Raw genomic sequence first — 55,967 nt, 5'->3', positions numbered from 1 at the left:
CGATGCGCGACAGATGCAGGAACGCGCTGTTCATCCCTGCCCCATGATCGACGATCAACAGCCGCCCTTCGAGCGTGAACGGGCTCGCCGCCGCCAGCACGACCATCCCGTCCGCCGGCGCCCGCACTACCGTTCCGGTTGGGCGCGCGATGTCCACGCCGGCATGGACCGCCCCCGGTTCGCCGGCATAGATTCGCTGCGATCCGAACACGCCGCTGATCCGCCCCGTCACCGGCCAGTCGAACCGGCCGCGCCAGCCATCCCCCGGCACCCGCCGCGCGCGTGCCGCCGCGATCTGCGCCAGTTCGCCCTCGCGTCGCACCCGGAATACCTCGGTCGGCGGGGTACTGCGGGACAAGGTGGGTAGCGACTGCACCGACCAGCGCCGGCTCGCCACGGTCAGCAGGCGGACCGATTCGCTGCCATCCGCCCGCGTCGCCACCAACCGTGCCTGCGGCCCCGCATCGCGCCCGAACCCCAGGATGAACGATCCGTCCGCGGCAAACGGCACGTCCGTCCCGTCGATCCGCAACGTCGCGGTTCCGTCCGGCACCGTGCCGCGGATCACCCCCCCCTGTTCCGCCGTCCCATCGACGACCAGCGCGGCACCCGCAGGCGGCCCTCCCGCCGGGGCTGCCACCGCGACCGCCGCCATGCTCACCGCCGCTGCGGCCAGCACAACCCTCACGATGGCTGCGTCCCGCCACGCAGCCAGCCCGTCATCCCGTAGCGCCGATAGGCCGCCGCCGGGGCCACCAGCGACACGCTGTGCAGTTGCGGCACCGCGAACAGCGTCAGCACATTATGCGCCGGCGACCATCCGTCGACCGCGTCGCCGTCATGGAACAGCAGTAGCCCGCCCCATTCGGTCCGCCAGACCGGCGTCAGACCGAACACATAGGCCGCGTGCCGATCCTTGCCCGCCACCGCATCGTCATGCCCCGTCAGGAAATCGCCCGGCGCGAACGCCGTCGCCTGCGCATCGGCGAACCGGATCGCCGCCGCGCCGGTCACCATCCGCAACAGCGCGCGGACCGCACCGCCGGACATGAACTGCGCGAACCGGTCGATTGGCTCGCCGCGCGCGGCCCGGGCGGCGTCACCATCGTCGACCCGTACCGATTCGAACCGGTACTGGAACCCCGATCGCGCGCCCGCCGTCACCGCCGCGTCCAGCGCGGCAACCTGCGCCGGCGTCATCGCCGCGCGGGTCGGCCGGTCGAGCTCGAACGTCTTCGCGCCGCTGTTCACCACCTGCCGCCAGTCCTCGCGCTGGCGCAGATGCGCGTGCAACGCGTCCGCGCTCTCCGCCGTCAGGAACGGCGCGATCCGCACGCGTCCCGATGCGGCATAGGTCACCGCCAGCGCGTCGGCGTCGATCCCCGCTGCAAGCTGGAATAGGGTCTCGCCGCCCGGTGCCGTCACCGGTCGCGGAACCAGCCGGTGATCGCGAACCGCTCCAGCGGGGCGAACGGCGGCACATAGGTCACGTTGTGACGCTGCGGCACGCGGAACAGGTTGAGCGCGTTGAACCGCGGGCGGAACCCCGCCTTCACATCACCGTCCGCATCGTAGAAGTTCAGGTAGCCGCCCCAGTCTGGACGCCAGTCCACAGCGCAGAGGTTCAGGACATAGGCGACGCGGCGGCTCTCGCCGGCATGAGCGTCGTCATGTTCCGACAGGAACTGGTTCGGCCGGTACAGCGTCGCCTGCGCATCGGCCTTCACCAGCTCCGGTATCCCCGTCACACCGCGCACGAAATCGAGGAACGGCGCATCGTTCAGATGTTCGAGCAGCAGGTCGTGCGGCCCACCCGGCGCCCACTTCTTCAGATATGCCTCCAGCATCGGATATTGCGAGAACAGGAACGCATAGCCGCGCCCCGTCATCGCCGTGCCGATCGCTTGCCCGACGCGCCCCTGTTCGGCCGCCGGTACCTGCGGCAACGCGCCGGCCCGCACCATATGCGGTCCGTCGCCGTCCGCCTGCCACGCAATGCCCCACGGCGTGTGCCGCAACACGTCGTGCGTCGTGCGTGCCGCCGCTTCGGTCAGCACGGAGCGGATCTGCACCCGCCCGTCGCGTGCGAAACGCGCGGCGATCTCCGCCCGGTCGAGCGCGGGATTCAGCGCCAGCAACGCCCGCGGAGCATCCGGCTGATTCACGCGATCGGCGGCGGCAGCATCGCCGCGCTCGCCGCCTGCGCGGTCGCATAGGGTTCCTGCCGCTCGACGCTCCAATATTTCAGATTGTCCAGTGGGATCGCGACACCCGTCTGCGCGCACACGACATGGTCGCCACGCACCAGCATCCGGAAATTATTGGCCATATAATGCAGCTTGGCGGGCCGCCCCGGGGACATCAACATGGCAGGATACGCATCAACATCGACATCGTGACGGCACTCACTCGAACAGTCCGGGCTGATCCGCCCTGACCTTTGGATAGGGGGCTGCCCCGGCTTTCTCAACCCGCGCATCGACTGCGCCGTCCGCGAAGTGCAGCGTCAACAACCCCGCCGCCCGCGCCGCCGCCGCGGTGGTCAGCACGCTGCCGTCGCCGCGCCGCTCCACCTTCACATAGCCGCGCGCCAGCGGCCGGTTCGGATCGAGCTGCTCCAGCAACCGCCCCGCCTGCGCGACTTGGCGACCACGCTCCGCCAACGGCCGCTGCACCAGCACGGGCGAAAACCGCGCCGCCGCCAGCCGCGCGCCTGCCCGCTCCGCCCGGTGGCGCAACAACGCCGGCCGCAAAGCCCCCGCCGCATGCGCCAGGTCCCCACGCGCCACCGCCAGCCGCCGCCCCAGCGCGCGCGGCAACCGGTCGCCCAGCTCGTCCAGCCTTTGCCGCTGTGGGCTGAGCAACGTCTCCGCGGTCGGCAACCGCCGCGCCGTCCCCACCAGCCGCTCGTCCGCCCGCTCGCGGTACCGCGTCGCACAGCGGAATGTCCGGTTCGACAGGCTCCGCACCGCCTCCAGCAGTTCGGCCCGCACCGGCACCGCCATCTCGGCCGCCGCGGTCGGCGTCGGCGCGCGCCGGTCCGCGGCAAAATCGGCCAGCGTCGTGTCGGTCTCGTGGCCCACGGCGGAGATGATCGGGATCCGGCAGTCCGCGATCGCGCGCACCACCACTTCTTCGTTGAAGGCCCACAGATCCTCGATCGACCCGCCGCCGCGCGCCACGATCACCAGGTCCGGCCGCGGGATCGCGCCATCCGCAGCCATGGCATCGAACCCGGCGATCGCGCGCGCCACCTGACCTGCCGCCGCCTCGCCCTGCACCGCAACCGGCCAAACCAGCACATGCGTCGGGCACCGATCGCGCAACCGGTGGAGGATGTCGCGGATCACCGCGCCGGTCGGCGACGTCACCACGCCGATCGTCCGCGGCAGGAACGGCAGCGCCACCTTCCGCTCCTCACCGAACAGCCCTTCCGCCGCCAGCATCCGCCGCCGCTGGTCGAGCAGCGCCATCAGCGCGCCCGCCCCCGCGATCTCCATCCGCTCGATCACGATCTGGTATTTCGACCGGCCGGGATAGGTCGTCAGCTTGCCGGTGGCGATCACCTCCATTCCGTCCTCGGGCCGGAAGCGGAGCGATGCCGCCTGCCCCTTCCACACCACGCCGTCGATCACCGCGCGGTCGTCCTTCAACGCCAGATAGCAATGCCCCGACGTGTGCCGCTTCCACCCCGAAATCTCACCGCGCACCCGGACGTGGCCGAACGCGTCCTCCACGCTGCGTTTCAGCGCACCGGACAGTTCGGACACGGAAACCGCCGCTGCGTTGTCGCCGGGCACCGGCTCGGCTAGGAGGCCGTCAAAAGGGGAAGCCATGAACATCCTGTTGCTGGGGTCCGGGGGTCGCGAACATGCGCTTGCGTGGAAACTCGCGCAATCGCCGTTGCTGGGTAGCCTGCATGCCGCGCCTGGCAACCCCGGCATTGCGGCGCACGCGGTCTGCCATGCGCTCGATGCGGCGGATCATGCCGCCGTCGTCGCATTCTGCACCGAACATGCGATCGACCTCGTCGTGATCGGGCCGGAGGCGCCGCTGGTCGACGGCCTCGCCGATACGCTCCGCGCCGCGCGCGTGCCGGTGTTCGGCCCGTCGCGCGCCGCCGCCGCACTCGAAGGGTCGAAGGGCTTCACCAAGGATCTCTGCGCGCGCGCCGGCATCCCGACCGCCGCCTATGTCCGCTGCACCACGCTGGCCGAGGCGTCCGCGGCGCTCGCCGGCTTCACGCTCCCCGTCGTGATCAAGGCGGACGGCCTCGCCGCGGGCAAGGGCGTCGTCATCGCCACCACCGCGGCGGAGGCGACCGCCGCGCTCGAGACCATGTTCGACGGCGGCTTTGGCGCGGCCGGCGCAGAGGTCGTGATCGAAGCGTTCCTGACCGGCGAGGAAGCCAGCCTGTTCGCGCTGACCGACGGCACCGCGGTGGTCGCCCTCGGCTCCGCGCAGGATCACAAGCGCGTCGGCGAGGGCGACACCGGCCCCAACACCGGCGGCATGGGCGCCTACAGCCCCGCCCGCGTGCTGACGCCGGAACTGGAGGCCCGCGTGATGGCGGAGATCATCCTGCCCACCGTCCGCGTGATGGCGGATGCCGGCACGCCTTATTCCGGCGTGCTCTATGCCGGGCTGATGCTCACCCCCACCGGGCCGCAGCTGATCGAGTACAACGCCCGCTTCGGCGACCCGGAGACGCAGGTGCTGATGCCGCGGATCGAGGGCGACCTGCTCCCGCTGCTGTTCGCCACCGCCACCGGCACGCTGGCCGATGCCCCCCATCCGCGCCTGTCGCACGACTGCGCGCTGACCGTGGTGCTGGCGGCGGACGGCTATCCCGGCACGCCCGCGCGCGGCGGCACGATCACCGGGCTGGACGGCGCGGCGATGACCGGTGCCACCGTCTTCCACGCCGGCACCGCGCGGTCGGAGGACGATCGGCTGATCGCGGTCGGCGGCCGCGTGCTGGCGGTCACCGCGACCGGCCGCACCGTCACCGCGGCGCGCGACAAGGCCTATGCCGCTGTCGACGCGATCGATTTCCCCACCGGCTTCTGCCGCCGCGACATCGGCTGGCGCGAGGCCGCGCGCGAGGCGGCCGACAGCGCCTGACTTCGTATTCCTAACCTTCCCATGACCGACCGATCCGAACAGGGCCCTCCATGCTGACCACCTCACCCGACATGAACACCATCGGCCTCGTCATCGGGGCGGCCATCGTGCTCGTCCTGATCCTGACTTTGCTGCTCCGCGGCCGCCGCACGCCGACCGACCGCGTGACCGGCCAGGAGGGCGACAGCGTCGCCGACGGCGCCGCCGCCGCGATCGAGGATACGATCGGCCAACTGCTCGGCGTCGATGCGCACCCCGACGTCCCGCCCCCTGTCGCCCTCCCCGAACCGGTCGGCGACCCGGACGTCCTGACCACGCTCAAGGGCCTGGGCCCCAAGGCCGCCACCCGCCTCGGCGAACTCGGCATCACCCGCTTCGACCAGCTCGCCGCACTCGACGCGACGCAACAGGCCGCGATCGACAGCCAGATGGGCCCCTTCAAGGGCCGCCTCCAAAAGGACCGCTGGATCGAACAGGCCAGCTACCTCGCCAAGGGTGACCGCGCCGGCTTCGAAACCCAGTTCGGCAAGCTCGGCTGAGACAGAGACCGCGCCCGCCCGTCCGCCTTCCACCCGACAGGCTCCCAGTCGTTGCTGCTCGGCTCGGCGACTAGGGGCCTGACATCGGGGCAAATCTGGAGCGCCAACGGACTTGGATCCGTCATGAATGCTGGGATAGCCTGCCAGGACAGGCACGCCTTCCCTCCTCGGACATTGCACAGCATCATGACGCTCAATCGAACCTCGATGCTTCTGTGTGCGCTGCTGGTGGGCTGCGCCCCGGCACTGGACCGGTCTGCCGGCGTCGGCCCGATCACGCCCGACTATACCGTCAATGTCGCGAGTCCGTGGATCACGCCGGAACAGGCGGTCATGCTGGCGGCCGCATCGCCGGATGGTATCCGCGGGACGTTCCGCCTCGTGGTCCGCGCGTCTGGTCGGCAGAGCGGCAACCTCTATCTGAATTCCGAACAGGACTATCGGGACCCCCGCAACATCACGCTCGTCATTCCGGCCGCGCTGACAAGCCAACCGGACGATCGCTTCCGCAAACCCGTCGAGACCCGGCTGAGCGGGCACGCGCTGCTCGTCGTCGGGACGGCCCGCAAGACACGTATCAACTTCCTGGCCGGCGGCCGACCAACGGGCAAATACTACTTCCAGACCCACGTCGTTGTGCATGACATGCGACAACTGACCGATCTGGGTCCGGTCTCGGACGACCGCTAAGCCGGTGCCTGACCCGGCACCGACGGTCCGCCGTAGATGCCGCAGCTACCCCCGCTTACCCACCCGCGTTGCCAGCACCTTGTCGATCTTGCGGCCGTCGATGTCGACCACTTCGAACTTCCAGTCGCGGTCGCGGTACACTTCGCCAACCTTCGGCAGGTGGCGCAGCACCGACAGCGCGTGGCCCGCGACGGTTGCATAGTCGCGGTCCTCGGGCAGCGTGAAGTCCAGCCGTTCCGCCATCGCATCCGCCGCGCAGGAACCGGACAGCAGGAAACTGCCGTCCTCGCGCTCGTGGATCGGCGGGTCGCTGTCGTCGTCGCGGTCCGATGCGAACGCGCCGGCGATCGCGGCGAGCAGGTCGGCCGGCGTCACCAGCCCTTCGAAATGGCCATACTCGTCATGGACGAGCGCCACCGGCACCTCCGCCTCGCGCAGCACGCCCAGCACGTCCATCGCGTCCATCCGGTCGGTCACTACCGGCGCGTCGCGGGTCAGCGCGCGCAGATCGATCGCCTCGCCCGCGATCAGAGCCGCGACCAGGTCGCGCGCCTGCACCACGCCGATGATCTCGTCGACCGATCCGTTCGCCACCGGGATCCGGCTGTGCGGCATCTCGGCCAGCCGCATCGCCAGCGTCTCGGGCTCCGCGTCCAGGTCGATCCATTCCACCTCGGTCCGCGGCGTCATCACCTCGCGCACCGGGCGGTCGGCCAGCCGCACGACACCACTGATGATCGCCCGCTCGCTTTCCTCGATCACGCCGGCGTTGGACGCCTCGGCAACGATCATGTGAAGCTCTTCGGCGGTGACGTGATTCTCCGATTCGCGGTCCAGCCGCAGCAGGCGGAAGATCAGCATGCTCGTCCCGTCGAGCAGCCAGACGAACGGTGCGGTCACCCACGCCATCCCGCGCATCACCGGTGCCATCACCACCGCAATGGCCTCGGGCGCGCGCAGTGCGAACTGCTTGGGCACCAGTTCCCCGATGATCAGCGAGGCATAGGTGGTGAGCGCGATGACGACCCCGAAGCCCCAGCTGGCGGGCAGTCCGATCGCGGCCAGCCGTTCGCCGACGGGTCCGCCCAGGCTCGATCCCGAATAGGCGCCCGACACGATCCCGATCAGCGTGATGCCGATCTGCACCGTCGACAGGAACCGCCCCGGATCGTTCGCCAGCTTCAGCGCGGCGCGCGCGCCATGCTTGCCGGCGCGGGCCATCGCCTCCAGCCGCTGCTTGCGTGCGGACACGATCGCCAGTTCGGACATCGCGAACACGCCGTTCAGCGCGACAAGCGCCAGGATGATCGCAAGGTCGATCCACGGAAAGGGGGAAGCGTCGGTCATGGGCGCAGTGCGTCTTTGAACGAAAGCGGCGGGCGCCACAATGGCGGATCATCGGCCGTCGTCCGTGCGGTTCCTACGACCAAACGATCAGGTGCCGTTCAGCACGGATGCGGAACAAGCTCGTCAAAGCCGGGTTTCCCGGTGCAATCTACGACTAGGATCCCCAACGATGCGCAACCTGAAGATCACCGCCGCCGCCATGCTGGCGCTCACCGCCACCACCGCCTGCGTCACCGACCCCAATACGGGCGAACAGCGCGTGTCGCGCGCCGCAATCGGCGCGGGTCTCGGTGGCCTCGGCGGGCTGCTCGCGGGCGACGTGCTCGGCGGGCGCCGTGATCGGACGGAGAAGATCGTCGGCGCGGGCATCGGTGCGATCGCCGGTGGTGCGATCGGCGGCTACATGGACCGGCAGGAACAGGCGCTCCGCCGCCAGACCGCGGGCACCGGCGTGGAGGTCACGCGCGACGGCGACGACCTGCTGCTGAACATCCCGTCGGGCATCACGTTCGACACGAACAGCTACGCGATCCAGCCGCAGTTCCGCACGACGCTCGACCAGGTCGCGCAGACGCTGAGCCAGTATAACCAGACCATGGTCGACGTGTACGGCCATACCGATTCAACCGGCGGCGACCAGATCAACATTCCCCTGTCCGAAAACCGCGCCCGCTCGGTCGCCGACTATCTCACCACCCGCGGCGTCCAGTCCGCCCGCCTCGCCACCCGCGGCTTCGGCAGCAGCCAGCCGGTCGCGTCGAACGACACCGTCGACGGTCGCGCCCAGAACCGCCGCGTCGAAATCAAGATCGTCCCGGTCAGCGACAACAACGCACAGGACGACCGCCCGTACCCCGACGACCGCAACGCCCGCCCTCGCCGCGACCGCGGCTACTGATCGAAAGGGGCCTCGCGTAAGAGTGACGCCGTTTCTTCCAAGCCCCTCCCTTTCAAGGGAGAGGGCTGGGGGTGGGTGCAACAGCACCACAAACACTACTTCGCCGGCAAAGAACTCTAGCGGCAGCTCAAGCCTCCAGCTCGATGTCCCAATACAGCCAGTCCAGCCAGCTTTGGTGCAGATAATGCGGCGGGAAACTCCGCCCATGCTCCTGTAACTGCCACGTCGTCGGCCGGATTGGCTGGACGTACAGCGCCATCTTCGCCTGCTGCGGCGTCCGCCCGCCCTTGCGCAGGTTACAAGGAGCACACGCGGTCGCGACATTCTCCCATGTCGTCCGCCCGCCCTGCGACCGCGGGATGACGTGGTCGAACGTAAGGTCGCTCTGCACCCCGCAATATTGGCATGCGAACCGGTCGCGCAGGAACAGGTTGAACCGCGTGAACGCCGGATGCTGCGACGGCTTCACATATTGCCGGAGCGCGATGACCGACGGCAGCTTCATCACATGCGTCGGGCTGTGCACCTCGCGCGCGTAATGATCGACGATGTCGACGCGCTCCAGGAACACCGCCTTGATCGCGGTCTGCCACGGCCACAGGCTCAGCGGATAATAGCTCAGCGGAGTATAGTCGGCGTTCAGCACCAGCGCCGGACAGCTGTCGGGATGCCGCAACAGGTCGGGGTGCTTCAACAGATCGGGATGGTACATCGTACGACGACTGCCTTCCACCAGTGGGTGGAGACATCGGTCATACCGGTTCACCGGTCCCGTCGCACGCGGGGCGCAAGCGGCCGGTAGGCCCTACGTCTCCGTCATCGCGACCCTGACGAAAGGCCGTGACAAGCGCATGACACCACCACGATGATTCCAGGTCAACCCCCTTGTGCGCCGGTCTTCACGCCCGCTGTCGTTGACACGGCAACTGGGCCTGGCCAGAAAGTCCGAAAGGATTGGATGTAATCGGAATGGGTATTGATCTCTGGAACCTCCAGTTCCTGCTTGAATCCTACAAGCTGTGCGGCCCGATGGGCGACACGGTACAGATTGGTCGGCAGGAATTGCACGTCCCCCCGCAAGCCTATGATCATGCGGACGCACTGTTCCGTCGCGCCGGGCTGAACATCGGCTACGAGGAGGCATGCGGCGGCAAGCGCTATGCCGACGAGGGCTTGCTGCAGAGCATAGGCGCCACCAACGTCCGTACGGCCGATGCGTCTGCCTACGAAGGCGCCGATATCGTCCATGATTTCAACGATCCGATCGACCCGGCGCTGCATCAGGCGTTCGACACGGTGTTCGACGCGGGATCGCTCGAACATATCTTCAACGTGCCCGGCGCGATCGCGAACGAGATGAACATGGTGAAGGTCGGCGGTCGCCTGCTATCGACGCTGCCCGCGAACAACTGGCTCGGTCACGGCTTCTACCAGTTCAGCCAGGAATTCCCGTACCGCGTCTTCACGCCCAGCAATGGCTTCACCGTCCTGCGCGCTTTCTTCTCCGAAATGGCCGACAATCACGAATTTCTGGTGATCGAGGATTTGTTCCGCCGCGCGGGCGGTGAAATCGGCCCGACGAACACCAACACCGGCCTGCTCGTCATCGCGCCCAAGACCGCGCACGTCCCGCTGTTCAAGCGCTGGCCGCAACAGGGCGACTATCACTCCGAATGGGAAAAACACGGTGACGCCGGCAATGCCCCCGCCGCGGGCGCCATCGCCGGAACGCCGTCCGCTGTCGCAACCAACCCCGCCGCGTCGCAATCGCCCGGCCTGCTTGCCTCCGTCGCGCGCAAACTGGGCCTCGCCGGCTGAACCGAACACAGGTCGAACCCCATATTGTCATCCCGGCGAAAGCCGGGATCTTCCTCTGGTAAAATGCCATATCTGAACCAAACGCGATCACGGCCCGCGCCGGGATGACGGGTGGAAGCGCCAGACCCGCACGGCATGTCCCGCACACTCTCCCCCTGATCTCCCGGGCACGCTACACACCCCCATGCCCCCCACCACCCGCTTCGCCCCCAGCCCGACCGGCAAGCTCCACCTCGGCCACGCCGTCTCCGCGATCCGCGCGCACGATTTCGCGCGCAACAACGCCGGCCGCTTCCTCGTCCGGATCGAGGACATCGATCCCGGCCGCAGCCGCCCGGAGCATGTCACGACGATCCTCACCGACCTCGCCTGGCTCGGGCTGAGTTGGGACGGCCCGGTCCTTCACCAGTCCACCCGCCTCCCCGCCTACGCCGCCGCTCTGGACCAACTCCGCGCCGCAAAGCTCCTCTACCCCTGCACCTGCACCCGCGCGGAAATTGCCGCCGAGATCGCCGCCAGCGCCAGTGCCCCGCACGGCCCGGCAGCGATCTACCCCGGCACCTGTCGCCGCCGCGCGCCCGATCCCACCCGCGTCGCCGCGTGGCGGCTCGACATGGCCGCCGCCACCTCACGCGCCGGCCCGTTCGACTGGCACGACGCGACCGCCGGCACGGTCCGCGCCACCCCCGAGCACCACGGCGACGTCGTCCTCGCCCGGCGGGACGCCCCCGCCTCCTACCACCTCGCCGTCACGCTCGACGATGCGCACCAGGGCGTCACCGACATCGTCCGCGGCGTCGATCTGTTCGAGGCCACCCATGTCCACCGCCTGCTCCAGGCGCTGCTCGGCCTCCCCGTACCACGCTACCACCACCACCCGCTGATGCTCGGCCCCGACGGCCGCCGGCTGGCGAAACGCGACGGCGCCCCCGCGATCGCCGACTTGCGCAGCGCGGGACAGGACGGCGCCGCGCTCGCCGCCGAACTGCGCGCCGCGATCGCACTATCCGCGCCCGCTGCGACACTATGTCCATTGGCACCGCGCCCCGCCGGGACTATCTCTCCCTGATGGAAACCTTCCTCATCATCCTGATCGTCCTCGCCGCGATCGGCGCACTGGTTTCGTTGATCCGCGGCATCGTTGCGTTTCTGAAGACCAGCCAGGCCGATCTGACCGGCACCGGTCCCAACGTGTCCGGCCTGCGCCAGAACAAGATGATGTGGCGCCGCATCCAGTTCCAGGCGCTCGCCGTCGTGCTGGTCGTGCTGTTCCTGATGCTCAGCCGCCCGGCCTGACATCATGGTGAACCTGACGAAGATCTACACCCGCACCGGCGACGGCGGCGAAACCGGCCTGGTCGACGGATCGCGCATCCCCAAGTCCGACGCCCGGCTCGAGGCGATGGGCGACGTCGACGAGGCGAACAGCGCGATCGGCGTCGCGCTGTCCCACGACATGCCGGAGGCCGCGCGCGCCATGCTCGGCCGCATCCAGAACGAACTGTTCGATCTCGGCGCCGACCTCGCCACGCCGGGGCAGGATTTCGCGCCCTCCGACATGGCGCTGCGGATCATCCCCGACCAGGTCGCCCGGCTGGAACATGAGATCGACGCGATGAACGAGGCGCTCGCCCCGCTGCGCAGCTTCATCCTGCCCGGCGGCACGCCCGCCGCCGCCGCGATCCACCTCGCCCGCGCCATCGCCCGCCGCGCCGAACGCGCCTGCGTCGTCGCGGACGGCACCGTCGGCCTCAACCCGGTTGCGCTGGCCTATGTGAACCGGCTGTCCGACCACCTCTTCGTCCTCGCCCGCCACGTCCAGTCCGCCGCCGGCGACATCCTCTGGCAACCCGGCGCGACGCGTTAAGGGCTGAGCATTACGCGTTCCCCGGCGCCTGCCGGGGCCTAGACGCGACCGCTTCACCCAGGCCCCGGCCTGCGCCGGGGAACGATACAGCCGTCACCATCCGTATTCCACGAAGGCGGGGATCCAGCCCGAACCGCAAACTAAAACCCACCAGCACCAGTGTAAGCAATACACAGGGCAACCAAACCCACCCTCACCGGTTCTCCCCATCTAGACGGACGACGGGACCGAAACGAATGGCAACACACGCACTCCCCGCCCGCCCCGATCCGCTCCTCGCCGACCTCGCGCGCTGTCGCGACCTGACCGTCGCCCTCGTCGCCCCGCTGTCCGATGCCGACGCCACCGTCCAGTCGATGCCCGACGCGTCCCCCGCCAAATGGCACCTCGCCCACACTACCTGGTTCCTCGAAACCTTCGTGCTGCGCGATCACGTCCCTGGCTACACGGCGTTCGACCCGTCCTTCGCCTACCTCTTCAACAGCTATTACGAAGCCGAGGGCGCGCGCCACAGCCGCACCGCCCGCGGTCTCATCACCCGCCCGTCGCTCGACCGCATCCTCGCCTGGCGCGCGCATGTCGACGCGGCGATCGCGGACGCCGCCCCGCTGCTCGGCTCCGACGCCCGCACGCTGATCGAACTCGGCATCCACCACGAACAGCAGCATCAGGAACTGCTCCAGACCGACATCCTCCACCTTTTCGCGCAAAACCCGACCGCCCCCGCAATCTGGGATCACCCGCGCGACACCCCCGCCGCCATCCCCGGCCCGATCGAATGGATGCCCGGCCGCACCGGCATCGTCCAGCTCGGTCACGGCGGCGGCAGCTTTGCGTTCGATTGCGAAGGGCCGCGCCATGACGTGCTGCTCCACCCGCATGCGCTCGCCGACCGTACCGTCACCAACGCCGAATGGGCGCACTTCATCGCCGACGGCGGCTACGATCGCCCCGACCACTGGCTCTCCGACGGCTGGACTTGGGTAAAGGCGGAGGCGATCGAAGCGCCGCTCTACTGGCAGCGCGCGGGCGACGGCTGGGCCAGCTTCGCGCTCGACGGCCTCCACCCGATCCGCCCCGCGGCCCCCGTCACGCACATCAGCCATTACGAGGCCGACGCCTACGCCCGCTGGGCCGGTGCACGCCTGCCGACCGAACCCGAATGGGAGTCCGCCGCCGCCGGTCACGATCCCGCGGGGGGCAACCAGCTCGACACCGCCGGCCCCGTCCGCCCGCGCGCCGCACCCGCCGGCACGGGACTCCGCGCGCTGTTCGGCGACGTGTGGGAATGGACCGGTTCGGCCTACCTGCCCTATCCCGGCTTCCGCACCGCCCCCGGCGCGGTCGGCGAATACAACGGCAAGTTCATGTCCGGCCAGTCGGTGCTGAAGGGCGGCAGCTGCGCCACCCCGCGCGGCCATGTCCGCGCCTCCTACCGCAACTTCTTCTATCCGCATCAACGCTGGCAGTTCACCGGGCTGCGCCTCGCAAGGGACCTGTGATGACCGATCTGGCCGAACCCATCGCCCCCGCGCTTCACGACCGGCGCGCCGCCGATCCGGCGTTCCGCGCCGACGTGCTGGCTGGCCTCGCCGCCCGCCCGCGCGCCATCCCCGCACGTTGGTTCTACGACCGCGAGGGGTCGGAGCTGTTCGAGAAGATCACCGATCTCCCCGAATATTACCCCACCCGCGTCGAAACCGCCCTGCTCAGCCGCCACGCCGGCGACATCGCGAAGCTGGTCGGTCCCGGCCGCGCGGTCGTCGAATTCGGCTCCGGCTCCTCCACCAAGACGCCCCACCTGCTCGCCGCGGTCGAACCCGCCGCCTATGTCCCGATCGACATCTCCGGCGACTTCCTGCGCGAATCGTCCGCGGCACTGGCGGCCGATTTCCCGAAGCTGCCGATCGTGCCGGTCGAGGCCGACTTCATGCACCCGATCGCCACGCCGGACCGCATCGCCGGTCTGCCGCGGCTCGGTTTCTTCCCCGGCTCGACGATCGGCAACATGGTCGCCCGCACCGCGGTCAACCTGCTCCGCGCGATGGTCGAGACGCTCGGCGAAGGGTCGATGCTGCTGATCGGCATGGACCGCGTCAAATCACCAGACGTCCTCGTCCCCGCCTATGACGATGCGCAGGGCGTCACCGCCGCGTTCAACCTCAACCTCCTGCATCGCATCAACCGCGATCTCGATGCCGACGTCCCCGTCGACGCCTTCCGCCACCGCGCGGTCTGGAACGACGTTCACGCGCGCGTCGAAATGCACCTGGAGGCGACCCGCGACGTCGCGTTCACCATCGTCGGCGAACAGTTTATGATGGCCGCCGGCGAGACGATCCACACCGAGAACAGCCACAAATATGGCCCGCGCGACGCCCGCGTCCTGCTCCGCGCCGGCGCCTGGGAACCGATCGCCGAATGGACCGATCCCGACGACCAGTTCGCGCTCATCCTGGCGGAGGCCCGCCCGGCCGGGGTCGCACCCTGAACGCGTTTCGGCGCCTGACATATGTTACCAGAAAGCCGGGCTTTGTGAGGACAATGTGGCAGACTTAACGGCCGAAATGCCTCGGCACTATTCCGTCAAACGGTTCCCCCGGGAGTTTGAACCACTCCGGCGGTTCATGGCCGCCGGCCATTCCAATTGTCACGGAGGTCCCGTATCCTGACCCTCTTATAGGTAGGAATTGGGGTTCTCATGTCCGACGATGGTTGCTGCACGGTTGAGGATGTCATCAATGCCTATGATGTTTTTCTGGGACGGCGGGCGGAATCCTACGCCGTCTGCCTGGAAAAGGTAGGACAGAGCATTGAGGCTCTCGTTCGCGGCTTCTGGAACTCCTCGGAATTTCTCGAAACGGTTCTCGGCAAACTGATGAACGGCGGTGACGGGGGCAACCGGTTCCCCGGCAACCCGCAACGCAAGCAATTGCAGTGGCTCGACAAAATACTGCCTCTCACGGAGAGCGGCAGTCGTGAGCTCGCCACCGCTCGCTCTTGGCCGCAAACCTACGCCGCCCTGCTGGCCGATCCGGGTGTCGTTGCATTCCTTCTCGGCCTCGACCTGGCATGGAAACCGGATGACCTGCTGTACCGGCTCGGCCACTGGAAGGACTGTTTCCCGAACTCGCGCGACAGCGCGTTCAAAGGGCCGGTCCGCGCACGTGCGAGCGACAAGGCGACCCGCGCCATGCCCGCGGACTTCGATGCCAAAGTCTATTCCCATTACTCGGACGTAAAAACGGGCACCATGGCGCCCGTCAGGCATTATCTTGAAATCGGAGCCTTCCAGAACCGGGTGTTCAATAATGACTCGCTGAATACGCGACGCGTCTTCATTCGCCAGTATCTCGATGATGTCTTCTACCGGCAGCAGCGCCCGGATCTGCGTCTCGAACAGGACGCGGTAGATGATTGGATCTTCTATGGTTCTATCATGGGTCTTCTCCCGGCGCACGACTTTTCACCGACCTACTATCTCGAGGCCTATCCCGATCTTGCCGTCAGCGGAACGGACCCGTTCGAACATTTCCAGAAACATGGCCGGTTCGAAGGCCGCTCCGGTCGGTTTGATTTCGATGAAGTTTGCCGGCCGGGCGGGCGCCCATGGAATAAGGAACTGCCCTCGATCGCCATAGCCTGTCACGAGGCATCCCGGACAGGCGCTCCCCTGCTCGGGCTTGCGCTGCTCCGCGCATATCAGAAAACGCACAATGTCATCCTCATCCTCGTTCGCGGCGGCGAACTTGTTGACGCGTTCGAGCAGGAATGTGTCTGGTCCATCGATGCCCAGGTTTCGAAGCGGGATGCAGTCGAACTGGTCCGGGAACTGCGCGAACGGTTCGAAGTCATCGGTATTGTGTTCAACTCGGTCGAAGCGGCTACGTTGGCCGAAGCAGCCTTGGTGTCCGACGTCCCGTCGGTCGGGCTCATTCACGAATTTGCGAGCTACACGTTGCCGATCCCGCGTATGATCGGCACCGTCGAACTCATCGACCTTGTCGTTACGCCGGCTGATCTGATCGCGGAATCGATCCAGGAGCAGGCGACGACCTACCGCGGCGGCCGCATATCCAACATCACGGTCCGGCCGCAGGGCTATCTACCGCGTGAACCGCTCCGGGAGATTCCGAAGGGCGATCTCACACCCGCCAATCTCGCGGCATCGCTCGGCGCACGGGCGGGCGACTATGCGCTCGTGCTAGGTGCAGGCACGGTTCAGATGCGGAAGGGAACCGATCTGTTCATCCAGATCGCCGATCAGGTCCGGCGCAAATATGGAAAGCCCGTTAAGTTCGTCTGGGCCGGCCATGGCTATGATCCGGCGAATGAAACGCAATACTCGCTCTGGCTGAAGAGCATGATCGAAATCCTCGATCTCGAACACGACCTGCTTCTCGTACCGCCGCAGAAGCAATTGGATTTCCTGATGCAGGCAGCCGACGTGTTCGTGCTGTCGTCCCGCATGGATCCCTTTCCGAACGTCGCGCTCGATGCGTTCGCCGCCGATAAGCCGGTGATCTGTTTCGATGGTGCAACCGGTATTGCCGATGCGATCCGAACGCACGGCTTCGCCGGCGGAGTTGCGCCATTCTGCGACGTCGCCCTGGCCGCGGACCTTGTTGTCGAAAGCCTCAACCGGGGTGATCTTGGCGGCCGTAACCGGGATATCGTCGCCAGCAAGTTCGCGTTCCAGGACTACGCCGATGACATCGTCCGCTCCCTTACGCAGGCCCAAAAGATTGTTGATGATCGCGTTCGCCTGACCGGGGAAATTGACGCAATCGGATGCTTCGACGCGTCCTACCATGAAGGCGGCGCAATCCTGTCGAAGATCGCTGCCGAGACCGCACTCAAGACATATGCCGCCCGCTCGATGAAGGGCATCATCGCGCGAAACCCCCGCCCCGGGTTCAGCGAGGGTGCGGCGCTCGACGGCCGCAAGCATCTCGGCAAGCCCGGGCTGTTGCTGGAACAGAGTAACGGAGCGTGCGCCGCCACGCATCGGTCGGTCGATCTCGAGAAGGCCAAGTCCGTCCCGCTGGGCGCGACGACACCCAGCGTCCTGATGCACCTCCACATGCACTATCCGGATCTGGCCGATGAATTTGTGACGCTGTTCAACGAGGCGAATCTGGAAGCCGACGTGGTCATCACGACCAGCAGCCGGCTTGGCCGGATCGAATGCGAGCATGCGTTTTTGAAATATCGCGGCGGCAAGGTGTCCGTGATCGAAGGTGGCAACATCGGTCGCGACGTCGTTCCCTTCATCCAAGTGATCCCGCCGTTCCTCGAACGCAAATCCTATGATGTCGTCGGTCATTTCCACGGGAAGCAGTCGGTGGCCGCGTCCCGGCAACTCGGCGACGTCTGGCGGGCATTCCTGACGTCGACGCTGATCGGCGATGCTGACAATCTGGCGAAGGTGCTGCAGAACTTCGTTGCCGACGAGAAGCTCGGATTACTGTTCGCCGAGGATTATCATTATGTTGGTTGGACGAAGAACCGGTCGTTCGCGGTCGATCTCGCGAAACGGCTGACGCCCGAGCCGAACATTCCGAACGAACCGGTGTTTCCGATTGGGACGATGTTCTGGGCACGCCCGGACGCCCTCCAGGCGATCTGGAACGATCAGGACTGTCTCGGCGATCTTCCGGGTGAACCGCTTCCTTACGACGGGTCAGTGCTGCATGCCTTCGAACGCATGATCCCGTCGATCGTCGAAGCGGCCGGTTATGAATGGATGACGGTGCACCGCAACGGCAAGGGCTGGTAACAAGCCGGCGCGGTCACGATCGGGATCGGCATCAGCCGATGATCGTGACCGCGCCAGTGGCATCCTTGCGCTTCAGCTTGTGATCGCGAGAATCGATAAACAAGGATTGGGCCCCGGCGGCCGGTGCCGGCACTGCTGATGCCTGCACCTCCGTCATGGTCAGCACGCCTTGCGGAAGGCGAACCGCCTTGCGGGCAACCGCGACAACATCCTGCCCGCCAGCTTGCAGGACTACCTCGCCGCCCGCATCGCGCGCGTCGATCGCCAGCTTGCCGGCCCCGCGGTGGACGATCGCCGATCCGCCGCCCGCGCCGCCCTTTCGGATAACTTGCAGCCCAACCGTGGAGCCTGGCGCACCGTAGACATCAATAGCGCTGCTGCCGGCCGCCCCGCGGTCCCGCCCGATCGACAAGCGGACGTCACCGGACTGATTGGCACCCAGGTCGGTCTCGTTCCCGGAACCGGAGATCCGCGTGACCGGCAGACCCGGCACGACTTCGTTCCGCAGGAAATCCTTCCAGGTCCCGCCGTTCCGACCGGCAAAAAAGGCGGCATCATTGTCGCCCTTATCCGCGAGGGTCGCTACCCCCCGTTCACTGCCGTCGCCGCCGGGCGTCTCAGGCGCGTTGACGCCCAGCAATGTGCGGACCCCGCGCACCGGCAGGCCCCGGGCATCGAACGCGTAGCTCACCCCCTCGAGCACCGCGGCAAAACCCGCCCGCGTTCCGACATTGACCAGATGCCCGGCTACGTCGCCGACTCCGTTGCGCGCCATCACATTGGTCCCGTCGATCTCGCCGGGAACGCGAGAGGTCAGCCAGTCCCGCTTCGTCACGTTGACGCCAAGCCCATAAGCCGCACGCGCCGGCCCCTGCGCGACCCCGCTGCCTTCCTCCTCCACCTCGATTGTCTGACCGAACCATGGAACCGCATGCGTTCCGGTCCAGCGATAATGAAGTCGCGTTTCGGTCATGCTGCCAATCGGATCGCTCGGCTGGCCGTACGCCAGCGCGCCGATTGACGGGCCGCCGGTTGCAGCCACAACGCGCGGCATTGCCGGCTTGGCTCTGGCAACGGGGATAGGCGGCTGCCCGGCATCAGCCTGCGCCCCGACTGCAATCAACCCGAAGAGCAACAAGACGACCATTGGTATTTCCCTTCCGGTCGCGCGACGCAACGACCTGCACAAGCTCGACCCGGTCGAAGGTTGCCCTTCGTCCCGAATGGGCTATCGTCATACCCAATTCGTCAATCGGGCTGAGGGCGCCGCTCCGCAACGGGTTTCACGGCGATTTTCAGGACGGAGACCGGTAAGGCACGCTTCGGGACGGAGCCGCATCGACACACTTGCGGTATCAAACAAAGGATGAAGCGTGAGCATGATCGGTGTTTTCGGTGCGAACGGGTTTATCGGTCGTCACGTGGTTCGCCGGTTAATTGGACAAGGTTTGCCGGTCGTCGCCTTCGGCCGCGATTTTCCGGCCGACTATGCCGAACTTGTCGGCGGTCCCGTCGAAATCCGGCGGATCGACCTGATGAACAGCCTGGAAACACACGCGTCGCTCCAAGACGTGTCCACGGTGGTGCAACTGATAAATTCATCGACGCCCGGGATGGCCAACAATCAAGTCGTGTCCGACCTCAATAACAACGTCGCACCGCAAATCAGCTTCATCGAAGCCTGCATTGTATCCAAGGTTAAGAATTTTATCTTCATATCTTCAGGTGGTACCGTTTACGGTATGCCAAAATACTTGCCAATTGATGAGAAACACCCGACTAGTCCGTTGAATTCCTACGGAATGACGAAATTAATCGTCGAACAATATCTTGAGTTGCTCTCGCGCAATACGGACACGGGGTACACCAACTTGCGAGTGTCGAATCCGTACGGCCCCGGACAGGATAGCAAGAAGGGTCAGGGCTTGATCGGCACAATCCTGAAACTCCATCGGCTCCGGCAACCGCTCACAATCTTGGGCGATGGCACCAGTCAGCGCGACTATCTCTATATCGACGATCTGATGGACGCCGTCGCGGCCGCGGTGGAACGGCCGCCCATTAACGGCCCGCTCAACATAGGCAGCGGCACCGGTCGATCAGTGCTGGATGTGATCGCCGGCGTCGAACATCTTCTAGGCCAGCCTTTGCTGGTGCAATATGCCCCCGGCAGGACGACCGACGTTCCGGTAAACATCCTCGACGTAAAAAAGGCCGCCGATCTGCTCGGCTGGGTGCCTTCGACGGACTTTGAAGATGGCTTGGCGCGGACGCTGGCAACATGGAAATACTAATCACCACACCGTTGTCCTGTCGGGCCAGAATCGTTGGCCTACCGTCCCGGCCGCATCCATAGCCCGGACCGCGTCCGCGCATCCGCATAACTGGCGCGCCGCGCTGCCTGCACGCCCGCCTTCGCGACCCAGCCCAGCTTGTCCGCCTTCGTCGTGAACACACGGCTGTCCCACGCCCGCTCGCCCCGCCGCGCGACCTCACGCGCGATATCGCCGTAGATCCCCGCCGCGGACAGCACCGCCCAGGCGGACCGAAGCGTTAACGCCGGCGTCCCGGCCCGCGCGCTCGCTTCATACCCCTCCGCCATCGCGGCCAGCCGCCGCCCCAGCACCGCGATCCGCGGGCGGTACAGCGGTCGCATCGTCTCGCCCGGTGGCACGTCCATCTCCGCCAGCCAGTCGGCCGGCAGGTAGCAGCGCCCGGCCGCATCGTCCTCACCGACATCGCGCGCGATATTGGCCAGCTGGAACGCCAGCCCCAGGTCGCACGCGCGGTCCAGCGTCGCATCGTCCGCCGGATCGACGCCCATCACCACCGCCATCATGCACCCGACGACGCCAGCCACATGATAACAATAACGCAGCAGATCGTCCGTCGTCCGCGGGCTGAATCCATCCGCATCGAGCGCGAACCCCGCGATCAGATCGTCCACCCACGCCTGCGGCAACCCCACCTCCGCGGCCACCACGCCTAACGCGTCAAAGGCCGGGTCACCCGTCGCCTCGCCCGCCATCGCGCGCGCAGACAGATCGCGGATTACTGCCAAGCGCGCATGCGGATCGTCCACCACGCTGATCGCTGAGCCCAGATCCTGCCCATCGGCCAGATCGTCGCACCGCCGGCACCAGGCATAAAGCAGCCACGCCCGCTCACGCGTCGCCGGCGCGAACAGCTTGGACGCCACCGCGAACGACTTCGATCCCTTGGCGATGCTCTCCCGCGCCTGCTCGACCAGCGCGGCGCGGTCGCGGATCACAGCTCGCGCGCGCCCATCGCCACGATCGTCCGCGGCGGCACATACGCCGCCATCCGGTCGATCAGCCGGTCGAGTTCGGTATCGACCACCAGAATCTCGCGATGCTCCGCCCGCAGGAACCCGACCTCCGCCATCTTGGTCACGAACCCGACGAGCAGGTCGTAATAGCCCGCCACGTTCAACAGCCCGACCGGCTTGGCATGGTAACCGAGCTGCGCCCAGCTCATCGCCTCCCACAACTCGTCCATCGTGCCCGTCCCGCCCGGGATCGTCACGAACCCATCCGACAGGTCGGTAAACAGCTGCTTGCGCTCATGCATCGTCCGCACGGTATGCAGTTCGGTACAGCCCAGATGCGCCACCTCGGCGGATACCAGCGCATCCGGAATCACCCCGATCACCTCGCCCCCGGCCGCCAGTGCCCCATCTGCCACCGCACCCATCAGCCCGAGCCGACCGCCGCCATACACGACCCCGATCCCGCGCTCCGCCAGCCGGCGACCAATGCCGCGCGCGCTCTCGATATAAACGGGATCAGCCGGGGTCGCCGACCCGCAGTAAATGGCAAGACGCTTCACGCAGAACCTCTTCACATAACAAAGCCCCCTCCCTTTCAAGGGAGGGGGTTGGGGGTGGGTGCTACAGCACCACGAGTCCAACGTCACCGATCAAGCGCACGTACCACCCACCCCCGGCTCCTCCCTTAAAAGGGAGCGGGGAAGAAGAAGCTAAACCCGCAACCCCTCGAGCATCAGCGCAGCGGTCGCCTTCGCACTCCCGACCACACCCGGAATTCCCGCACCCGGATGCGTCCCGGCCCCCACGAAGTACAGGTTCGGTATCACGTCATCGCGGTTATGCGTCCGGAACCAGGCCGACTGCGTCAACACCGGCTCGAGCGAGAACGCACTCCCCAGATGCGCGCTCAGGTCGCGTCCGAAATCCTGCGGCGTGTAATGGAACTGCGTCATGATCCGCCCGCGCAGGTCGGGGATCAGCCGCTTCTCGATTTCGTCCAGGATGCGCTCGGCATATTTCGGCCCCTCGACCTCCCAGTCGATCGGCAGCTTGCCCTGATGCGGCACCGGCGCCAGCGCATAGAATGTCGAGCAACCCTCCGGCGCCAGCGACGGATCGCTGACGGTCGGATGGTGCAGGTACAGCGAAAAATCCTCCGCCAGCACGCCGTGGTCGTAGATGTCGGTCAGCAACTCGCGGTAGCGCGGGCCGAACAGGATCATGTGGTGCGGGATGCCCGGCCACGTCCCCTTGATGCCGAAATGCACGACGAACAGCGACGGGGAGTAGCTCTTCCGCTCCAGCTTCGCCGCCGCCCGCTTGCCGCGCGGCGTATCCTTCAGCAGGTCGCGATACGTATGGACGATGTCCCCGTTCGACGCGACCGCATCCGCCGTGATCGTCTCGCCACCGGCCAGCCGCACACCCGTTACCCGGTCGCCCAGCGTCTCGATCCGCTCGACCGGGCTGGCCAGCCGCAACGTGCCGCCCAGCCGCTCGAACTGCGTGCACAACGCCGCGATCAGCTGGTTCGTGCCGCCACGCGCGAACCAAACGCCGCCGTCCTTCTCCAGCTTGTGGATCAGGGCGTAGATCGCGCTCGTCGTCATCGGGTTGCCGCCGACCAGCAGCGTGTGGAACGACAGCGCCTCGCGCAGCTTCTCGTTCTTCACGAAACTCGACACGACGGAGTAGACCGAGCGCCAAGCCTGGTATTTCGCGAGCGCAGGCGCCGCCTTCAACATCGACGCAAAGTCGAGGAACGCGACATGGCCGAGCTTCAGATACCCCTCGCGGTACACGCCGGCCGCATAATCCAGGAACTTGGCATAGCCCGCGATATCGTCGGGGTTAAGCTTGCCGATCTCCTCCATCAACGACGCGTCGTCGTTGGAATAGTCGAAATTCGTCCCGTCCGGCCAGTTCAGGCGGTAGAACGGCGTCACCGGCAACAGCTCGATATCGTCGGCCATCTGCCGACCACTCAGGCCCCACAATTCCTGCAGGCACGCCGGATCGGTGATGACGGTCGGGCCGGCATCGAACGTGAACCCGTCGCGTTCCCAGACGTACGCCCGTCCGCCGGCCTTGTCGCGCGCCTCGACCAGCGTCGTCTGCACGCCCGCCGATTGCAGCCGGATCGCGAGCGCCAGCCCGCCGAAGCCCGCGCCGATCACCACCGCGCTCTGCGGCTGTGCCCCGGCCCGCACTGGGACCGCACCGGCCGTGACGGTGCCGGCACCAATGGCCGAATTCGCTGCTATTGTCGCCATTACCGTCGCGTCTCCCCGAGCGCCGCGATCGCGCGGCCCACCGGAACCGGCGGCTTGCCCGCCAGGATCCGGAACTTGTCCATGCCGGTCGATTGCGCGGCATAGAAACGCCGCACCAACCCACCATCCAACGTGTAGAAGCGTTCCAACACGCGGTAGCGTTCCGTCGGCGCCGCCGCCCGGAACAGCATCCGGTCCAGCATCCGATAGAAGCCGCGCGCATCCCACGCCGCGCGCGCATGCGCCCGCAATCGGGTGTGCAGCGCCGCGCCCGACAGGTCGGTCTCGCCTGCGATCATCACCGCGGTCCGGATCGCATCCGGCAACGAATATCCCGTCGTCGGATGATACATCGCCGCCCGCGCGCCGACCTTCGCCACGCCGCCGCTGCCCGACTGCCAATAGGCGTCGAAATCGCCGCCCATCACCACCGGCAGCACGCCCGACTCGCGTCGCGCGATGCTGTTGACCTTCCACCCGCGCGCCTCGGCATATCGCGCGATCCGCGCGGCGATGCTGTCGACATGCAGGTGCGCGAACTCGCTATAATAAGTGTCCTCGACGAACACGCGATTCTCGGCGAACGGCAGGCAATAGACGAAGCGATAGCCGTCATGTTGCTCGACGGTCGCGTCCATCACGATCGGCCGTTCCAGCCCATGCGGCGCATCGAGCACCAGCTCGTGCCCCACGAACTTCTGCCACCCGCAATCGAGATGCCGAAGCGTCGCCCCCCCACGCGCGTCGATCACGCCGCCTGCCTCGATCCGCGTCCCGTCGTCGAGCACCGCCGCCTTGGGCGATGCCGCCAGCACGCGCCGCCCGGTCAGGATCCGCTCGGCCGGCATGGCGACGCGCACCGCGTCCTCCAGCCGTTCCGATTCGATCGAATAATAAGGCGTCCCGAGCATCCGCGCATGAGCCGGAAACTGGACATCATATCCGCGCCAGCCATAGGAAATCAGCGGCGTCACCAGCCAGCGATCCGCCTCGTCCACGTCGCTGTCGAAGAACGACCAGACATGGTTCCCGCCGATCCGGTCGGTCTCCTCGATCAGCAGCACGGTCAACTCGGGCCGCCGCTTCGCAAGCGCCAGCGCGACCAGCCCGCCCGCCAGCCCGGCGCCCAGCACCGCAACGTCGCATTTCAGACTGTCTGCCATTGCTGTCGTTCTACCCCACCCTGATGCGACGAGATAGTAGGACCTTTGGTCCTACGTCGGCAGCGAAGAACCGTCCAAAACCACCATCGCCCCCTCCCCCATTGGGGGGAGGGTCGGGGAAAGAGGGAGGCCTGGAGTACCTAGCCCAACCCACGTCCCACCTAGGACTACCCCTCTCCCCAGCCCTCTCCCCAGAGGGAAGAGAGAGCTTACTCACCGCCTGCCGCAACCGCCAATATGTTCCACGTGGATCACTCCCCAACCCACAACCCGCTTCCACCCCCCGACCGGACCCGCTAGTCCAGCCCGTACGATGGATATCTATCTTCCGATCGCCGGCCTCTCCGTGAACGCCTTGGTCATCGTCGCGCTCGGCGGTCTGGTCGGCATCCTGTCCGGCATGTTCGGCGTCGGCGGCGGGTTCCTCACCACGCCGCTGCTGATCTTCTACGGCATCCCGCCCGCGGTCGCGGTGGCGTCCTCCGCCACGCAAATCACCGGGGCCAGCGTGTCCGGCGTGTTCGCGCACATGCAGCGCAAGGGCGTCGATTTCCACATGGGCGGCGTGCTCGTCGCGGGCGGTGCTGCGGGGTCGGTCGCCGGCGGCTTCATCTTCCGGGCGCTGCAACGCTCCGGCCAGATCGATACCGTCGTGGCCTTGCTCTACGTCTTTCTGCTCGGTGGCATCGGGATGCTGATGGCGAAGGAAGCGGTCACCAGCGTCTATGCGGTCCGCCGCGGCCGGCCCGCGCCCGGCGGCCCGCGCCGCCATCACCCGCTCGTCGCCAGCCTGCCCGGCCGCTGGCGCTTCTACCGCTCGGGGCTCTACATCTCGCCGGTCGCCCCGTTACTGCTCGGCTTCTTCACCGGGCTGCTCACCGTCCTGCTCGGCGTCGGCGGCGGCTTCGTGCTGGTGCCGGCGATGATCTACCTGCTCGGCATGTCGACGAAGGTCGTCGTCGGTACCTCGCTGTTCCAGATCCTGTTCGTCACCGCGGCCACCACTATGGTCCACGCGCTCACCACCCACGCGGTCGATATCGTCCTCGCGGTCCTGCTGCTGATCGGCAGCGTGTCCGGCGCACAGATCGGCGCACGTTTCGCCAACAAGGTGAAGCCCGAATATCTCCGTCTGTTCCTCGCGGTCATCGTGCTGTTCGTCGCGTTCCGCGTCGGGCTTGGCCTCACTTGGCGGCCGGACGACATCTACACGGTGCAGGTGCTGTGAAGCGCGCTGCGCTCGCGCTCTGCTTGCTGTCCCCGCTCCTCCTGGCGCAGTCCGTGCCGCGGCTGGTGCCCGACGTGTCGCAACGCCGGATCGACATCGTCTACAGCTTCACCGGCGCCGAACTGCTGCTGTTCGGCGCGATCCTCTACCCCGGCGGCCGCGTGCCGACGCGCGACGCGGACATCGCGATCGTCATCAAGGGGCCTGCCGAACCGATCGTCCTGCGCGAAAAGCAGAAGGTCGCCGGTATGTGGATCAACGCGGACAGCGCGCGCTTCCGCTCGGTCCCGAGCTTTTACGCCGTCGCCGCCTCGCGCCCGCTCGCCACGCTGGTCGACGATCGCACCGCTGCGATCTACGAATTCGGCGTCGACAATATCCAGCTATCGCCGGCCAGCGGCAAGGTCCCCGCCGAACAGCGCCGGCTAGAACGCGGCCTCGTCGACCTCAAACGCCGCCAGGGCCTTTACGTCGAGGAAAAGACCCGCGTCCGGATCACCGAAGGCGTGCTCTACCGCGCCCGCATCCAGCTGCCCGCCCGCGTGCCGGTCGGCGTCTATACGGCCGAGACGTTCCTGCTGGTCGATGGTCGCGTCGTCGCCGGTGCCACGCGGGAAATCGCGATCGAGAAGACCGGCTTCGAACGTTACGTCGCCGCTGCCGCCGCCGATCGCGGCTTCCTCTACGGGCTGTTCGCGGTCGTCGTTTCGCTCGTGCTGGGCTGGGCCGGCGCGGTGCTGTTCCGCCGGTTGCGCTGATCCGCCAGGCCATCGTCCTTGTTCAAATCTTAAGGCGCAGCGGCCTATTCCTCGACGGGTTTCGTTAAGGAAGGCGTACGCTGATGGACATGTCGATGGGCGGGGATGCGTTCCGTGCTGCCGTGGCGGTCGCGGACGACGCGGCCGCACTCCCCGAAATCGGTCGCCTTCTCGATGTCGCGGGTTCGGCCACGCGCGTCGTGCTCGACGCCGCGCTGATCGACCGGCTCGCGCAGGATCCCGACCCAGCGATCGCCGCAGCGGGTCAGGTCGGCAGCCTCGTCAAGATGATCGTCGCGAACCGCTGGCTGATCGCCAATGTCCGCTCGATGCGACTGTCCGGCACCGACGGCGACCGGATACTCGCCGACATCGATTTCCTGGGCGAGGCGGACTACGACGCCGCGGCCGACACACTCCGCAGCTTCCGGCGCGGCATCACGCGCTACCCCGTCCCCGGCGCGCGCGTCTTCCCGCTGTCCGGCGCCGACATGCGCCAGGTGTTCGCCACCGACGACCGCGCGCATATCGAAATCGGCACGATCTATCCGACCGCCGACATCCGCGGCGCGCTGTTCATCGACGCGTTCCTCGGCAAGCACTTCGCGATCCTCGGCTCCACCGGCACCGGCAAGTCGACCGCCACCGCGCTCATCCTCCACCGCATCTGCGAACGTGCGCCGGAGGGCCACATCGTGATGATCGATCCGCACGGCGAATACAGCGCGGCGTTCCAGAAGACGGGCGAGATCTTCGACGTCGGCAACCTGGCAATGCCCTACTGGCTCATGAATTTCGAGGAGCATGCCGAAACCTTCGTCACCACGACCGGTGCGGAGGGCCATGTCGATCGCGACATCCTCGCCAAATGCCTGCTCGCCGCACGGATGAAAAATCGCCTGGCGGAGGGGATCGCCAAGCTGACGGTCGACGCCCCAATCCCCTATCTGCTGTCCGATCTGTCGAACATGATCCAGGCCGAGATGGGCCGCATGGACAAGGCCACCGACAGCGCACCCTACCTCCGGCTGAAGGCCAAGATCGACGAGATCAAGGCCGACTCGCGCTATGCCTTCATGTTCTCCGGCATGCTGGTCGGCGACACGATGGGCGCGTTCCTGGCGAAACTGTTCCGCCTGCCCGGCCACGGCCGCCCGATCTCGATCATCGACATGTCGGGCGTGCCGTCCGAAATCACCGGCGTCGTGGTGTCGATGCTCAGCCGCATGGTGTTCGACTATGCGATCTGGGCGCGCGGCGAGGCACAACGTCCCGTCCTGCTGGTGTGCGAGGAAGCACATCGCTACATCCCCGCGGACCGCACCGGCGGCGGCCAGGCGGTGCGCAAGGTGCTCGAACGGATCGCCAAGGAAGGCCGCAAATACGGCGTCTCGCTCGGCCTCGTTACGCAACGCCCGTCCGATCTAGCCGAAGGCGTGCTGTCGCAATGCGGCACGATCATCGCGATGCGACTCAACAACGATCGCGATCAGGCGTTCGTAAAGGCCGCGATGCCGGAGGGCGCACGCGGTTTCCTCGACTCGATCCCCGCGCTCCGCAACCGCGAAGCCGTGATCTGCGGCGAAGGCGTCGCGATCCCGATCCGCGTCCAACTCGACGACCTCGAACCCGAAAAACGCCCCGCCTCCAGCGACCCCGCCTTCTCTGTCCTCTGGCGCCAGTCCGGCGGCGAAGACGCGATCATCACCCGCGTCATTCGCCGCTGGCGCAACCAGGGGCGATAGGTCTATTTCTAAGCCCCTCTCCTTCAGGGGAGGGGCTAAGAAAGCGCTCAGTCCAACCCCACCAACCCGAGATCCAGCCCCCCCAGCAACCGCCGGGCCGCCCGCCTGGCAAAGCGCAAAGTCTCCACCTTGCGCCGCGCCGCCGCCATCGGCCGCACCGCCGCCGCGCGCATCACCTCGGCATCGTAGCGATCCGCCACGATCAACCCGCACACGTCGGGCAGGAACGCATCCTCCCCGAACGGCGCCAGGTCGAAGCCCGCCGGCACCGCCCAGTAATAACGATCGCAATAATCGAGATACTCCGGCCACTTCGCATCCCCGCGCAGGTCCGCGCGCGACACCTTGATCTCCACGATCACCACCTGACCCTTGGCATCGATCGCCATCAGGTCCGCCCGCCGCCCATTGCCCAGCGGCACCTCGCACAGCGCCATCGCATCCTGCCGAAACAACAACCGCGCCACCCCCCGCGCGACGTCACGCGCCACCAACGGGCTGTCATTGAAACAGGAAGGTGCAGTCGCCATGCCACCGGTTTAGAACAAGTCAAGAACACACGGAAGCCAAAAAGCCCCCTCCCTTTCAGGGGAGGGGGTTGGGGGTGGGTGCAACCGCTGCCCAAACGCAACAGCGCCGCAACGCCGCCAAGGACCAAACGCCCACCCCCAGACCCGGCTTGATCCCCCCCGGAAAACCCCTATCTCCCAATCCTACCGAATCACTCCGATTGGACCACCCGTTGCGGCTATCCTCGCTCGCTGACTATGCCGTCGTCATCCTGACCGCGGCCGCGCGCCATCCGGCGGGCGACCGGCTGTCCGCGACGCTGCTCGCCGGCGAAACCGGCGTGCCGCTGCCCACGACGCAGAAGCTGATGGGGCGGCTCGCCGCATCCGGGCTGCTCACCTCGGCGCGCGGCACCGGCGGCGGCTTTCTCCTGGCGCGCGCCCCCGCGGGGATCAGCCTGGGGGAGATCGTCGAGGCGGTCGAGGGTCCGATCGCGATGACGACCTGCGTCGACGGGAACCGGCACGACTGCGCGCTCGAAGGCGCCTGTTCGGTCCGGCCGCACTGGTCGGCGGTGAACGAGGCGATCCGCGGTGCGCTGGGCGGTGTCTCACTTGCCACGCTCGCCGGCACGACACCGGTAGCCACGAAAACCACACGAACGACAGAAGCCGCGCCGATCGCGGCAGGAGCAACGGCATGACGGACGTCCGCAACCGCGAAGCACATGAGGCCGTCGAAGAAGCGTCGACCTACAAATATGGCTTTGTCTCCGACATCGAACAGGATTTCGCGCCCAAGGGGCTGAGCGAGGACACCGTCCGGTTCATCTCCGCCAAGAAGGGCGAGCCCGAGTGGATGCTCGACTGGCGGCTGAAGGCCTATGCCAAGTGGCTGACGATGGAGGCCCCCGACTGGGCCAAGCTCGACATCCCGCCGATCGACTATCAGGACGCCTATTATTACGCGGCGCCCAAGGAGAAGCCGAAGCTCGGCTCGCTCGACGAGGTCGATCCCGAGATCCTGCGCATCTACGAAAAGCTCGGCATCCCGATCGAGGAGCAGAAGCTGCTCGCCGGGGTCGAGGGCGCCGAACCGCCGCGCCGCATCGCAGTCGACGCGGTGTTCGACAGCGTCTCGGTCGCGACCACCTTCCGGGCGGAGCTTGAAAAGGCGGGCGTCATCTTCCGCTCGATCTCCGAGGCGATCCGCGAATATCCCGACATGATCAAGCAGTGGCTCGGCAAGGTCGTGCCCGCGCACGACAACTATTTTGCCACGCTCAACAGCGCGGTCTTCTCCGACGGCACGTTCGTCTATATTCCGGAGGGCGTCCGCTGCCCGATGGAGCTCAGCACCTATTTCCGGATCAACGCGGCCAACACCGGCCAGTTCGAACGGACGCTGATCGTCGCCGACAAGGGCAGCTACGTCTCCTATCTGGAGGGCTGCACCGCGCCGATGCGCGACGAAAACCAGCTCCACGCCGCGGTCGTCGAACTGGTCATCCTCGACGATGCGGAGATCAAATACTCGACCGTCCAGAACTGGTACCCCGGCGATGCGGACGGCAAGGGCGGCATCTACAACTTCGTCACCAAGCGCGCGCTGTGCCAGGGCAAGAACAGCAAGGTCAGCTGGACGCAGGTCGAAACCGGCTCCGCGGTGACGTGGAAGTACCCGTCCTGCGTGCTGGCAGGTGAGAACAGCGTCGGCGAATTCTACTCGGTCGCGGTCACCAACAACATGCAGCAGGCCGATACCGGCACCAAGATGATCCATCTCGGCAAGGGGTCGCGTTCGACCATCGTGGCGAAGGGCATCTCCGCCGGCCGGTCCGACAACACCTATCGCGGCCTCGTCCGCGTCGGGCCGACCGCGGAAAACGTGCGCAACTTCACGCAGTGCGACTCGCTGCTGCTCGGCGACCAGTGCGGCGCGCACACCATCCCGTATATCGAGATTCGCAACCCCACCGCGCAGATCGAGCATGAGGCCACCACGTCGAAGATCAGCGACGACCAGATGTTCTACGCCATGTCGCGCGGCCTCGACCCCGAAACCGCCGTCGGCCTGATCGTCAACGGGTTCGCCAAGGAAGTGCTTCAACAGCTCCCCATGGAGTTCGCGGTGGAGGCCCAGAAGCTGCTCGGGATCAGCCTCGAGGGTTCGGTCGGATGAACCCGGTCTACACCCGCGTCGCGATCGACTACTCGCCGATGGATGCGACGAAGGTGTTCGTGAAGGACGCATCGACCTTCTCGGCATCCTCGCTCCTCAGGCAACGCGATCCCAAGTCGAACCGCCTGCACCATTTCAAGCGCGAGCTGGTGCGGCTGAGCGAAGCGGTGGGCAGCCCCCGGGTGCCCGTCTTCGTGCGGTGGCCCAATGCGGGGCGGCTGCGCATGGACAAGGGCTGCCTCGCCCAGGCGCTCGAATCCGGGTTCATCCTGGACCTGACCAACGGTGACGGCGGCTTCGTGTCGCACGTCGAACTTGCAGAATCGAAGGACTCCTAAGTGCTCTCCATCCAGAATCTTCATGCCGAAATCGACGGCAAGGTCATCCTCAAGGGCCTGACGCTGGAACTGGGCGCGGGCGAGATCCATGCGATCATGGGCCCCAACGGCGCCGGCAAGTCGACGCTCGCCTATGTCCTGGGCGGCCGCCCGGGCTACGAGATCACCGAAGGGTCGGTCACGTTCCAGGGCAAGGATCTGCTCGACATGGCGCCGCACGAACGCGCCGCCGCCGGGCTGTTTCTGGGCTTCCAGTACCCGGTCGAGATCCCCGGCATCTCCAACGTCCAGTTCCTCCGCACCGCTTTGAACGCGCAGAAGAAGGAGCGCGGCGAGGCCGAACTGTCCGGCGGCGCCTTCCTCAAGATCGCGCGCGAACAGGCCGACGGTCTCGGCCTCGACATGGACATGATGAAGCGCCCGGTGAACGTCGGCTTCTCCGGCGGTGAGAAGAAGCGCAACGAGATGGTCCAGATGGGCATCATCGACCCCGCGCTCGCGGTGCTCGACGAAACCGATAGCGGCCTCGACATCGACGCGCTCCGCATCGTCGGCGACGGCATCAACCGCATCATGCGCAAGCCCGACAAGGCCGTGCTGCTGATTACCCACTATCAGCGCCTGCTCGACTATGTCCGCCCCGATTTCGTCCACGTCCTCGCCGACGGCCGCATCGTCCGCTCCGGCGGCGCCGACCTCGCGCTCGAGCTGGAACGCGCCGGCTACGCTGGGATCGCTGCATGATGGACGGCACCCCCGCCCACACGCAGCGTACCCCCGCGCAGGCGGGGGTCCAGCTCCGCGCTCCGACCTGGGTCCCCGCCTCCGCGGGGATACGCAAGCGTGTTGCGAAGCCAGCAACGCCCCACCCGTTCCCCGGCGCAGGCCGGGGCCTAGACGCAATCTCGCACCAAGGCCCTGGCCTACGCCGGGGAACGCGCAACGTGGCATCAGCAGCATGACCCTGGCCCTCCCCACTACCCGCGAAGAGGCCTGGCGCTGGTCCGACCTGACCGCCCTCCCCGCGCTCGCGACCCAGACCCCGACCGGCACCCCAGCCGCAATCGACCCGCTCTGGATCGCCGCCGAAGGCCCACGCCTGCTCTTCATCGACGGCCGCTACGCCGCGGAGCACAGCACCCCCGGCCCCGTCACGCTCGGCCCGGTCGCCCCCGCCGGCACCCACCCCCTCGGCACGCTCACCGCCGGCCATGATGGCTGGACCCTCACCGTCCCCGCCGGCGAAGCGATCGAGAGAACGATCCAGATCGTCCACATCGCCACCGGCGGCGCGAACCACGTCCCCGCGCGCATCTCGCTTGCCGACGGCGCAAGCGCGAGCATAGTCGAGACGCATGCCGGCGACGGCTGGTCCAACCGCCAGACCGACATCACACTCGGCGCGAACGCGCACCTTACCCGCAACGTCCGGTTGATGCAGGCCAGCGGCTTCACCTCCACGCGCGAAACCATCACGCTCGCCGCAAACGCGCACCTCGCCGCCACCGTCCTGGCGATCGGCGACGCCGGCACGCGCATCGACGCGGGTATCACGCTCCACGGCGACGCCGCGCGCGCCGAATATGGCGGCGCGCTGCTGTCGCGCGACCGCCAGCGTCACGACGCCGCGATCGCCGTCCGCCACGAGGCGCTCGACGGCGTCAGCCGCCAGCTCTGGCGCGCCGTGGCCGACGACCGCGCCACCGCCAGCCTCGCCGCGCGGGTCGAGGTCGCCCGCGGTGCGCAGAAGACCGACGGCGAACAGTCGCTGCGCGGGCTCCTGCTGCGCCGCACCGCGACGATCAACCTGAAGCCGGAACTCGAAATCTTCGCGGACGACGTGAAGTGCGCCCACGGCGCCACCGTCGGCGAACTTGACGCGGAGGCGCTCTGGTATCTCGCAAGCCGCGGCGTGCCGCCACAGGCCGCCCGCGCGCTGCTCACCCGCGCCTTCGTCGGCGACGCGTTCGACCGGATCGAGGAAGAACCGATCCGCGACGCGTTCCGCGCCGCCGCCGACGCCTGGCTGGGGGCCGAGGCATGAGCACGATGCTTAAAGCACGCGAGGCCGACACCGCCCCGCTAGACGTCGTCGCCGACTTCCCGGCGATCCCGGCCGGCTGGGCCTATCTCGACACCGCCGCCACGGCGCAGAAGCCGCAGATCGTGGTCGACGCGATCACCCGCGGCTATGCCGAAACCTACGCCACCGTACACCGCGGCGTGTACCAGCGCTCCGCCGACATGACCGTCGCCTACGAGGCCGCCCGTGCCCGCATCGCGACCTTCATCAACGCGAAGAGCCAGGACGAGATCGTCTACGTCCGCGGCGCGACCGAGGCGATCAACCTCGTCGCGCAAAGCTGGGGCCAGTCGCTCAAGGCCGGCGACCGCATCCTGCTCAGCCAACTCGAACATCACGCCAACATCGTGCCGTGGCAGCTCCTCGCCGCCCGCACCGGCGCGATCATCGACGTCGCGCCGCTGACCGAAGATGGCCGGATCGATCTCGACGCAGTCGCCACGATCCTCACCCCCGCGCACAAGCTCGTTGCGCTGTCGCACGTCTCCAACGTGCTCGGCTCGATCCTCGACGCGCGCCGCGCCGCCGACCTCGCCCATGCGGTCGGCGCGAAGATCCTGATCGACGGCTGCCAGTCCGTCGCGCGGATCGCGGTCAACGTGCAGGCGCTCGACTGCGACTTCTACGTCTTCTCCGGTCACAAGCTCTACGGCCCGACCGGCATCGGCGTGCTCTGGGCGCGCGGCGACATCCTGAACGCCATGCCACCGTGGCAGGGCGGCGGCGCGATGATCGACAAGGTCTCGTTCGCCGGCACCACCTACGCCCCCGCCCCCGGCCGGTTCGAGGCGGGCACGCCGCACATCGTCGGCGCGCTCGGCCTCCACACCGCGATCGACTATGTCAGCGACATCGGCCTCGCCGCGATCCACGCGCACGAAACCGCGCTGGTCACCGCCGCGCGCGAACGACTGTCGGCCATCAAGGGCGTCACGCTGTTCGGCCCGGCCGACAGCGCGGGCATCGTGAGTTTCGAGGTCGCCGGGGTGCATCCGCACGACGTCGGCACCATATTGGACGAGGAGCGGGTCGCGATCCGCGCCGGCCATCATTGCTGCCAGCCGCTGATGGCGCATCTGGGCGTCTCGGCCACCGCCCGCGCCAGCTTCGGCGTCTACAACAGCCTGGCCGATGTCGATGCGCTCGCCCGCGCGCTGGACAGGGTGACGAGGATTTTCGGATGAACGATTTCACGACCGAACAGCTGGATCACACCCCGCCCCCGCCGCCCCGCGCGCGCGTGTCGGATGCGATCGACGAGCTACCCGTGAGCGAGACCCCCGCGGCGCGCCCACGCGACTATCTCGACGGGTTCCTGGCGCAGCAGCCCACGGAACTTAGCCCCGGCGAACCCGGTGGCCAGCTCTACGAGATGGTCATCGAGGCGCTGAAGGAGATCTACGACCCGGAGATCCCGGTCAACGTCTACGATCTCGGCCTGATCTACGGTGTCGATGTCGACGGCGACCACGTCGTCGTCTCCATGACGCTCACCACGCCGAACTGCCCCGTCGCCGAATCGATGCCGGGCGAAATCGAGATGCGCGTCGGTGCGGTCCCGGGAGTCGGCTCGGCCGAGGTCAACCTCGTCTGGGATCCGCCGTGGGATCCGCAGAAGATGTCGGACGAAGCGAAACTCGAACTGGGGATGCTGTAATGGCGACCACGCTCCGCGCCCGCCCCGCCGCGCTCAACCTGACCGAGACCGCGCACGCCCGCATTGCCGACCTCATGGCCCGCGCCCCGGACGGCAGCATTGGGGTGAAACTCTCGACCCCGCGCCGCGGCTGCTCGGGCCTCGCCTATTCGGTCGACTACATCTCGTCCGCCGATGCGTTCGACGAGAAGATCACCACCCCCGGCGGCGATCTGTACGTGGACGGCGGGTCGATCCTCTATCTCATCGGATCGACGATGGACTGGGTCGAGGACGACTTCACCGCCGGCTTCGTCTTCGCCAACCCCAATGCCAAGGGCGCCTGCGGCTGCGGCGAGAGCTTCACCGTCTGACCGGGCGCCGCGCCGGGACACTGATTCCGGCGCGGCGCAGTCTTCGATCAGTTGCCGTTGATCACTGCATTCTTCTGCGCATCCGACATCGCGTCCGCATTCACGTCCGCGTCGTCGATCGCCTCTTCCTTGGCATCGGCCGCCGCACGCGTCGTCTTAGCCTTCGCCTCCATCAACGCCTTGTCCGTGCCGCCCATCTGACCCGCGGCCGCGTCCATGGCGTCCGCCTTGTTCTCGAGCGCCTCGTGCGCCTGATCGCCCAGCTTGTCGTCGCCCTTGCCGCCGCAAGCCGACACCAACAACAGACCCGCGCCCAGCGCTGCAATCATCGAAACCCGCATCATCGTCTCCTATCGCCATGCGTCCGCCCGCCGAAGAACCGCGGATCAGGGCATGGCCGCTCGCTTCAACCGTTCTTGCAGAAATCGGTTGCGTCGTCAGGGAGCCGAGAGGGCGGAGCGACCGACCGTCATCATCCGCTCACGAAGACCCGGTCACGCGGCACGATCATTCTTCCGGAGCGTTTACAACGCCATGGAGAAGCGCAATGCGCCTCCGGCATCGGCGGGCACATCCGCAAAATTTCCTGGATCGCGCCGCCAATAGAGATTGGTCGAAACCCATCCCCCCAACGCCGCGCGCCCGAGCGATCCTTCGACATCCAGCTCACGCCCATCCGGCGCCAGGTCCAGCCGCCGCACCCCCATCTCGGCCACACCGCTGGCATAATCATACCCAACCGGCAGGGTCAGATCGACACCCCCCCGCGCCACCCGCAACGGCTGCGCCACCCGTACCCCGGCGCGATCCGGCCCGCCGAACAGCGACACTGTCGCGACCTCGAAGCTCCAGGCCCGCGTCCGCAACCGAGCCCCGTTCAGCGCGACGGTCCCCGCCCGCCCGCGCGTCCGCCCCTCGCGCCACAACCCGGCCAACGTCCAGCCACCGCCCAGATCCGCCCGCGCTGACACATCGACAAAGTCGCTCACCGCGCCACCTGCACCCAACGCCGCGGCGAACCGCCCGCCCAGCACCGTCTTACGCTCGGTCAGCCGCGACAGCCCCGCCCCGATCCGCATCGGCCCAACCTGCCGGTCGAGCGCCACGCCCACGGTCGCATAGCCAGAACGGTCATACCCACCCTGCCGCTGCGTATCGCCTGAACCGGGCAACGTCCCGGCCACCAGCGCATCGCCGCTCTCCGCGGTTACCGTTACCCCGAACGCGCCGCGCTCCTGCCGCACCGCCAGGCTCGATCCGGTGCGTTGGCGGAACCCGCCCGCCTCGCGCGGATCGCTCGCCACCAGGAACGGCGTGCCCTCCTGCCCGCCCATCATCCGCGCCACCGACTGCGCACCCTGCGCAAAGCCCAGCCCGACGGTCATCCCCGCGCCGACCCGCGTCGCTATCATCCCCGCGGTCGCCCGCGCCGTCGCGGCATCGGCGCGCCCCAGCGTCAGCCGTTCCACCGCCACGTCGCCGCCACGCGATGCGATCGTCACCGCGAACATCGCGCCGGGCACCCCGCCGCTCACCTGCCGCACGCCACCGGCCAGCGCCGGGTACAACCGGCCCTCCGGCGCCGCCCGCGTCAACGTCCGCGCCAGATCAATCGTGAATGCCCGCTGATAGCCATCCAGCATCACAGCCCCCGTCGACGACGAACCCCGCAGCCCCGCATCGCCCATCGCGGGCGACAACAGCGCATTGCCCGCCTGCGCCACCGCCATCCCCGTCCCGGCCAGAGCGGTCGCCCCGATCGGCTGGAACGCGGACGTCAGGTTTAGCCGACCGCGCCCGTTCACCGCATCGATGCCACCCGCGCCCAGATCGGTCGCGCTGGCATAAAGAATATCGACGATCTGCTGTCCGCTCAGATTCGGGAACGCCTGCGCCAGCAATGCCACCGCGCCGGAGATCAGCGGCGCGGAGAAAGACGTGCCGGAATAGAGAAACGCCTCCCCCGTCTGATCGACGCTCCGCACTCGCTCACCGAGCGCGAGCAGGTAATGCGCACTTCCGGTGCCAGACCGCGCGCTGAACGACGCGATCTCCCCGTCCGCACCACTCGCCCCCGCAATCACCACCAGTCCGCGCGCCTCCGCCGTGTTGGCGACCAGCGCGAACGCCTCCGGATCGGCGGTCGGGTCGTTGCCCGCGGACAGCACGATCACCACCCCTGCCGCCGTCGCACGCCCCACCGCAGCCCGGAACGTGGCACTCCCCGCCTCGTCCCCGCCCAGCGAGATATTGATCACCCGCGCACGGTTCTGCACCGCCGTGTCGATCCCACGTGCGATCGCCACGTCACTGTGGGTACAGCCATCCTCGGTCGTACAACTGCCCGCGGCGTCGGTCCGCAGCACGAGCAACGTCGCGCCATAAGCCATGCCCAACCCACCCACGTCGTTGCGCGCCGCCCCCAGCACGCCCGCCACTGCGGTCCCGTGGCCGTTCTCGTCCTGAATTCCACGCGCGCCCACCAGATCCGCCGACGCCGCGCTGATCCGCCCGGCAAACTCGCTGCCGGTCGTATTGATACCGCTGTCGATGATCCCGGCGATCACCCCGCTTCCCGTCACGCCGCGATCATAGGCGGTCGCCGCACTCGCCTGCACCGCGCCGGCCGACCGTTGGTACTCGCCGCTTCCGCTGGCCGGTGGAGTCGGGGTCGGCGCGATCGGATCGGGCTGCGTCACCGGCGGCGGAGTCGGGGTTGGGGTCGGGGTCGGCGTAGGTGTCGCGGGCGGCGTCGGCGTACTGCTCACCCCCCCGCCCGACCCACCACCGCACGCGGTCGTCGCGAGTAGCAACAGGATCGCCCCACGTCGCCCGGATGCTGTCAGCTTCATCGTCGCATCCCCGCCCGCCCAGTCACCGCGACAGTACAGCGCCAGAGTTTTAAATCGACTCAACGAATCACTGCAGCACCGCGCCGATCCGTCGGACATTCGGCGAATGATCCGGCACCCGCACTGGACGCCATGCATCGCGCGGGACGTCCTGTTCCACGTGGAACAGCCCCCCACCCGGTTGTCGAGCGAGGCCCCGCCCGCTACGGCGCACCCATGCATCCCGACTTCGCCCATGTCCGGACCTGGATCTTCGATCTGGACAACACGCTCTACCCGGCGTCGACGGATCTGTTCGCGCTGATCGACGTCCGGATGGGCGAATATGTCCAGCGCCTGCTCGGCGTCGACGCGGCCGAGGCACGCCGCGTGCAGAAGGCGCATTTTCTCGAACATGGCACCACCCTGTCCGGCCTCATGCGCAGTCACGCGATCGACCCGCGCGAATTCCTGGATTACGTCCACAACATCGAAATGGACCGCATCGCCGAGGACCGCCGCCTGGTCGAGGCGATGGCCCGCCTCCCCGGCCGCAAGCTCATCTTCACCAACGGCGACGCCACCTACGCCGCGCGCGTCCTGGCCCGCATCGGCCTGACCGACGCGTTCGAGGCGATCCACGACATCCACGCCTGCGCCTACCAGGCGAAACCCGATCCGCAGGGTTACGCCGCGCTGATCGCCGCGTTCGACATCGACCCCACCACCGCCTTGTTCGTGGAGGACATGGCCCGCAACCTGGTGCCCGCAAAGGCGCTCGGCATGACGACGGTGTGGGTCGACAACGGCTCCGAATCCGCCGGCCACGGCGCCGATCCCGCCACCATCGACCATGTCATCGACGATGTCGGTGCATGGCTCCACGCTATCCAGGAATCCGACGCATGACCGATCTCGCCGCCACCATCGACGCCGCCTGGGACGACCGCGCCAACATCGGCCTCAGCACGCAAGGTCCGGTCCGCGACGCCGTCACGACCGCGCTCGACATGCTCGACACCGGCCGCGCGCGCGTCGCCGAGCCGAGTGACGGTGGCTGGGTCGTCAACCAGTGGCTCAAGAAGGCCGTCCTCCTCTCGTTCCGTCTCAACGACAACGCGCTGATCGACGGCGGCTCGGCCGGGTCGCCCGGGTTCGACAAGGTCCCGTCGAAGTTCGCCGGCTGGGATGACGCCGCCTTCCGCACCGCCGGTTTCCGCGCGGTCCCCGGCGCGATCGTGCGGCGCGGTGCCTATGTGGCCAAGGGCGCGGTGCTGATGCCCAGCTTCGTCAACATCGGCGCCTATGTCGGCGAGGGGTCGATGGTCGACGCCTGGGCCACGGTCGGCTCCTGCGCGCAGATCGGCCGCAACGTCCACCTGTCCGGCGGTGCCGGTATCGGCGGCGTGCTCGAACCACTTCAGGCGAACCCGGTGGTGATCGAGGACGGCTGCTTCATCGGCGCGCGGTCGGAGGTCGCGGAGGGCGTCATCGTCCGCGAAGGCGCCGTCCTGTCGATGGGCGTCTATCTCGGCGCCTCGACCAAGATCGTCGACCGCGCCACCGGCGAAGTCTTCCTCGGCGAGGTCCCGCCCTACGCCGTCGTCGTCCCCGGCACGCTCCCGGGGCTCGCCGGCGGCCCGTCGCTCTACTGTGCCGTCATCGTCAAGCGTGTCGACGCGCAGACCCGCGCCAAGACCGGTATCAACGACCTGCTCCGCGACTGAGGCGCTGCTTCCGGGGGTGTCGAAGCACACCCCCAACTATCCCGCGTGAAAGCAAAACCCGCTTCCCCGCTCGGGCGCCCGTCCTAGATACACAAGCATGGCAACCGTACCCGCACCGCAGACCCTGACCCATCTCCAGCGGCTGGAAGCGGAAAGCATCCATATCCTGCGCGAGGTCGTGGCCGAGGCCGAACGCCCCGTCATGCTCTACTCGGTGGGCAAGGACTCCGCGGTCATGCTGCATCTGGCGCGCAAGGCGTTCTACCCGGCCCCGCCGCCCTTCCCGCTGCTCCACGTCGACACCACCTGGAAATTCCGGGACATGTACGCGCTGCGCGATCGCATGGCGGCGGAGTCCGGCATGGAACTGCTCGTCCACCGCAACCCCGATGCGGAGGCGCGCGGCATCAACCCGTTCGACCATGGCGGCCTCCACACCGATATGTGGAAGACGGAAGGCCTGCGCCAGGCGCTCGACAAATACGGCTTCGACGCGGCATTCGGCGGCGCGCGTCGTGACGAGGAGAAGAGCCGCGCCAAGGAACGGGTCTTCTCGTTCCGCACCGCCACCCACCGCTGGGATCCCAAGACGCAGCGCCCCGAACTCTGGCGGCTCTACAACGCCTGCAAGGCGAAGGGCGAAAGCATGCGCGTCTTCCCGATCAGCAACTGGACCGAACTCGACATCTGGCAGTACATCCAGGCCGAGGCGATCCCAATCGTCCCGCTCTACTTCGCCGCCCCCCGCCCGACGGTCGAGCGCGACGGCATGCTCCTGATGGTCGACGACGACCGCTTCCGCTTGCGGCCCGGCGAAGTCCCGATCGACCGCTCGATCCGCTTCCGCACGCTCGGCTGCTACCCACTGACCGGCGCGGTCGAAAGCGAGGCGACGACCCTCCCCCAGGTCATCCAGGAAATGCTCCTCACCACCACCTCGGAACGCCAGGGCCGCGCGATCGACCACGACCAGTCGGGCAGCATGGAGAAGAAGAAGCAGGAGGGCTATTTCTGATGACCTTCTCACTTCCCCCTCTCCCCTCCGGGGAGAGGGCCGGGGAGAGGGGAGCAACGCCACCCCAATCCCGGACCGCGCAGGCTACCCGCCGGTCGCCCAACCTCACCGTCTCCAGCCCCCTCCGGGAACGCGCAGCATGACCGACACCGCCTATCGCGCCCCCGATCTCGTCGCGTCGGACATCGACAGCTATCTCGACCAGCACGCGCACAAGTCGCTGTTGCGCTTCATCACCTGCGGCTCGGTCGACGACGGCAAATCGACCCTCATCGGCCGCCTGCTCTACGACTCGAAGATGATCTTCGAGGACCAGCTGGCAGCACTGGAAGCTGACTCCAAACGCGTCGGTACCCAGGGCCAGGACATCGATTTTGCGCTGCTCGTCGACGGCCTTGCCGCGGAACGCGAACAAGGCATCACGATCGACGTCGCCTACCGCTTCTTCTCGACCGACCGGCGCAAGTTCATCGTCGCCGACACGCCCGGCCACGAACAATATACCCGCAACATGGTCACCGGCGCATCCACCGCCGACCTCGCCGTCATCCTGGTCGATGCGCGCAAGGGCATCCTGACCCAGACCCGCCGGCACAGCTACCTCGCCCACCTCATCGGCATCCGGAAACTGGTGCTCGCGGTGAACAAGATGGACCTGATCGGCTACGACCGCGTCAAGTACGAAGATATCGTCGGCGAATATCGCGAGTTCGCCAGCACGATCGGCATTGACGATTTCGTCCCCATCCCGATCTCCGGGTTCAAGGGCGACAACATCGCCAGCCGGTCCGATCACACGCCGTGGTTCACCGGCCCCACGCTGATGGAGCATCTCGAAACCGTCCCGCTCGACGTGACGGCCGATCAGGCACGCCCGTTCCGCATGCCGGTCCAGTGGGTCGCGCGCCCCGATCTCGACTTCCGCGGCTTCTCCGGCATGATCGCCGCGGGCCGCATCGCGCCCGGCGACCCCGTTCGCATTCTCCCCTCCGGCCGCACCACGACGGTCGCGCGGATCGTGACGCACGGCGGCGACCTGCCGCTCGCGGTCGCCGGCCAGTCCGCGATGCTGACGCTGGCGGACGAGGTCGATTGCAGCCGCGGCGACGTCATCGTCCGCGCCGATGTGCCGGCGGAGGTCGCCGACCAGTTCGAAGCCACGATCCTCTGGATGGCGGACGAGGAGATGCTCCCCGGCCGCGGCTACTGGCTCAAGCTCGCGACGCAGACCGTCTCGGCTCAGCTCCAGGCCCCGAAATATCAGGTCAACGTCAACACGATGGCGCATCTGCCCGCGCGGACACTCGGCCTGAACGCGATTGGCGTCGCCAACCTGTCAACCGACCGCCCGGTCGTGTTCGAACCCTATGCCGCGCCCGACGGCACGATCAGCCGCGACCTCGGCGGTTTCATCCTGGTCGACAAGATCACCAACGCGACGGTTGCCGCCGGCCTGATACACTTCGCGCTACGCCGCGCCGCCAACGTCCATTGGCAGGCGATCGACGTGACGCGCGAGGCCCACGCCGCGCAGAAGAACCAGCGCGCCCGCCTGCTCTGGTTCACCGGTCTGTCGGGCGCGGGCAAGTCCACCATCGCCAACCTTGTCGAAAAACGCCTGCTGGCACTCGGCCATCACAGCTTCCTGCTCGACGGCGACAATGTCCGCCACGGCCTCAACCGCGATCTCGGCTTCACCGATGCCGACCGCGTCGAGAACATCCGCCGCGTGGGCGAGGTCGCCCGGCTGATGACCGACGCCGGCCTGATCGTGCTGACCGCCTTCATCTCGCCGTTCCGCGCGGAACGTGACATGGTCCGTGCCATGCTCCCGCCCGGCGAATTCATGGAGGTCCATATCGACACCCCGCTCGACGTCGCCGAAAGCCGCGACGTGAAGGGCCTCTACGCCAAGGCCCGCGCCGGACAGCTCGCCAACTTCACCGGCATCGACAGCCCGTACGAGGCGCCGCTGAACCCGGAGATCCGCGTCAACACGATCGACATGACCCCCGAACAGGCCGCCGAAGCGATCGTCGACCATCTGCTGATCATGCCCGCATGACAGACATTACAACGACCGCCGAACAACTCACCGACGCCGCGCTGGCCCGCCGGGTGGCCGAAACCGCTGGCGAAATCCTCATGACGTTGCGCGGGTCGGACCTGTTCCGTGGCAAGGCGCTCGGCGCCGCAGGCGATGCGGTCGCCAACGCCTTCATTATGGCCGCGCTGCGCGAGGCGCGCCCCGACGACGCGATCCTGTCGGAGGAGGAAGCCGCCGACCCCGCCCGCCTCGCCAACACCCGCGCCTGGATCGTCGACCCGCTCGACGGCACGCGCGAATATGGCGACGGCCGCGCCGACTGGGCGGTCCACATCGCGCTTTCGGTCGATGGCCACGCCACCGCCGGCGCGGTCGCCCTCCCCGCGCAATCCCACACCATCTGCACCGCCGGCTGCGTCGCCCCCGGCCAGACCGAGGGCCGCATCCGCATGGTCGTCAGCCGCTCCCGCCCTGCCGCGGAAGCACTGAAGGTCGCCGACGCGCTTGACGCCGAACTCATCCCGATGGGCTCGGCCGGCGCCAAGGCGATGGCGGTGGTGCGCGGCGAGGCCGACATCTACCTCCACAGCGGCGGCCAGTACGAGTGGGACAGCTGCGCCCCCGTCGCGGTGGCGCAGGCCGCCGGCCTCCATGTCAGCCGGATCGACGGCAGCCCGCTCGTCTACAACACCGCCGACCCCTGGCTTCCCGACCTGCTCATCTGCCGCGCCGATCTGGCCGAACCGGTGTTCGCGGTGCTACGCGGGCCCGCATGAGCCACAGCTTCGTCGCGATCGACTTGGAGACCGCGAACCGCAACACGCGCAGCATCTGCCAGATCGGCATCGTCGTGTACGAGGATGGGCGCGAAGTCGCGTCGGAGGTCGTGCTGGTCAACCCGCGCGAACCGTTCGAACCGATGAACATCCGCGTCCACGGCATCCGCGATACGCACGTCACCGACGCCGCCTGCTTCCCCGACCTGCACGACTGGCTCCACGCGCATCTTCACGACCGCATCGTCCTGGCACACGGCAATTTCGACCGCGGCGCCCTCCGCAACGCCTGCGAACACCACATCCTGCCCGCCTTCGCTTGCCGCTGGCTCGACAGCGTCACCATCGCCCGCCGCGCCTGGCCTCACCTCAAGGGTGAAGGCGGCGGCCACGGCCTCGCCAACCTCGCGAAAGTCTTCAACCTAAGCTTCCGCCACCACGACGCCCTCGAAGACGCCCGCGCCGCCGGCACCCTCACCCTCCGCGCCCTCGAAGAACAAGGTTGGACCCTCGACGACTGCTTCGGGCGGTATACGCCGAAGACAAAGCCGACAGACTGAGTCGCCGTATTCGCCACCGCGATGGCTCCGATCGGTTCGAGCCTGTCGAGAACGGTACGCGGCGCCTCCAACGAGCTCGAACGGCACGGCAGACGTCGAGGCACCAAACAGCGTACCCCCGCGCAGGCGGGGGTCCAGGTCCACAGACGGCATCGCTTGTAGCTCTGGACCCCCGCCAGCGCGGGGGTACGGTCGGTATCAGACTCGCGTTTTGCTGGTCATCGAACGAGGGGACAAAATATCCGTCCCAACCATCAAACCCGCATCGGCATCAGCACATAGAGTGCCGAGGACGTATCGTTCTCGCGGATCAGCGTCGGCGCCGCAGCATCCGCCAGATGCACCTCGATCATGTCGCCGTCGACCTGGCCCAGGATGTCGAGCAGATAACGCGCGTTGAAGCCGATTTCGAAGCCCGATGCGGTATATTCGCCCGGCACTTCCTCGGCCGCCGTCCCGTTTTCCGGGCTCGTCACCGACAGCGTGATCTTGTCGCGATCGAGCGCCATCTTTACCGCGCGGGTCTTCTCGCTGGCGATCGTCGCAACGCGGTCGACGCCCTGCATGAAGCTCTTCGGGTCGATCTTGAGCAGCTTGTCGTTCGCGGTCGGGATGACGCGCGAATAATCCGGGAACGTCCCGTCGATCAGCTTCGACGTCAGGATCGCATGGTTCAGCCCGAACCGGATCTTGGTCGGCGACAGCGTGATCTCCACGTCACCCTCCACCTCGTCGAGCAGCTTGCGCAGCTCTGCGATGCACTTCCGCGGTACGATCACGTCGGGCATCGCCTCCGCCCCCGCCGGGCGCGGCACGGTAACGCGCGCCAGCCGGTGGCCGTCGGTCGCTGCGGCCTTCAGCACCGGGCCGGTCGTGCTGTCGCCGTCCGTCACATGCAGGAAGATGCCGTTGAGGTAATAGCGCGTCTCTTCGGTCGAGATCGCGAAGCGGGTCTTGTCGATGATCTGCTTCAGCGTATCGGCCGGCAGCGCGAACTTCGTCGGCAGGTCGCCTTCCGCGATCATCGGAAAATCGTCGCGCGGCAAGGTCGACAGGTTGAACCGCGCGCGCCCCGCCACGATCAGCATCTTGCCGTCCGCCGCGGTCAATTGCACCTGGCTCCCCTCGGGCAGCTTCCGCGCGATATCGAACAGTGTGTGCGCCGACACGGTGGTGGCGCCCGGCTGGTCCACCGCCGCCGCCACGGTCTCGACAACCTGCAGGTCCAGGTCGGTCGCCATCAGCTTCAGCGTGCCGTCCGCCGCTGCTTCGATCAGCACGTTGGACAGGATCGGGATGGTGTTGCGACGCTCCACCACGCTTTGCACGTGACTGAGGCTTTTCAGCAGGATGGTCCGCTCGATCGTCGCCTTCATGTCCGCCCCAAATCTCTACCAGCCAACCGGACCCGCGTTATAGCGCGGCAGGGCGTCCGGGGAAGGAAAAAGGGCGGAGGTTTCCCCCCGCCCTCGATCATCGCGTCAGGATCGGTCCGCGATCAGAAGCGGAAGCCGAAACCGGCCACCGCCTGGTTGCGCGTGAAGCCGTCCTCATAGTTGGAATAGCGATATTCCGCCTTCACATAGCTGTTCGGGCCGACCGCATATTCCGCGCCGACGCCCGCCCGGATACCGTCCAGGTTGGTCTTGCCCAGCGTCGTCTCGCTCGTGCCGTTGTCGCTGGTCAGCTTGAACTGCGCGTTGGTGTAGCCCGCCTTCGCGTACAGCAGCGTGCGGCCACCGACGACGGTGCCGACGCGCGCACCGGCATACAGGTCACGCCCTGCCTTCGCGCAGAAACGCGGCGAAACGGCGGACTGCAGGCCATCGCACTGGCGCACGTCGCTGTCGGCGGCCTCACCCTCGATGCCCACGACCAGGCCGTTCATCTGCATGTCGTAACCGGCGGCGACGCCATACATGACCGCATCGTCGTTATCGCCGTTCTTGACGTTGTCGTATCCGACGATGCCCTCGACGCGCGCGCCGGTGAACGGTGCGGCGGTCTGCGCCATGGCGGGGGCGGCGACCAGCATGGTGGAACCGAGGATGGCGGCAAAAGCTACGCTACGCATGTCATATACTCCATGTGACACATGCCCTTGTCGGGCGTGGGGGCTCAGTGCATGAAACCGCGTGGCGTTGCATGAACCTCATCTAAACAGCGTTTTTTGTGGCATTTTTGCTACAGGGGCTTGCGGGGAAGCCCGACGATCCAGTGTCGGACGAGTTGTCGGCGTTGTTGCGATGTTGGTCCTTCTCACCGCTTTTGCCATCCCCGCCCCTGCATCGGCGCGCGACACGCTGGGTGTGTTCGACGGCTGGGGCGCGTTCGCCGATCCCCGCCCTCGGCGCTGCTACGCGATTGCGGAACCAGACGCCCGCCGTCGTAGCGCCGCCTGGCGCCCGTTCGCCGCCATCTCCGCCTGGCCGGCCCGCGGAGTCCGTGCGCAACTCAATATCCGCCTGCGCAAGGCGAAGCGCCGCGGCGCACCGGTCCTGCTGATGGTCGGGAATATGCGGTTCGCGTTGGTTGCCGGCGGCGCGGACGCCTGGGCCCCAAACGCGGCGATCGACGCGCGGATCGTGGCCGCGATGCGCCAATCCGACAGCATGCGCATCGAAACCCGCGCCCGCGACGGCAGTCGCTTGGTCGACACCTACCGCCTGCGCGGTGCCGCCACCGCGATCGACGCCGCAACGCTGGCGTGTGCGCCGTCGGGGTGACACCCAACACCACGTCCGTTCGTGCTGAGTAGAGACCGAGTAGCGCCCCTCGGCGCGTATCGAGGGCGCGTATCGAAGCACGGTATTCGCATGTGGGACCCATCCTTCGATACGGGTCTTCGACTGCGCTCAGCCCCTACTCGGGACAAACGGTTGGGGAGAAAGTCACAAACCGCCTACCCCATCGTCTCCGCCGCAACTGCCGCGGCACCCGGCCCGTCCAGCTCCACCACCCACAGATCCGGATCGCGCTGACGCCGCCGCTCGACATACTCGGACAACACCCCCGGCGCCGCCAGATCGTCCGGCCCGGTCGCCCCCAGCCCATAACCCGTCGGGCCCAACACCCGCTCGACCAGCCCGCCCGGCTGGCCGCGCTCCGCCAGGATGATCAAAATCGCCCCAGCCGTCGCATCACCCTTCGCCACGACCATCGCATTGCCGCCCTCGGCCTGCATCCGCCGCACCATCACGGACACCAGCATGGTCGCGGTCAGCCGCGCCGTCACGCGCCGGCCGCCGTCGCGTAGCCGGGCAACGTCGCCAGCGGGATGCGCGATTTCATGAATGTGCCGGTGCCGCGCGCTATTTCCTCGCCGTCCGCATCGATCAATCGTGCGTCAGCCACGAACACGCGCCGCTTCCCGCTGATCCAGCGTCCCTCGGCGATCACCTCGCCCGCCTTCACCGGCCGCGTCAGCAACAGGTTGAACTGCGTCGTCAGCAGGAACCGGTCGCTGACCAGCGAATTGGCGGCGTAGAAAGCCGCGTCGTCGAGCATCTTAAAATATACCGTGCCGTGCGCCGCGCCGGCCGCATGATGCACAGCAGGCTCCACCAGGAACCGGATCCGCGCCATCCCGGCCTCGACGATCTCCAGCCGCGACGCGAACATGCCGTTGATCGGCGCCGCAGCATAGAGTGCTTCCAAAGCCTGGAAATGTGCCGCCGCCCCGCTCGACGGCGCGGCCGGATCAGCCGGCGGGGTCACGGCCATTGCCGTTGGTGAATAGCGCGTAGAGCGCGTCTTCCGACGCCGCGCCGCGCAGCTTCGCGACGAACGTCCGGTCGCGCAGCCGCCGGCTGACCCGCGCCAGCGCCTTCAAATGCTCAACGCCCGCGTCGGTGGGCGACAGCAGCATGAACACGATGTCCACCGGCATGTCGTCCACCGCCATGAAATCGATCGGCGTCGTCAGCCGCGCGAACAGCCCGACGACCTTGGGCAAACCGTCGATCTTGGCATGCGGGATCGCCACGCCGCCGCCGAAGCCGGTCGATCCCAGCCGCTCGCGGTCGGACAACCGGTCCGCGACCAGCCGCGCGTCGACATCCAGCAACCGTGCGGCCGTCGCCGCCAGTTGCTGAAACAGCACCTTCTTGTTCGGCACGGCCATGGCGGCCGCGACGGCATCGGGTGCCAGGATATCGACAAGCGAGTCCATCGTGCAGAAACGAACGGCCGGTCAGGCCGTACGCTGCGGCTCCACCCAGCCGATCGTCCCGTCGGGGCGGCGATAGACCATGTTGAACGTGCCGGTGCCGAGGTTCTTGAACAACAGCGCGCCGGTGTTGCGCAGGTCGAGCATCATGACCGCGTCCGACACCGTCGCATCGGGCACGTCGACGCGCGTCTCCGCGATGATCAGCGGGTTGTCGTTGACCTCTTCCTCTTCCGGCGCGGACTGGAACACGGTGTAGCCCGCATTCTCGTCGTAGCTCACCGTGTCGTATTCGGCGGCACCGCCCATGCTGGTGGTGGCCTGCTTGTCCTTCAACCGGCGCATGTAGCGGCGCAGTTGCGTCTCGACGCGCGCGGCGGCCTGGTCGAATGCGGGGTGCGCCTCGTTGCCCTGGCCATGCCCCTTCAGGATCACGCCCTGCATCACGTGCGCCACGATGTCGCAGGTGAACGAACCATGCGGTCCGTTGCCGAAGGTCGCGTGCGCGGAAATCGATCGCGAGAAATATTTGTCCGCGATGGCCTGCATCCGCTCGTTCACATGCGTCCGCAGCGCGGCGCCGGTGTCGACCTGATGACCTGAGACTCGGATTTCCATCGTAATGACCTCCTCAAAAGAGCAATTTGCGGCCGGTCACCCGTGGATCGGGCGCCGCGGCCTTAGAACCGGGGCGTTCCGCGGTCAACCGGACTGGCCAACCCCTCGCTTCACCCCTGCGCGTCGACCGTGCTCCACAACGGATCGACCAGTTTCGCAACGAACGCCGCATGCCGTGCCAGCTCTTCCGGACTTGCCGAAAAGGATCGCATGGGACGCACCGTCATGGGTATAACGTCGGTTATCCCAACCGGTGCCGTAACGTCGCCGGACTCTTCGGCGGGCAGCATGAACCCGATCTGCCGACCGCCCATCAACTCGACATAGAGCTGCGCCAGCAGCTGCGCATCGAGCAGCGCGCCATGCTTCACGCGGTGGCTGCGGTCGATGCCGTAGCGCGAACACAGCGCGTCCAGGCTCAGCTTCGCGCCCGGATGCCGCGTCTTGGCGATCGTGAGCGTGTCGACCATCCGCGTCATGCACACCACCGGGTGGCCGCACTGGTCCAGCTCCGCGTTCAGGAACCCGAAGTCGAACGTCGCATTGTGCGCGATCAGCGGCGCGTCGCCGATGAACGCCAGCAGGTCCTGCACCGCCTCGTGGAACCGCGGCTTGTCCGCCAGGAACCGCGCGGACAGGCCGTGGATCGCCTCCGCTTCGGCCGGCATGTCGCGGTCCGGGTTGAACCAGGCGTGGAACGTCCGCCCCGTCTCGCACCGGTTGAGCAGCTCGACGCAGCCGATCTCGACCAGCCGGTCGCCGCCCCGTGGGTTCAGTCCTGTGGTTTCGGTATCGAAGACGATTTCGCGCATGCCTGGCAGTATCGGACTCCATGGTCGCGGAGGCAAGCGACCAGCGCGACGACGGCCGCGCGCGTCTCGTCCAGCGCGACTCCGGTATCGATCAGGAAATCGGCGCGCGCGCGCTTCTCCGCATCGGGCAGCTGCAACGCCAGAATCCGGTCGAGCCGTTCGGCGGTCATGCCGGGCCGCGCCAGCACGCGAGCCCGCTGCACCGGGGCAGGGGCCGACACCACCACCACCGCATCCACCGCGTTCGCGCCACCCTTCTCGAACAGCAACGGGATATCGAGCAGCACCATGTCCGCCCGCATGTGCCTCGCCAGAAACGCCCGCCGCGCCGCCGCCACCGCCGGATGGACGATCGCCTCCAGCCGCGCCAGCGCCGCCGCATCGCCCAGCACCGCCTGGCCCAGCCGCTGCCGATCGACGCCGCCCGCATTGGTCGTGCCCGGAAACGCCGCCTCGATCGCCGGAATCAGCGCACCGCCCGCGGCCTGCAAGCGGTGGACCTCCGCGTCGGCATCGAACACCGGCACGCCGGCGTCCGCGAACATGCCCGCCACCGCGGACTTGCCCATGCCGATCGACCCGGTGAGACCTAGGACAATCACGCGGTCAACAACGCGCGCAGTTCGGCGTCACGCTCGCGCGGGGCATGCGCCTCGAAGAATATCTCGAATGCGAGCGCGGCCTGCCCAATCAGCATCGTCAGCCCGTCGATCGTCGCCAACCTGCGCGCCCGCGCCGCCGCGAGCAGCGCGGTCTCGAGCGGCGCATAGACGATATCGTACACGATCGCGGTCGGGGGCAGGGGGGTCAGGTCGAGCACCAGCGGCGGCTGCCCCGCCAGCCCGAGCGAACTGGCGTTCACCAACAGGTCCACCGCCGGCAACGCGGCGTCCAGCGGCACCACATCACCCAGCAACCCGAACTGGTCGAGCAGCACACGCCCCTTGTCCGGCGTCCGGTTGAGCAACGTCACGCGCCCCACATCACGGCTCGCCAGCGCCAGCAGCACCGCGCGCGCCGCGCCGCCGGCACCCACGACCGCCACCGCCTTGCCCTCCAGCGGCACATCGTCGAGCGGCTCCAGGAACCCGCCCGCATCGGTATTGGTCCCGACCAACCCACCTTCACCGTCCCCAAATACGGTGTTCAGTGCGCCTAGCGTCTTCTGCAACCCGGCCCGGTCGGCGACGATGTCGAACAGCGCCTGCTTGTGCGGCACGGTGACGTTGCTCCCCATCCAATCCGGATCGTCGCGCCGCAACCGGAAATGCGCCGCCAGCCCCGCGGCGGTCACATGTGTCGCGACATAGTCTCCCTCGATCCCCAGCGCCTGCAGCCAGAAGCGGTGGATGATCGGCGACTTGCTGTGCGCGATCGGATCACCGATCACTTCGGCATAGGGGATTCCGGGCATGATCGAACTCGCAACGTCGTGATGAGCGTATCCCCGCGGATGCGGGGATACAGCTGGAACCCATAGAAAGTGCCGGCTGGTATGTCCAAGCCGGACCCCCGCACCCGCGGGGGAGCTAGAAGGCCTCGGCTGCTATCATTTCGTGATCAAACCCAGCACCCGCAACTGATCCAGCAGCGCCAGCAACGGCAACCCCAACACCGTGAAATGATCGCCATCCACCCGCGAAAACAGCTGCACCCCGGGTCCCTCCAGCCGATAGCAGCCGACGCACCCCGAAACTGCCGGCCACTCCGCCGCCAGATAGTCTTCTAGAAACGCATCCGAAAAATCGCGCATCGTCAGCGTCGCGACCCCGACATGCCGCCACGTCGGGACGCCCCCCGTCGCCAGCACCGCCGCAGTCGTCAGCCGATGCCGCCGCCCGCGCAACGCCCGCAACTGCTCCGCCGCATCCGCCCGATCGCGCGGCTGATCGAACAACCGCCCGTCATCGCGCGCCAGCGTCTGATCACACCCCAGCACCAAAGCGTCAGGAAACCGCCGCGAAATCTTCACCGCCTTCAGCTCGGCCAGCGCATCGGCCAGCCGGCGCGCGTCGGCGCCCTCCGCCACCAGAGCCGCCTTCGCCGCGTCCTCGTCGATCCCGGCCGCGACCGCCTCGTGCGCGACACCCGCCGCGGTCAGCATCGCGCGCCGCGCCGCCGACTTCGACGCCAGGACGATCACGCCGTCACGCTCGTCTCGCCACGCCGTTCGTTCACCAGGTTGATGATCGCCGCCGCGGTCTCCTCGATCGATCGGCGCGTCACGTCGATCACCGGCCAGCCATTGTCGGCGAACATCCGCCGCGCATAGGACAGCTCGGCCGCCACCGCTTCCTGATCGACATAGTCGGTCTCCGGCGCCTGGTTCAGCGACAGCAGCCGGTTGCGGCGGATCGCGATCAGCCGGTCGGGGCTGGTCGTCAGCCCGACGACCAGCGGATGCTGCAACCGGTGGATGTGCGCCGGCGGCGGCGACACCGGCACGATCGGGATGTTCGCCGTCTTGTACCCACGATTGGCGAGATAGATCGACGTCGGCGTCTTCGACGTGCGCGACACACCGGCCAGCAGGATGTCGGCTTCCTCCCAATTCTCCGCCGCGATCCCGTCGTCATGCGCGATCGTCCACTGGATCGCATCGACCCGCGCGAAATAGGCTGCGTCCAGATTATGCTGCCGCCCCGGCCGCGCGCTCGCGATCTGCCCCAGCAGCCGCGACAGCGCGTCGGTCACCGGATCGAGCGCCGCCACCGCCGGAATCCCCGCCGCCCGGCACCGCGCCTCCAGCTTCCGCCGCACATCCGAATTGGCGAGCGTGAACACGATCAGCCCGGGGTTCTTGCCGATCTCCACCATTACCCGGTCGAGATGCCCTTCGGACCGCACCATCGGCCAGAAATGCTTGATCGCCTCCACCCCGTCGAACTGCGCGAGGCCTGCCTTCACGACGTTTTCCAACGTCTCGCCCGTGGAATCCGACAGCAGATGGACGTGGAGGCGCATGATGGGGGGGATCCTGTGGAAAACCGTGGGGGTTGCGGTAGGCCAGGGGCGGGGATGCTTTCAAGCGGCGCGTTCATCCCCGCTGGCCCGCCTTGTTCTCCCCGCTTATCCACAGGCGACGCACCGATCGACTCTGCCTGTGGATAACGGGGGTGGAAAAAGCGACTCGCCGACGACTCGCGAGTCGCTTTTTTGAGTCCTGTTGGCAATTCGGGGTGGGGAGAATAAACCCCGCTTCGCCTGCCCCCTACTACCAACCCAGACTCTCTTAAGACTCTTAAAGGATATTAGATGGAATCCGCGTTCGTGGCCGTTCCGACCGTCGACCGGCCGCTCTACGCGGTGTTGAAAGGGCAGCGCCAAGCCGTGCCGCCCGTCTGGCTGATGCGTCAGGCCGGGCGCTACCTCCCCGAATATCGCACGCTTCGGGCCGATCGCGGCGGATTCCTCGAACTGGTCCACGACAGCGCGGCGGCGGCCGACGTCACGCTGCAACCGATCCGGCGGTTCGGATTCGACGGTGCGATCCTGTTTTCCGACATCCTCGTCATCCCGCACGCGCTCGGCCAGGATCTGGTGTTCGAGGTCGGCGAAGGTCCGCGACTCTCGCCTCCGCTCGCCGATCATGCGCTGGAGGCGCTGGCACGTGTCCCGGAGCGGCTCGACCCGGTCTATCGCACCGTGGCCCTCGTCGCGGCCGCACTGCCGCCCCAGACCACCTTCCTGGGCTTTGCCGGCAGTCCCTGGACCGTTGCGACCTACATGGTGGCGGGGCAGGGGTCGAAGGACCAAGCACCCGCCCGCCGCATGGCATACGGCGACCCGCAGGCATTCGGCGCGATCGTCGATGCCATCGTCACCGCCACGATCGACTATCTGATCGGTCAGATCGACGCCGGCGTCCACGCGGTGCAGCTGTTCGACAGCTGGGCGGGGAGTCTCTCGCCCGCGCAGTTCGAACGCTGGGTCATCGCCCCCACCGTGCGGATCGTCGATGCGGTCCGCGCCGCACGCCCGGATGTGCCGATCATCGGCTTTCCGAAGGGGGCAGGGGGCAAGCTCCCCGCCTATGCGCGCGAAACACGGGTCGATGCGCTTGGGCTGGACGAGACCGTCGATCCGCTCTGGGCGGACCGCGAACTGCCCGCCGGGCTGCCGGTGCAAGGCAATCTCGACCCGCTGGCGTTGATTGCGGGCGGCGAACCGCTTGCGCAGGCCGTGGACCATATCCTATCTGCGTTCCCGGAACGGCCGCATATCTTCAACCTTGGCCACGGCATCCTCCCCGACACGCCGATCGCGCATGTCGAACGGTTGCTGGAACAGGTGCGACGCCGATGACATTTGGGACGGCCTTTGCGATGACCTATCTTTGGATCAAGGCCGCCCACCTGATCTTCGTGATCTTCTGGATCGCGGGGCTCTTCATGTTGCCGCGTTACTATATCTACCACCAGGAATCGGCCCCCGGCTCGGACGAGGAACGCCGCTGGATCGACCGCGAACGCAAGCTCCGCTCGATCATCCTCACCCCCGCGATGATCGCGGTCTGGGTGTTCGGCCTCATCCTCGCCTACACGATCGGCGCCTGGACGATGGGCTGGTTCCACCTCAAATTCCTGCTCGTCATCGGCCTGACCGGCTACCACGGCTACATGGTCGCCTACGGCAAGCGCCTCGCCCGAGGCGAACGCCCCGTCACCGGCAAGGCGCTCCGGCTGATGAACGAGGTCCCTGGCATCGCCACCGCGATCATCGTTGTGCTGGTCATCGTAAAGCCGTTCTGAGGTTTTCACGCCGATCCGTTCGTCCTGAGTAGCGACTGAGCGCAGTCGAAGGCGCGTATCGAAGGACTGGCGTGCTTCGATACGGGTCTTCGACAGGCTCAGCTCCTACTCAGCATGAACGGTTTTCCTGGGAATCATCACGCCAGAGTCACGGCCCGCCCTTGACTCGGGGCCACCCGCGCGCCTACCCGAACCCCTGCTGCCTCCCGTCCGTGCGAGGCTCCTTCTCCGGGACTCCGACGCAGGCCATATCGCCGCGCGGTGGGCTAATCCGCATCAGGACCAGACGCTCCATGCATTTCAAAGACCTCAAGAAGACCCCGCCCGCGGCCCTCGTCGCGATGGGCGACGAACTCGGTGTCGAGGGTGCCTCGACGCTGCGCAAGCAGGACCTCATGTTCGCGATCCTCAAGGTCCTTGCCGATCGCGGCGAGGAGATCATGGGCGTCGGCACGATCGAGGTGCTCCAGGACGGCTTCGGCTTCCTGCGCAGCCCGGAGGCGAGCTATCTCGCCGGCCCGGACGATATCTACATCTCGCCCAACCAGGTCCGCAAATTCGGCCTCCGCACCGGCGACACGGTCGAGGGCGAGATCCGCGCCCCCAAGGACGGCGAACGCTATTTCTCGCTCGTCCGGCTCGTCTCGGTCAATTTCGACGACCCCGACGTCGTCCGCACACGCGTCAATTTCGACAATCTGACGCCGCTCTACCCGGAATCGAAGCTCACGCTCGATCCGCACGACCCGACCGTGAAGGACAAGTCCTCGCGCGTCATCGACATCGTCTCGCCGCAGGGCAAGGGCCAGCGCGCGCTGATCGTCGCCCCGCCGCGGGTCGGCAAGACTGTGCTGCTCCAGAACATGGCGAAGGCCATCACTGATAACCATCCGGAGGTCTTCCTGATCGTCCTGCTCATCGACGAGCGGCCGGAGGAAGTCACCGACATGCAGCGCAGCGTGAAGGGTGAGGTCATCTCCTCCACCTTCGACGAACCCGCGCAGCGCCACGTCCAGGTCGCC

Annotated in this window: 59 protein-coding genes (2 of these 59 only partly in view); 33 read left to right on the top strand and 26 right to left on the bottom strand. The window is 67.3% G+C overall.

All coding sequences use genetic code 11. The features are described 5' to 3' along the window. The 5 genes in view from IEX50_RS10280 to xseA are tightly spaced (at most 37 nt apart) and all read right to left on the bottom strand, a layout consistent with a single transcriptional unit that may run on beyond the window. On the bottom strand, positions 1-655 hold the 5' portion of the coding sequence (locus IEX50_RS10280; protein WP_184075143.1) for a M23 family metallopeptidase. The gene continues 176 nt to the left of window position 1, outside the view; only the first 655 of its 831 coding nucleotides appear in the window; its start codon is at positions 653-655; its stop codon lies beyond the left edge, outside the window. A 29-nt stretch (positions 656-684) separates the two neighbouring features. Then, complete coding sequence (locus tag IEX50_RS10275) at positions 685-1,425, bottom strand: 2OG-Fe(II) oxygenase (protein ID WP_229673887.1); 741 nt, start codon at positions 1,423-1,425, stop codon at positions 685-687. Beyond that, on the bottom strand, positions 1,422-2,165 hold the full coding sequence (locus IEX50_RS10270; RefSeq protein ID WP_229673885.1) for a 2OG-Fe(II) oxygenase: 744 nt from the start codon (positions 2,163-2,165) through the stop codon (positions 1,422-1,424). Before IEX50_RS10270 ends, IEX50_RS10275 begins: the two co-directional genes overlap by 4 nt. Continuing rightward, positions 2,162-2,368: a DUF2093 domain-containing protein gene (locus tag IEX50_RS10265; protein ID WP_157176581.1), complete on the bottom strand. Its 207-nt coding sequence runs from the start codon at positions 2,366-2,368 to the stop codon at positions 2,162-2,164. The genes IEX50_RS10270 and IEX50_RS10265 overlap by 4 nt, the downstream gene beginning before the upstream one ends. A gap of 37 nt (positions 2,369-2,405) precedes the next feature. Further along, positions 2,406-3,836: an exodeoxyribonuclease VII large subunit gene (gene xseA, locus IEX50_RS10260; RefSeq protein WP_229673883.1), complete on the bottom strand. Its 1,431-nt coding sequence runs from the start codon at positions 3,834-3,836 to the stop codon at positions 2,406-2,408. Between xseA and purD the strand changes: the two genes are divergently transcribed. From purD to IEX50_RS10245, 3 genes are all read left to right on the top strand, one after another. Beyond that, on the top strand, positions 3,835-5,124 hold the full coding sequence (gene purD / locus IEX50_RS10255; RefSeq protein WP_157176583.1) for a phosphoribosylamine--glycine ligase: 1,290 nt from the start codon (positions 3,835-3,837) through the stop codon (positions 5,122-5,124). The genes xseA and purD overlap by 2 nt on opposite strands. A gap of 50 nt (positions 5,125-5,174) precedes the next feature. Further along, positions 5,175-5,663 carry a helix-hairpin-helix domain-containing protein gene (locus tag IEX50_RS10250; protein WP_229673881.1) on the top strand — a complete coding sequence of 163 codons (489 nt, stop codon included), beginning with the start codon at positions 5,175-5,177 and terminating at the stop codon, positions 5,661-5,663. A 186-nt stretch (positions 5,664-5,849) separates the two neighbouring features. After that, the gene (locus IEX50_RS10245; RefSeq protein ID WP_157176584.1) at positions 5,850-6,353 is read left to right on the top strand and encodes a hypothetical protein; all 504 of its coding nucleotides are present in this window, start codon (positions 5,850-5,852) and stop codon (positions 6,351-6,353) included. 45 nt (positions 6,354-6,398) lie between these two features. Here IEX50_RS10245 and IEX50_RS10240 read toward each other — a convergent pair whose 3' ends face one another. Beyond that, entirely contained in the window at positions 6,399-7,700 is a 1,302-nt protein-coding gene (locus tag IEX50_RS10240; protein ID WP_157176585.1) for a hemolysin family protein, read from the bottom strand. A 169-nt stretch (positions 7,701-7,869) separates the two neighbouring features. On the opposite strand from IEX50_RS10240, the gene IEX50_RS10235 reads away from it, so the two are divergent. Then, entirely contained in the window at positions 7,870-8,598 is a 729-nt protein-coding gene (locus tag IEX50_RS10235) for a YiaD family glycine zipper/OmpA-like lipoprotein (protein WP_157176586.1), read from the top strand. Positions 8,599-8,725: 127 nt separating this feature from the next. Here the strand turns inward: IEX50_RS10235 and IEX50_RS10230 are convergent, their stop codons facing one another. After that, positions 8,726-9,292 carry an HNH endonuclease gene (locus IEX50_RS10230; protein WP_157176831.1) on the bottom strand — a complete coding sequence of 189 codons (567 nt, stop codon included), beginning with the start codon at positions 9,290-9,292 and terminating at the stop codon, positions 8,726-8,728. Between the two features lie 275 nt (positions 9,293-9,567). Between IEX50_RS10230 and IEX50_RS10225 the strand changes: the two genes are divergently transcribed. The 7 genes from IEX50_RS10225 to IEX50_RS10195 all read left to right on the top strand — a co-directional run bounded on the left by IEX50_RS10225 (position 9,568) and on the right by IEX50_RS10195 (position 18,062). Next, the gene (locus tag IEX50_RS10225) at positions 9,568-10,416 is read left to right on the top strand and encodes a class I SAM-dependent methyltransferase (protein WP_157176587.1); all 849 of its coding nucleotides are present in this window, start codon (positions 9,568-9,570) and stop codon (positions 10,414-10,416) included. A gap of 184 nt (positions 10,417-10,600) precedes the next feature. After that, entirely contained in the window at positions 10,601-11,485 is an 885-nt protein-coding gene (gene gluQRS / locus IEX50_RS10220) for a tRNA glutamyl-Q(34) synthetase GluQRS (RefSeq protein WP_157176588.1), read from the top strand. Beyond that, positions 11,485-11,712 (top strand): HIG1 domain-containing protein, encoded by a 228-nt coding sequence (locus tag IEX50_RS10215; RefSeq protein ID WP_157176589.1) that lies wholly within the window; start codon positions 11,485-11,487, stop codon positions 11,710-11,712. The genes gluQRS and IEX50_RS10215 overlap by 1 nt, the downstream gene beginning before the upstream one ends. A 4-nt stretch (positions 11,713-11,716) precedes the next feature. After that, positions 11,717-12,283, top strand: a complete 567-nt coding sequence (locus tag IEX50_RS10210; RefSeq protein WP_157176590.1) for a cob(I)yrinic acid a,c-diamide adenosyltransferase — start codon at positions 11,717-11,719, stop codon at positions 12,281-12,283. 236 nt (positions 12,284-12,519) lie between these two features. Then, positions 12,520-13,785, top strand: a complete 1,266-nt coding sequence (gene egtB, locus IEX50_RS10205) for an ergothioneine biosynthesis protein EgtB (protein ID WP_157176591.1) — start codon at positions 12,520-12,522, stop codon at positions 13,783-13,785. Further along, positions 13,785-14,774 (top strand): L-histidine N(alpha)-methyltransferase, encoded by a 990-nt coding sequence (gene egtD / locus IEX50_RS10200; RefSeq protein WP_157176592.1) that lies wholly within the window; start codon positions 13,785-13,787, stop codon positions 14,772-14,774. The genes egtB and egtD overlap by 1 nt, the downstream gene beginning before the upstream one ends. Before the next feature lie 210 nt (positions 14,775-14,984). Beyond that, on the top strand, positions 14,985-18,062 hold the full coding sequence (locus tag IEX50_RS10195) for a rhamnan synthesis F family protein (protein WP_157176593.1): 3,078 nt from the start codon (positions 14,985-14,987) through the stop codon (positions 18,060-18,062). A gap of 31 nt (positions 18,063-18,093) precedes the next feature. Here IEX50_RS10195 and IEX50_RS10190 read toward each other — a convergent pair whose 3' ends face one another. After that, positions 18,094-19,209, bottom strand: a complete 1,116-nt coding sequence (locus IEX50_RS10190) for a hypothetical protein (protein WP_157176594.1) — start codon at positions 19,207-19,209, stop codon at positions 18,094-18,096. A 232-nt stretch (positions 19,210-19,441) separates the two neighbouring features. Here IEX50_RS10190 and IEX50_RS10185 point away from each other — a divergent pair, with 232 nt between their 5' ends. Beyond that, the gene (locus IEX50_RS10185; RefSeq protein ID WP_229673905.1) at positions 19,442-20,356 is read left to right on the top strand and encodes an NAD-dependent epimerase/dehydratase family protein; all 915 of its coding nucleotides are present in this window, start codon (positions 19,442-19,444) and stop codon (positions 20,354-20,356) included. 38 nt (positions 20,357-20,394) lie between these two features. Here IEX50_RS10185 and IEX50_RS10180 read toward each other — a convergent pair whose 3' ends face one another. The 4 genes from IEX50_RS10180 to crtY all read right to left on the bottom strand — a co-directional run bounded on the left by IEX50_RS10180 (position 20,395) and on the right by crtY (position 24,787). Then, positions 20,395-21,333 (bottom strand): phytoene/squalene synthase family protein, encoded by a 939-nt coding sequence (locus tag IEX50_RS10180; protein ID WP_229673879.1) that lies wholly within the window; start codon positions 21,331-21,333, stop codon positions 20,395-20,397. Continuing rightward, positions 21,330-21,911, bottom strand: a complete 582-nt coding sequence (locus tag IEX50_RS10175; RefSeq protein ID WP_157176596.1) for an LOG family protein — start codon at positions 21,909-21,911, stop codon at positions 21,330-21,332. Before IEX50_RS10175 ends, IEX50_RS10180 begins: the two co-directional genes overlap by 4 nt. A 150-nt stretch (positions 21,912-22,061) precedes the next feature. Beyond that, a complete protein-coding gene (locus IEX50_RS10170; RefSeq protein WP_157176597.1) occupies positions 22,062-23,624 on the bottom strand; it encodes a phytoene desaturase in 1,563 nt (520 codons plus the stop codon). After that, positions 23,624-24,787: a lycopene beta-cyclase CrtY gene (gene crtY, locus IEX50_RS10165; protein WP_157176598.1), complete on the bottom strand. Its 1,164-nt coding sequence runs from the start codon at positions 24,785-24,787 to the stop codon at positions 23,624-23,626. The genes IEX50_RS10170 and crtY overlap by 1 nt, the downstream gene beginning before the upstream one ends. Positions 24,788-25,100: 313 nt before the next feature. Between crtY and IEX50_RS10160 the strand changes: the two genes are divergently transcribed. The 3 genes from IEX50_RS10160 (at position 25,101) to IEX50_RS10150 (ending at position 28,518) form a co-directional block, all read left to right on the top strand. Beyond that, positions 25,101-26,015, top strand: coding sequence for a sulfite exporter TauE/SafE family protein (locus IEX50_RS10160; protein ID WP_157176599.1), 915 nt, complete (start codon positions 25,101-25,103; stop codon positions 26,013-26,015). Then, positions 26,012-26,773: a TIGR02186 family protein gene (locus IEX50_RS10155; protein ID WP_157176600.1), complete on the top strand. Its 762-nt coding sequence runs from the start codon at positions 26,012-26,014 to the stop codon at positions 26,771-26,773. Before IEX50_RS10160 ends, IEX50_RS10155 begins: the two co-directional genes overlap by 4 nt. Positions 26,774-26,856: 83 nt before the next feature. Further along, on the top strand, positions 26,857-28,518 hold the full coding sequence (locus IEX50_RS10150) for an ATP-binding protein (protein WP_229673877.1): 1,662 nt from the start codon (positions 26,857-26,859) through the stop codon (positions 28,516-28,518). Between the two features lie 47 nt (positions 28,519-28,565). Here IEX50_RS10150 and IEX50_RS10145 read toward each other — a convergent pair whose 3' ends face one another. Further along, complete coding sequence (locus IEX50_RS10145; RefSeq protein ID WP_157176601.1) at positions 28,566-29,048, bottom strand: MmcB family DNA repair protein; 483 nt, start codon at positions 29,046-29,048, stop codon at positions 28,566-28,568. A 212-nt stretch (positions 29,049-29,260) separates the two neighbouring features. On the opposite strand from IEX50_RS10145, the gene IEX50_RS10140 reads away from it, so the two are divergent. The 8 genes from IEX50_RS10140 to IEX50_RS10105 all read left to right on the top strand — a co-directional run bounded on the left by IEX50_RS10140 (position 29,261) and on the right by IEX50_RS10105 (position 35,640). Then, positions 29,261-29,731: an RrF2 family transcriptional regulator gene (locus IEX50_RS10140; protein WP_157176602.1), complete on the top strand. Its 471-nt coding sequence runs from the start codon at positions 29,261-29,263 to the stop codon at positions 29,729-29,731. Beyond that, positions 29,728-31,209, top strand: a complete 1,482-nt coding sequence (sufB, locus tag IEX50_RS10135; RefSeq protein WP_157176603.1) for a Fe-S cluster assembly protein SufB — start codon at positions 29,728-29,730, stop codon at positions 31,207-31,209. The genes IEX50_RS10140 and sufB overlap by 4 nt, the downstream gene beginning before the upstream one ends. After that, complete coding sequence (locus IEX50_RS10130) at positions 31,206-31,547, top strand: hypothetical protein (protein ID WP_157176604.1); 342 nt, start codon at positions 31,206-31,208, stop codon at positions 31,545-31,547. Before sufB ends, IEX50_RS10130 begins: the two co-directional genes overlap by 4 nt. After that, positions 31,548-32,291 carry a Fe-S cluster assembly ATPase SufC gene (gene sufC / locus IEX50_RS10125; protein WP_157176605.1) on the top strand — a complete coding sequence of 248 codons (744 nt, stop codon included), beginning with the start codon at positions 31,548-31,550 and terminating at the stop codon, positions 32,289-32,291. 214 nt (positions 32,292-32,505) lie between these two features. After that, the gene (locus tag IEX50_RS10120) at positions 32,506-33,591 is read left to right on the top strand and encodes a SufB/SufD family protein (RefSeq protein ID WP_157176606.1); all 1,086 of its coding nucleotides are present in this window, start codon (positions 32,506-32,508) and stop codon (positions 33,589-33,591) included. Next, positions 33,588-34,814, top strand: a complete 1,227-nt coding sequence (locus IEX50_RS10115) for a cysteine desulfurase (protein WP_157176607.1) — start codon at positions 33,588-33,590, stop codon at positions 34,812-34,814. The genes IEX50_RS10120 and IEX50_RS10115 overlap by 4 nt, the downstream gene beginning before the upstream one ends. Beyond that, positions 34,811-35,287, top strand: a complete 477-nt coding sequence (locus IEX50_RS10110) for an SUF system Fe-S cluster assembly protein (RefSeq protein WP_157176608.1) — start codon at positions 34,811-34,813, stop codon at positions 35,285-35,287. Before IEX50_RS10115 ends, IEX50_RS10110 begins: the two co-directional genes overlap by 4 nt. Further along, positions 35,287-35,640, top strand: a complete 354-nt coding sequence (locus IEX50_RS10105; RefSeq protein WP_157176609.1) for a HesB/IscA family protein — start codon at positions 35,287-35,289, stop codon at positions 35,638-35,640. Before IEX50_RS10110 ends, IEX50_RS10105 begins: the two co-directional genes overlap by 1 nt. Positions 35,641-35,687: 47 nt before the next feature. Here IEX50_RS10105 and IEX50_RS10100 read toward each other — a convergent pair whose 3' ends face one another. Further along, complete coding sequence (locus IEX50_RS10100) at positions 35,688-35,981, bottom strand: hypothetical protein (RefSeq protein WP_157176610.1); 294 nt, start codon at positions 35,979-35,981, stop codon at positions 35,688-35,690. 183 nt (positions 35,982-36,164) lie between these two features. Beyond that, the gene (locus tag IEX50_RS10095; protein WP_157176611.1) at positions 36,165-38,492 is read right to left on the bottom strand and encodes a S8 family peptidase; all 2,328 of its coding nucleotides are present in this window, start codon (positions 38,490-38,492) and stop codon (positions 36,165-36,167) included. A 216-nt stretch (positions 38,493-38,708) separates the two neighbouring features. On the opposite strand from IEX50_RS10095, the gene IEX50_RS10090 reads away from it, so the two are divergent. The 6 genes from IEX50_RS10090 to IEX50_RS10065 all read left to right on the top strand — a co-directional run bounded on the left by IEX50_RS10090 (position 38,709) and on the right by IEX50_RS10065 (position 44,596). After that, complete coding sequence (locus tag IEX50_RS10090; protein ID WP_157176612.1) at positions 38,709-39,380, top strand: pyrimidine 5'-nucleotidase; 672 nt, start codon at positions 38,709-38,711, stop codon at positions 39,378-39,380. Then, positions 39,377-40,198 (top strand): 2,3,4,5-tetrahydropyridine-2,6-dicarboxylate N-succinyltransferase, encoded by an 822-nt coding sequence (gene dapD, locus IEX50_RS10085; RefSeq protein WP_157176613.1) that lies wholly within the window; start codon positions 39,377-39,379, stop codon positions 40,196-40,198. Before IEX50_RS10090 ends, dapD begins: the two co-directional genes overlap by 4 nt. A 97-nt stretch (positions 40,199-40,295) precedes the next feature. Beyond that, the gene (gene cysD / locus IEX50_RS10080) at positions 40,296-41,213 is read left to right on the top strand and encodes a sulfate adenylyltransferase subunit CysD (RefSeq protein ID WP_157176614.1); all 918 of its coding nucleotides are present in this window, start codon (positions 40,296-40,298) and stop codon (positions 41,211-41,213) included. 139 nt (positions 41,214-41,352) lie between these two features. Continuing rightward, the gene (gene cysN / locus IEX50_RS10075) at positions 41,353-43,278 is read left to right on the top strand and encodes a sulfate adenylyltransferase subunit CysN (protein WP_157176615.1); all 1,926 of its coding nucleotides are present in this window, start codon (positions 41,353-41,355) and stop codon (positions 43,276-43,278) included. Next, a complete protein-coding gene (locus IEX50_RS10070; protein WP_157176616.1) occupies positions 43,275-44,036 on the top strand; it encodes a 3'(2'),5'-bisphosphate nucleotidase CysQ in 762 nt (253 codons plus the stop codon). The genes cysN and IEX50_RS10070 overlap by 4 nt, the downstream gene beginning before the upstream one ends. Next, positions 44,033-44,596, top strand: a complete 564-nt coding sequence (locus tag IEX50_RS10065) for a 3'-5' exonuclease (RefSeq protein ID WP_157176617.1) — start codon at positions 44,033-44,035, stop codon at positions 44,594-44,596. The genes IEX50_RS10070 and IEX50_RS10065 overlap by 4 nt, the downstream gene beginning before the upstream one ends. A gap of 254 nt (positions 44,597-44,850) precedes the next feature. Here the strand turns inward: IEX50_RS10065 and dnaN are convergent, their stop codons facing one another. Next, positions 44,851-45,972, bottom strand: coding sequence for a DNA polymerase III subunit beta (gene dnaN, locus IEX50_RS10060; protein ID WP_157176618.1), 1,122 nt, complete (start codon positions 45,970-45,972; stop codon positions 44,851-44,853). A 122-nt stretch (positions 45,973-46,094) separates the two neighbouring features. Next, entirely contained in the window at positions 46,095-46,670 is a 576-nt protein-coding gene (locus IEX50_RS10055; protein WP_157176619.1) for an outer membrane protein, read from the bottom strand. A 172-nt stretch (positions 46,671-46,842) separates the two neighbouring features. On the opposite strand from IEX50_RS10055, the gene IEX50_RS10050 reads away from it, so the two are divergent. Beyond that, positions 46,843-47,322, top strand: coding sequence for a hypothetical protein (locus IEX50_RS10050; RefSeq protein WP_157176620.1), 480 nt, complete (start codon positions 46,843-46,845; stop codon positions 47,320-47,322). Between the two features lie 176 nt (positions 47,323-47,498). On the opposite strand, the gene IEX50_RS10045 is transcribed toward IEX50_RS10050, so the two are convergent. The 9 genes from IEX50_RS10045 to IEX50_RS10005 form a co-directional block, all read right to left on the bottom strand. After that, positions 47,499-47,831, bottom strand: coding sequence for a DUF1491 family protein (locus IEX50_RS10045; protein ID WP_184075112.1), 333 nt, complete (start codon positions 47,829-47,831; stop codon positions 47,499-47,501). Next, complete coding sequence (locus IEX50_RS10040; protein WP_157176621.1) at positions 47,828-48,319, bottom strand: PaaI family thioesterase; 492 nt, start codon at positions 48,317-48,319, stop codon at positions 47,828-47,830. The genes IEX50_RS10045 and IEX50_RS10040 overlap by 4 nt, the downstream gene beginning before the upstream one ends. Then, positions 48,297-48,767: a PTS sugar transporter subunit IIA gene (locus tag IEX50_RS10035; RefSeq protein ID WP_157176622.1), complete on the bottom strand. Its 471-nt coding sequence runs from the start codon at positions 48,765-48,767 to the stop codon at positions 48,297-48,299. Before IEX50_RS10035 ends, IEX50_RS10040 begins: the two co-directional genes overlap by 23 nt. Before the next feature lie 21 nt (positions 48,768-48,788). Then, a complete protein-coding gene (hpf, locus tag IEX50_RS10030; protein ID WP_157176623.1) occupies positions 48,789-49,382 on the bottom strand; it encodes a ribosome hibernation-promoting factor, HPF/YfiA family in 594 nt (197 codons plus the stop codon). Between the two features lie 110 nt (positions 49,383-49,492). Further along, the gene (gene dnaQ / locus IEX50_RS10025) at positions 49,493-50,194 is read right to left on the bottom strand and encodes a DNA polymerase III subunit epsilon (RefSeq protein WP_157176624.1); all 702 of its coding nucleotides are present in this window, start codon (positions 50,192-50,194) and stop codon (positions 49,493-49,495) included. Then, positions 50,155-50,796 carry a dephospho-CoA kinase gene (gene coaE / locus IEX50_RS10020; protein ID WP_157176625.1) on the bottom strand — a complete coding sequence of 214 codons (642 nt, stop codon included), beginning with the start codon at positions 50,794-50,796 and terminating at the stop codon, positions 50,155-50,157. The genes dnaQ and coaE overlap by 40 nt, the downstream gene beginning before the upstream one ends. Then, positions 50,793-51,611, bottom strand: a complete 819-nt coding sequence (locus IEX50_RS10015) for a shikimate dehydrogenase family protein (RefSeq protein WP_157176835.1) — start codon at positions 51,609-51,611, stop codon at positions 50,793-50,795. The genes coaE and IEX50_RS10015 overlap by 4 nt, the downstream gene beginning before the upstream one ends. Before the next feature lie 132 nt (positions 51,612-51,743). After that, positions 51,744-52,337: a Maf family protein gene (locus IEX50_RS10010; protein WP_157176626.1), complete on the bottom strand. Its 594-nt coding sequence runs from the start codon at positions 52,335-52,337 to the stop codon at positions 51,744-51,746. Beyond that, a complete protein-coding gene (locus tag IEX50_RS10005) occupies positions 52,334-53,161 on the bottom strand; it encodes a pyruvate, water dikinase regulatory protein (protein ID WP_157176836.1) in 828 nt (275 codons plus the stop codon). The genes IEX50_RS10010 and IEX50_RS10005 overlap by 4 nt, the downstream gene beginning before the upstream one ends. A gap of 288 nt (positions 53,162-53,449) precedes the next feature. Between IEX50_RS10005 and hemE the strand changes: the two genes are divergently transcribed. The 3 genes from hemE to rho all read left to right on the top strand — a co-directional run. Beyond that, positions 53,450-54,499, top strand: a complete 1,050-nt coding sequence (gene hemE / locus IEX50_RS10000) for a uroporphyrinogen decarboxylase (RefSeq protein WP_157176627.1) — start codon at positions 53,450-53,452, stop codon at positions 54,497-54,499. Next, positions 54,496-54,945: a CopD family protein gene (locus tag IEX50_RS09995; RefSeq protein WP_229673873.1), complete on the top strand. Its 450-nt coding sequence runs from the start codon at positions 54,496-54,498 to the stop codon at positions 54,943-54,945. Before hemE ends, IEX50_RS09995 begins: the two co-directional genes overlap by 4 nt. 293 nt (positions 54,946-55,238) lie before the next feature. Continuing rightward, positions 55,239-55,967: the 5' portion of a transcription termination factor Rho gene (gene rho / locus IEX50_RS09990; RefSeq protein WP_157176628.1), read on the top strand. It continues 528 nt past the right edge of the window; the window shows 729 of its 1,257 coding nt (coding positions 1-729); the start codon lies at positions 55,239-55,241; its stop codon lies off the right edge, out of view.

This window comes from Sphingomonas prati, assembly GCF_014643515.1.
In the GTDB taxonomy this organism is placed as follows: domain Bacteria; phylum Pseudomonadota; class Alphaproteobacteria; order Sphingomonadales; family Sphingomonadaceae; genus Sphingomonas_R; species Sphingomonas_R prati.
Note: the sequence above shows the minus strand (reverse complement) of the source record. Positions and strands in the feature narration are given on the sequence as shown.

Bases quoted from the DNA above. Each gene is read 5' to 3' on its own strand.
- IEX50_RS10265 (WP_157176581.1), bottom strand. From the start codon at position 2,368: ATGTTGATGTCCCCGGGGCGGCCCGCCAAGCTGCATTATATGGCCAAT.
- purD (WP_157176583.1), top strand. From the start codon at position 3,835: ATGAACATCCTGTTGCTGGGGTCCGGGGGTCGCGAACATGCGCTTGCG.
- xseA (WP_229673883.1), bottom strand. From the start codon at position 3,836: ATGGCTTCCCCTTTTGACGGCCTCCTAGCCGAGCCGGTGCCCGGCGAC.
- IEX50_RS10250 (WP_229673881.1), top strand. From the start codon at position 5,175: ATGCTGACCACCTCACCCGACATGAACACCATCGGCCTCGTCATCGGG.
- IEX50_RS10245 (WP_157176584.1), top strand. From the start codon at position 5,850: ATGACGCTCAATCGAACCTCGATGCTTCTGTGTGCGCTGCTGGTGGGC.
- IEX50_RS10240 (WP_157176585.1), bottom strand. From the start codon at position 7,700: ATGACCGACGCTTCCCCCTTTCCGTGGATCGACCTTGCGATCATCCTG.
- IEX50_RS10235 (WP_157176586.1), top strand. From the start codon at position 7,870: ATGCGCAACCTGAAGATCACCGCCGCCGCCATGCTGGCGCTCACCGCC.
- IEX50_RS10225 (WP_157176587.1), top strand. From the start codon at position 9,568: ATGGGTATTGATCTCTGGAACCTCCAGTTCCTGCTTGAATCCTACAAG.
- gluQRS (WP_157176588.1), top strand. From the start codon at position 10,601: ATGCCCCCCACCACCCGCTTCGCCCCCAGCCCGACCGGCAAGCTCCAC.
- IEX50_RS10215 (WP_157176589.1), top strand. From the start codon at position 11,485: ATGGAAACCTTCCTCATCATCCTGATCGTCCTCGCCGCGATCGGCGCA.
- IEX50_RS10210 (WP_157176590.1), top strand. From the start codon at position 11,717: ATGGTGAACCTGACGAAGATCTACACCCGCACCGGCGACGGCGGCGAA.
- egtB (WP_157176591.1), top strand. From the start codon at position 12,520: ATGGCAACACACGCACTCCCCGCCCGCCCCGATCCGCTCCTCGCCGAC.
- egtD (WP_157176592.1), top strand. From the start codon at position 13,785: ATGACCGATCTGGCCGAACCCATCGCCCCCGCGCTTCACGACCGGCGC.
- IEX50_RS10195 (WP_157176593.1), top strand. From the start codon at position 14,985: ATGTCCGACGATGGTTGCTGCACGGTTGAGGATGTCATCAATGCCTAT.
- IEX50_RS10190 (WP_157176594.1), bottom strand. From the start codon at position 19,209: ATGGTCGTCTTGTTGCTCTTCGGGTTGATTGCAGTCGGGGCGCAGGCT.
- IEX50_RS10185 (WP_229673905.1), top strand. From the start codon at position 19,442: ATGATCGGTGTTTTCGGTGCGAACGGGTTTATCGGTCGTCACGTGGTT.
- IEX50_RS10170 (WP_157176597.1), bottom strand. From the start codon at position 23,624: ATGGCGACAATAGCAGCGAATTCGGCCATTGGTGCCGGCACCGTCACG.
- crtY (WP_157176598.1), bottom strand. From the start codon at position 24,787: ATGGCAGACAGTCTGAAATGCGACGTTGCGGTGCTGGGCGCCGGGCTG.
- IEX50_RS10160 (WP_157176599.1), top strand. From the start codon at position 25,101: ATGGATATCTATCTTCCGATCGCCGGCCTCTCCGTGAACGCCTTGGTC.
- IEX50_RS10150 (WP_229673877.1), top strand. From the start codon at position 26,857: ATGGACATGTCGATGGGCGGGGATGCGTTCCGTGCTGCCGTGGCGGTC.
- IEX50_RS10145 (WP_157176601.1), bottom strand. From the start codon at position 29,048: ATGGCGACTGCACCTTCCTGTTTCAATGACAGCCCGTTGGTGGCGCGT.
- sufB (WP_157176603.1), top strand. From the start codon at position 29,728: ATGACGGACGTCCGCAACCGCGAAGCACATGAGGCCGTCGAAGAAGCG.
- IEX50_RS10130 (WP_157176604.1), top strand. From the start codon at position 31,206: ATGAACCCGGTCTACACCCGCGTCGCGATCGACTACTCGCCGATGGAT.
- IEX50_RS10120 (WP_157176606.1), top strand. From the start codon at position 32,506: ATGACCCTGGCCCTCCCCACTACCCGCGAAGAGGCCTGGCGCTGGTCC.
- IEX50_RS10115 (WP_157176607.1), top strand. From the start codon at position 33,588: ATGAGCACGATGCTTAAAGCACGCGAGGCCGACACCGCCCCGCTAGAC.
- IEX50_RS10110 (WP_157176608.1), top strand. From the start codon at position 34,811: ATGAACGATTTCACGACCGAACAGCTGGATCACACCCCGCCCCCGCCG.
- IEX50_RS10105 (WP_157176609.1), top strand. From the start codon at position 35,287: ATGGCGACCACGCTCCGCGCCCGCCCCGCCGCGCTCAACCTGACCGAG.
- IEX50_RS10100 (WP_157176610.1), bottom strand. From the start codon at position 35,981: ATGCGGGTTTCGATGATTGCAGCGCTGGGCGCGGGTCTGTTGTTGGTG.
- IEX50_RS10095 (WP_157176611.1), bottom strand. From the start codon at position 38,492: ATGAAGCTGACAGCATCCGGGCGACGTGGGGCGATCCTGTTGCTACTC.
- IEX50_RS10090 (WP_157176612.1), top strand. From the start codon at position 38,709: ATGCATCCCGACTTCGCCCATGTCCGGACCTGGATCTTCGATCTGGAC.
- dapD (WP_157176613.1), top strand. From the start codon at position 39,377: ATGACCGATCTCGCCGCCACCATCGACGCCGCCTGGGACGACCGCGCC.
- cysD (WP_157176614.1), top strand. From the start codon at position 40,296: ATGGCAACCGTACCCGCACCGCAGACCCTGACCCATCTCCAGCGGCTG.
- cysN (WP_157176615.1), top strand. From the start codon at position 41,353: ATGACCGACACCGCCTATCGCGCCCCCGATCTCGTCGCGTCGGACATC.
- IEX50_RS10070 (WP_157176616.1), top strand. From the start codon at position 43,275: ATGACAGACATTACAACGACCGCCGAACAACTCACCGACGCCGCGCTG.
- IEX50_RS10065 (WP_157176617.1), top strand. From the start codon at position 44,033: ATGAGCCACAGCTTCGTCGCGATCGACTTGGAGACCGCGAACCGCAAC.
- dnaN (WP_157176618.1), bottom strand. From the start codon at position 45,972: ATGAAGGCGACGATCGAGCGGACCATCCTGCTGAAAAGCCTCAGTCAC.
- IEX50_RS10055 (WP_157176619.1), bottom strand. From the start codon at position 46,670: ATGCGTAGCGTAGCTTTTGCCGCCATCCTCGGTTCCACCATGCTGGTC.
- IEX50_RS10050 (WP_157176620.1), top strand. From the start codon at position 46,843: ATGTTGGTCCTTCTCACCGCTTTTGCCATCCCCGCCCCTGCATCGGCG.
- IEX50_RS10040 (WP_157176621.1), bottom strand. From the start codon at position 48,319: ATGGCCGTGACCCCGCCGGCTGATCCGGCCGCGCCGTCGAGCGGGGCG.
- IEX50_RS10035 (WP_157176622.1), bottom strand. From the start codon at position 48,767: ATGGACTCGCTTGTCGATATCCTGGCACCCGATGCCGTCGCGGCCGCC.
- hpf (WP_157176623.1), bottom strand. From the start codon at position 49,382: ATGGAAATCCGAGTCTCAGGTCATCAGGTCGACACCGGCGCCGCGCTG.
- dnaQ (WP_157176624.1), bottom strand. From the start codon at position 50,194: ATGCGCGAAATCGTCTTCGATACCGAAACCACAGGACTGAACCCACGG.
- hemE (WP_157176627.1), top strand. From the start codon at position 53,450: ATGGAATCCGCGTTCGTGGCCGTTCCGACCGTCGACCGGCCGCTCTAC.
- IEX50_RS09995 (WP_229673873.1), top strand. From the start codon at position 54,496: ATGACATTTGGGACGGCCTTTGCGATGACCTATCTTTGGATCAAGGCC.